Source organism: Pseudomonas sp. GL-B-19 (genome assembly GCF_019956415.1).
Lineage (GTDB): Bacteria > Pseudomonadota > Gammaproteobacteria > Pseudomonadales > Pseudomonadaceae > Aquipseudomonas.
The window spans coordinates 1-47435 of record NZ_JAHBDK010000044.1 but is presented as its reverse complement, the minus strand read 5'-3'; the positions used below and the strand labels follow the sequence as shown (position 1 = coordinate 47435).

The window sequence follows — 47435 nt, the reverse complement described above, 5'->3', positions numbered from 1 at the left end:
TTCTTGACGACCATAGAGCATTGGAACCACCTGATCCCATCCCGAACTCAGCAGTGAAACGATGCATCGCCGATGGTAGTGTGGGGTTTCCCCATGTGAGAGTAGGTCATCGTCAAGATTAAATTCCGAAACCCCTATCTGCGTATGCAGGTAGGGGTTTTGTTTTGTCTGCAGGAAAGTTCGTACAGCATTACCGGACAGCTCCCGGCTGTCACAGTCTCCCGACAGTGCTAAGGTTCGGCCCTAGCGTTTGTATTTTCCCAAGGAAGCCTTTATGCCGGACGCCATGTCCCTCAACGCTGCTTTTATGGTGGTTCAAAGCAACAGTCTGAATGAACTGCGCAGCCTGGTGATCAGCGTAATGCGGCGTTATCCGCTGGCCCCCCTGGAAAACGAAATCGCCCTGGTGCAGAGCAATGGCATCGCGCAATGGCTTAAGTTGGCACTGGCTGAAGATCCGGAAGAGGATGACATGGGCGGCTGCGGTATTGCAGCAGCCATCGACGTGCAGTTACCCGGTAGCTTCATGTGGCAGCTCTATCGCATGGTCCTTGGGCGGGATGAAATCCCGGTCAAATCGTTGCTCGATAAAGCGCCACTGACTTGGCGTCTGATGCGCCTCCTTCCGCAACTGATCAACCAGCCGCACTTCGAGCCGCTGCAGCGCTTCCTGACCCATGACGCTGATTTGCGTAAGCGCTACCAGTTGGCTGAGCGACTGGCCGACCTGTTCGACCAATACCAGGTCTACCGGGCCGACTGGCTAGAAGACTGGGCAGAAGGTCGTCATCAAATACGCAATGGCAGAGGCGAAGCAAAGCCCCTGGCCTCGGCCAACTGCTGGCAAGCGGAGTTATGGCGAGCGCTGTTGCTGGATGTGGGCGAGGAAGGCATGGCGCAAAGCCGTGCTGGTGTTCATCAGCGGTTTATAGAACGCATTAACAGCCTCGACGTCGCACCCAGCGGATTGCCTGCACGGGTGATCGTTTTCGGGATTTCTTCTCTGCCCGCTCAAGCCCTCGAAGCGCTCGCGGGACTGGCCCGTTTCAGTCAGGTTCTGCTGTGTGTACATAATCCTTGTCGTTACCATTGGGCCGACATCGTCGCCGATAAAGACCTGCTACGGCATCAATACAAGCGCCAGGCCCGCAAGAGCGGAATGCCCGTTGTGCTCGACCCGCAAACGCTCCACCAGCATGCTCATCCGCTGCTGGCTGCCTGGGGCAAACAGGGACGGGACTACATCAATCTTCTCGACAGCTATGACGATCCCAACAGCTATAGCTCGGCATTTCGTGACGGACGTATCGACCTGTTCAGCGACAATCAGCCAAAGAGCATGCTCAATCAACTGCAGGACGACATTCTCGAATTGCGTCCACTGAGCGAGACGCGAGAATGCTGGCCAGCTGTCGATCTGGAGCAAGACGAGTCGATCCGTTTTCACATCGCCCATAGTGCCCAGCGTGAAGTAGAGATCCTCCATGATCAGTTGCTCGCACGCTTCAGCGCTGATCCGGACCTAAGGCCTCGCGACATCATCGTGATGGTTCCGGACATCGACAGTTACGCACCGCATATTCGCGCCGTGTTCGGTCAGCTTGAACGTCAGGATCCACGTTTCATTCCATTCACGCTCGCGGATCAAGGCCAGCGTGGTCGCGATCCCCTGCTGATTGCCGTCGAACACCTGCTTAAACTCCCCGATAGCCGTTTCCCCGTCAGCGAGATTCTCGACTTGCTGGACGTTCCCGCATTACGTGCCCGCTTTGGCGTTGAGGAGCGTGACCTGCCGACGTTGCACCGCTGGATCGAAGGGGCCGGCATCCGCTGGGGAATGAATGCCGAACAGCGTGCGGGTCTGGGATTGCCTGAAGCGCTGGAGCAAAACAGTTGGCGATTTGGCCTGCGCCGAATGCTGCTGGGTTATGCGGTGGGCAGTGCGAATGCGTGCGAAGATATCGAGCCTTACGACGAAATTGGCGGTCTGGATGCCGCACTTATCGGACCTTTGGTGGCCTTGCTGGATGCGTTGGAGATTGCCCACCAGGAACTGACTCAACCTGCACCACCCAAGCAGTGGGGTGTGCGGTTGCAAGCACTGGTGCAGCTGTTCTTTCAAGCCAGCAACGAGCACGACGACTACTTGCTGGCCCAGCTCGAAGAGTTACGCGAAACCTGGCTCGATACCTGCGAGTCCGTAGGTTTGCATGATGATTTACCGTTGACCGTTGTTCGGGAAGCCTGGCTGGCCGGACTGGATCAGGGCCGCCTGTCCCAGCGTTTTCTGGCCGGTGCCGTTAACTTCTGCACCTTGATGCCGATGCGGGCGATCCCGTTCAAACGGGTCTGTCTGCTGGGCATGAACGACGGCGACTATCCACGTGCGCAACCACCGCTGGATTTCGATCTCATGGGCAGTGACTACCGCCCCGGTGATCGGTCTCGCCGCGAAGATGACCGTTATCTTCTGTTGGAAGCACTACTGTCGGCACGTGATCAGCTCTACATCAGCTGGGTTGGCCGTAGCATTCGGGATAACAGTGAGCGCCCTGCCTCAGTGCTGATCGGCCAATTGCGTGACCATCTCGCCAGCGGCTGGCGACTGCGCGATGAAGACAAGGACCTGCTAAAGGCCATGACTCAGGAACATCCATTGCAGCCTTTCAGCGCTCGCTACTTTCATGAAGGTGACGCGCTGTTCAGCTACGCCAATGAGTGGCAGGTACTTCATCGTGTCACTGATCAGGTGGCTGACGTCGAAGTACTTGAGGCTTACGTACAGGAGGAGCCGCTGAGCCTCGGTCAATTGCAGGACTTCGTGCGCAATCCCGTGCGGCATTTTTTCAGTCAGCGCTTGAAAGTGTTTTTCGAAGCGGCTGAAGTGCCGTTGGCCGATGAAGAACCCTTTGTCCTCGATGCGCTGCAACGCTATACCCTCAGCGACAGCTTGCTTGCAGCGGCTCTGGGGCGCATTGATCACGCCGATCAGGCACTTGACGATCAGGCCAAACGCCTGCAAAACAGTGGGCTGTTGCCCATGGCTGGATTCGGCGAATGCCTTCAGCGTGAGTTGATCGAGCCGTTGCCGGATCTGCTGCAGCGCTATCAACAGCTCCTGGCGTTATGGCCGACGCCGCTTGCCAGCGCTCTGCCAGTGAATCTTGAGTTGGAAGGACTGCGCCTTGAAGGTTGGCTCAGTGGCCTGCACCAGCGTGCAGACGGTGGTTTGCTGTCGGTCACTACCATCCCCAACAGCATTGGCTCAGTCAAAACCCGAAAATGGCACCGTTTGACGCGGCCTTGGGTCAATCATCTGGTTGCCTGCGCCAGCGGCATACCGATGACCACCGCGCTAGTAGCCAGTGACGACAGCCTGCTGCTGGAGCCGATGGAGAAGGGCGCAGCACTTAAAATTTTGGGACATCTCCTGGACGCCTGGCAGGCGGGCATGCGTCAACCCCTGCCGATTGCAGTAAAAACAGCCTTCGCCTGGCTTGGCCAAACCGAGCCGCTGAAAGCCGAAGCCGCTGCCCGTAAAGCCTATGAGGGCGATGGTCAGACCACTGACGGAGAACGCCGCGAAAGCCCTGCACTCACCCGGCAGTTTGCTGACTACGATGCACTGCTCGCCGACGAGACATTCCCCGACTGGTGCAATGCCTTGTACAAACCGATGCTTGAAGCCCCCTGGCGTTCACTGACCAGCGAGGAGGCTCGTTCATGACCAAAAAAACACCTCTGGCGCTGGCCTTCCCACTGCGCGGCAGCCAACTGATCGAAGCCAGCGCCGGGACCGGCAAGACCTTCACCATTTCCGCGCTTTATCTGCGCCTTGTCCTGGGGCACGGCAGTGAAGTGAGTGGTTTCGGGCGTGAGCTGTTACCGCCGCAAATTCTCGTCGTAACCTTCACCGATGCCGCCACCAAAGAGTTGCGTGAACGTATCCGCACACGCCTGGCCGAGGCTGCGCGGTTCTTCCGTGATGAGACAACAGCGCCGGATGGCCTCATTGCCGAACTGCGTGATCAGTACCTGCCCGAACAATGGTCAGGCTGCGCAAACCGTCTGGACATCGCCGCGCAATGGATGGATGAGGCGGCTGTCTCGACCATCCACAGTTGGTGTCAGCGCATGCTGCGCGAACATGCGTTCGACAGCGGCAGCTTGTTTACCCAGACCCTGGAAACCGATCACAGTGATTTGCTGGGCGAAGTCCTGCGTGATTACTGGAGGCTGTTCTGTTATCCGATGCAAGGCGATGCGCTGAACTGGGTCCGCAACAATTGGGGCGGTCCGGCCGCGCTACTGCCGCGCGTGCGCGGTTTGTTCGCCAGCGAGCGCGACAGTGTTGAAGGAAAAGAGCCGGCCGAGCTGATCAACGAATGTTTGCAGGAACGACGAAGCGCGTTGCTTGAACTCAAGATGCCTTGGCGCCAATGGGCGGACGAGTTGCTGGTCATCTGTCATCAAGGCGTTGCGAGCAAGAGTGTCGACGGTCGAAAAATGCAGGCGCGCTACTTCGAACCCTGGTTCGGAAAAATCAAAGCCTGGGCCGAGGATGAAGCGCTTGAGCAACTGGACATCGGCACCGGCTTCATTCGTCTGACACCTGACGGCATGGCCGAAGCCTGGAAGGGCGAAGCGCCCCGTCATCCAGGATTGGACGCAATGCCCGGCCTCAAGGCCAGCCTCGACGGACTGCCGACCCCCGATGCCGCGGTTCTGCTACATGCCGCGCATTGGGTTGGAACACGGTTCGAGGAAGAAAAGCGCCGCCGCGCGGAGATGGGCTTCGACGACATGCTTCTGCGCCTTGACGCCGCCTTGCAGTCCGAGGGAGGCGAGCGCCTGGCCACCTTGATTCGTGAGCAGTTCCCGGTCGCGTTGATCGACGAATTCCAGGACACCGACCCGGTGCAATACCGGATCTTCGAAAGCATCTATCGCATCGAAGATAACAATCCCGAGTGCGGCCTGTTCCTAATAGGTGACCCGAAGCAGGCGATCTATGCTTTCCGGGGCGCCGACATTTACACCTACTTGCGTGCCCGTCAGGCCACCACCGGTCGACTGCACACGCTGGGCACTAACTTCCGCTCCAGCCACGGCATGGTGGGTGCGGTGAATCACGTATTCGAACGCGCCGAGTCTCGTGAGCTGGGGCGCGGCGCGTTTCTGTTTCGGGAAAAGAATGGCGAGAACCCGGTACCGTTTTTACCCGTCGAATCCCAGGGTCGCAAAGAGGTTTTGCACGTAGAGGGGCAGGTGGTGCCGTCCCTGAACATCTGGCATTTGTCCGCAGAACAACCCCTGTCCGGTGCGGTGTACCGGCAACAATTGGCTGCCGCCTGCGCCAGTGAGATCACCGCTTTGCTCAATGGTGGGCAGCAAGGGCGGGCGGGTTTCGTCGAGGCCGGCAAGGACTTTAGAGGCCTGCTGCCAGCGGATATCGCGATCCTGGTTCGCGATGGAAAAGAAGCTCAAGCGGTGCGCGGCGAGCTCTCGGCCCGAGGTGTGCGCAGCGTCTATCTGTCGGACAAGGACTCGGTGTTCGCCGCACAAGAAGCTCACGACGTGCTGACCTGGCTCAAGGCCTGTGCCGAGCCCGATGTCGAGCGGCCACTGCGAGCCGCGTTGGCCTGCATCACGCTCAATCTGTCGCTGGCTGAACTGGAACGATTGAATCAGGACGAGCTCGCCTGGGAAGCACGGGTCATGCAATTCCGTGGCTATCGCGAGCTCTGGCGCAAGCAAGGTGTGCTGCCGATGCTGCGACGTTTGCTGCACGACTTCCAGCTCCCGCAAGCATTGATTGCACGCAGCGACGGGGAGCGAGTACTGACCAACCTGCTGCACCTGTCCGAACTGCTGCAGCAGGCAGCGGCCGAGCTCGATGGTGAGCAGGCGCTGATTCGTCATTTGTCCGAGCATCTGGCGTTGTCCGGCCAGGCTGGTGAAGAGCAGATCCTGCGCCTGGAAAGCGACGAACAACTGGTCAAGGTCGTGACCATTCACAAGTCCAAGGGCCTTGAATACCCCTTGGTGTTTCTGCCGTTTATCTGTTCGGCGAAACCGGTGGATGGCAGTCGTTTACCGCTGCATTACCACGACGAAAACGGCAAGGCTCAGGTGTCATTGAAGCCGACTGCCGAGTTGATTGCCCTGGCCGACGATGAACGTCTGGCCGAGGATCTGCGCTTGCTGTATGTCGCCCTGACTCGCGCGCAACATACGTGCTGGCTCGGCGTGACGGATCTCAAACGCGGCAATAACAACAGTTCAGTGCTGCACCTGTCGGCTCTGGGTTACCTTTTGGGGGGCGGTTTGCCATTGGCCGAGTCGGCAGGCTTGAAACGCTGGCTGGAAGACTTGCAGCAGGACTGCCCGGCGCTGACTTACACTGAAATGCCGCAAGCCACCGCCGAGCATTACCATCCGCCGCAAAACCAGGCGACCTTGCTCGCGCTGCGCGTCCCCAAACGCAAGGCTAGTGAAAACTGGTGGATCGCCTCGTACAGCGCCTTGCGCATTGGCGACCGTTTGAGCGAGGGCAGTGACTCAGCTCCTGATAGCCCGCAAGCGCAAAAGCTTTTCGACGACGAACGCCTCGATCCGCACGCTCCACGAGAAGTGATGGCCAGTGGCGGTGATATCCATCGATTCCCCCGAGGCCCCAACCCTGGCACCTTTCTCCATGGTTTGCTGGAGTGGGCCGGCGACGAAGGTTTTGCTGCCACCCCGCAAGCGGTCGAAGACGCGATTGCCCGGCGCTGCAACCGCCGTGGCTGGGAAGGCTGGATCACAACGCTGAGCGATTGGCTGCAGCATTTACTGAAGTCCCCGCTACACATCGGCGGCGGGACCGCACCGGTGATATTCGAGCAACTGACCCAGTACCGTGTGGAGATGGAGTTCTGGTTCGCCAGCCATAAAGTCGACGTGCTCAAGCTGGATGAACTGGTGCGCCAACACACCCACAACGGCGTTGCCCGAGTGGCTGCCGAACCGGTTTTGCTCAACGGCATGTTCAAGGGCTTTATCGACCTCACCTTCGAGCATGATGGCCGCTATTACGTCGCCGACTACAAATCCAACTGGCTGGGCGTTGATGACGCGGCCTACACCGAGCAGGCCATGGAACAGTCGATTCTCGATAACCGCTATGACCTGCAATACGTGTTGTACCTGTTGGCCTTGCACCGGCAACTCAAAGCGCGGCTTGTCGACTACGATTACGACCGGCATGTCGGAGGCGCGGTCTACCTGTTCCTTCGAGGTACACGTGCCGCCACCCAAGGCGCGTATTTCGCCCGCCCACCCAAAGAGTTGATCGAACGACTGGACCGAATGTTCCAGGGCAAGCCAGAACCCAAGGCCGAACCCGCGTGGGAACAGGGAGTACTGCTATGAGTCGCACCTTCGCCGATTTGCTGCCCACACCCTTGGCGGCCGAAAGCCTGGCGGATCTGACGCCATTGAGTCGTGCCGATGACCTGCTGCTGTTACTGACGCGCTGGGTTGAAAGGGGCTGGTTGCGAGCGCTGGACAAGGCCTTCGTCGCCTTCCTCCACGAACTCGCTCCCGACGATGATCCGTTGGTGCTGCTCGCGGCCGCGCTGACCAGTCATCAACTGGGCCACGGCCATGTGTGTCTGGACTTGTTCGAGACGCTGAAAGAACCGGATTTCGCCCTGTCGCTACCCCCTGAAGGTGATCTGCACAGTGGTGCGATGGTATTGCCGTCGCAATTGCTTGAAGCGCTGGACGGAGCCCATTGGTGCAAGGTTCTGGCGTCCAGCAATCTGGTGGCGCTGGCCGCAGATGGTCGTGAATCTGCGCAATCGCGGCCCTTGGTTTTATCCGGCAAGCGTCTATACCTGCGCCGCTACTGGGCTTACGAAAGACGCATCGACGATGCCCTGCGCCTGCGCTTGGCTGAACACGAAACGACACCGGATGATTTACCCCAACGCCTGACCGGTCTGTTTGGCTCCGCCAAAACCGGTGAAGTGATCGACTGGCAGAAACTCGCCTGTGCCTTGGCGACCCGCAGTGCGTTCAGCATCGTGACCGGCGGCCCTGGCACCGGCAAGACCACCACCGTCGTGCGCTTGCTGGCATTGCTTCAGGCGCCCGCCGTGGAGGCCGGAAAACCGCTGCGCATCCGGCTTGCCGCACCTACCGGCAAAGCGGCGGCCCGGCTCACGGAGTCCATCAGCCAACAAGTCCGGACCTTGGCCGTCGCCGAATCGGTTCGCGGCCAGATCCCGTCTGACGTCACCACTGTGCACCGTTTGCTGGGCAGTCGTCCCGGCACGCGACACTTCCGCCATCACGCCGGTAATCGCTTGCCGCTGGATGTGCTGGTGGTGGACGAGGCGTCGATGATCGACCTGGAAATGATGGCCAACCTGCTGGATGCGATGCCGGCCCACGCACGGCTTGTACTGTTGGGGGACAAAGATCAGCTGGCATCGGTGGAGGCCGGCGCTGTGCTGGGCGACCTGTGCCGGGATGCCGAGGCGGGTTGGTACAGCCCGCAGACTCGCCAGTGGCTGGAAGCGGTCAGTGGTGAAAGCCTGGAAGCCAGTGGTTTACAGGCTGACACCCAAGGCGCTCATCCACTGGCCCAGCAAGTGGTGATGCTGCGCCATTCGCGCCGGTTCGGCGAGGGCAGTGGCATTGGTCAACTGGCTCGGTGGGTCAATCAGCAACAACCCGAACAAGCCCGCAAGTTGTTGGCGGCTCGAAGCCACGACGACGTGTTTTCCCTGTCACTCAAGGGTGAGCAAGACCGGGCGCTGGAGCGATTGTTGCTCGAAGGCCATGGCGAAGGACCGCAAGGCTATCGCCACTATTTAAATCTTCTGCGCAGGCAGCGGCCAGCGCTCGACAGCCCGCTCGACGATGCACGCTGGACCGAATGGGCGCGAGAAGTGTTGCAGGCCTTCGACGCTTTCCAGTTGCTGTGCGCCGTCCGTAAAGGGCCGTGGGGCGTGGAAGGGTTGAATCAGCGAGTGACCGCCGCATTGCTCAAGGCCCGACTGATCGACAGCGATCAGCAGTGGTACGAAGGGCGACCTGTATTGATGACCCGTAACGATTATGGCCTGGGGTTGATGAACGGTGACATTGGCATCGCCCTCAAACTGCCGGAGCGTGAGGGACCCGAAGCAGGCAAGCAGGTGTTGCGCGTGGCGTTCCCACGCAATGACGGCCAGGGCGGCGTTCGTTTGGTTCTGCCTAGCCGGCTCAACGATGTCGAAACCGTCTACGCCATGACCGTGCACAAATCCCAGGGCTCGGAATTCGCCCATACCGCGCTGATTCTGCCGGATGCCCTGAACCCTGTGCTCACCAAGGAACTGATCTACACCGGGATCACCCGGGCCAAGCACTGGTTCACCTTGATCGAGCCGCGTGCGGGTGTCTTCGAGGAGGCGGTGCGGCGCAAGGTCAAGCGCTTGAGCGGATTGATGCTGGAGCTGGAAGAGGGGATTACACCGAACCTTTGATTGCGCGCCGACTAGTCGGCGAACAACATCTCCCGGCTTTCACCCATCAACAGGCCGTGATTCTGTTCAGTGACCGAGCGGATGTAATCCCACAACAGGGTGATTCGCTTGAGCTTCCTCAGGTCCTCCCGGCAGTACATCCAAAATTGCCGAGTAATGTTGATCTCCTGCGGCAACACCGGCAGCAGCCGTGGGTCCTGGGCCGCCAGGAAGCACGGCAGAATCGCCAGCGACCGCCCCTGCTGTGCCGCCACGAATTGCGCGATCACGCTGGTGCTGCGCAAATTGGCGCTGGCGCCGGGCAATACGTTCGCCAGATACAACAGCTCTGAGCTGAATGCCAGATCGTCGACATAACTGATGAATGAATGCTTGCCCAAGTCTGCCGGAAGGCGGATCGGTGGGTGTTTGTCCAGATAGTCCTGGGTCGCGTACAGCTGTAATCGGTAGTCACAGAGTTTGCAGCAGACGTACGGCCCGTGTTCCGGACGCTCCAGGGCGATGACGATGTCGGCTTCGCGCTTGGACAAGCTGATGAAGTGCGGCAGCGGCAGGATGTCGACGGAGATGGCCGGGTAGGCGTCGACGAAATGACTCAGTTGCGGGGTGATGAAAAAGCTGCCAAAGCCTTCAGTGCAACCCATGCGCACGTGACCGGACAACGCCACCCCGGACCCCGAAACCTGCTCGCAAGCCATGTGCAACGTGCTTTCAATGGACTCGGCGTAACCCAGCAGTCGTTGACCTTCAGCGGTCAGGACAAAACCGCTGGTCCGGGATTTCTCGAACAACAAAGTCCCCAATGCCGCTTCCAGCGAACTGATGCGCCGCGACACGGTGGTGTAGTCGACTGCCAGGCGCTTGGCCGCAGTGCTGGCCTTGCGGGTGCGGGCGACTTCGAGGAAAAACTTGAGGTCATCCCAGTTCAACGAGCCTAAAGACGTGATGTTTTTTTGCATGATGGACCGGCTTTTATGTGCGTTCTTATTAGAAGTTTGCACATCTATACTCCAAAAACAGCTCGACAACCAATTCGCGGCACACGCCTCATCTCAAGGCGACTTTCTCGCCTTGGCTCCCAAGATAAAAACAAGCATCCGGAGACCCACATGAACGCTTCGCTCACGCCTAACGAAACCACTGTCCAAACGGTAAAGCTGTTGATCGATGGCCAGTGGGTCGAATCCAAAACCACCGAATGGCACGACATCGTCAACCCGGCGACCCAGCAAGTGCTGGCCAAAGTGCCGTTTGCGACCGCCGAAGAAGTCGACGCCGCGATCAGCGCTGCCCATCGCGCCTTCCAGACCTGGAAGCTGACGCCAATCGGCGCGCGGATGCGCATCATGCTCAAGCTCCAGGCGCTGATTCGTGAACACTCCAAACGCATCGCCGTGGTCCTGAGCGCCGAGCAAGGCAAAACCATCGCCGACGCTGAAGGCGACATTTTCCGTGGCCTGGAAGTGGTCGAGCACGCGTGCTCCATCGGCAGCCTGCAAATGGGTGAATTTGCCGAGAACGTGGCCGGCGGTGTCGACACCTACACCCTGCGCCAGCCAATCGGTGTGTGCGCCGGCATCACCCCGTTCAACTTCCCGGCGATGATTCCACTGTGGATGTTCCCGATGGCCATCGCCTGCGGCAACACCTTCGTGCTCAAGCCGTCCGAACAGGACCCGATGTCGACCATGCTCCTGGTGGAACTGGCCATTGAGGCCGGTGTTCCAGCGGGCGTACTGAACGTCGTGCATGGCGGCAAGGATGTGGTCGACGCACTCTGCACGCACAAAGACATCAAGGCTGTTTCCTTCGTCGGTTCGACCGCAGTCGGTACTCACGTCTACGACCTGGCCGGCAAGCACGGCAAGCGCGTGCAATCGATGATGGGCGCGAAGAACCACGCTGTGGTGCTGCCGGATGCCAATCGCGAACAAGCACTGAATGCCCTGGTCGGCGCCGGTTTTGGTGCGGCGGGTCAACGCTGCATGGCTACGTCCGTGGTGGTGTTGGTGGGCGCGGCCAAACAATGGTTGCCGGACCTGAAAGCGCTGGCGCAGAAACTGACAGTGAATGCCGGCAGCGAGCCGGGCACTGACGTCGGCCCGGTGATCTCGAAAAAAGCCAAGGCGCGGATACTCGACTTGATCGAATGCGGCATCAAGGAAGGCGCGAAACTGGAGCTGGACGGTCGCGAGATCACGGTTCCGGGTTACGAGAAGGGCAACTTCGTGGGCCCGACCTTGTTCTCCGGCGTGACCACCGACATGCAGATCTACACCCAGGAAATCTTCGGCCCGGTGCTGGTGGTACTGGAAGTGAATACGCTCGATGAGGCGATTGCGCTGGTCAACGCCAACCCGTTCGGCAACGGCACGGGCCTGTTCACCCAGAGCGGTGCGGCGGCGCGTAAATTCCAGAACGAAATCGACGTCGGTCAGGTCGGCATCAACATTCCGATTCCAGTGCCAGTCCCATTCTTCAGCTTCACCGGTTCGCGCGGCTCCAAACTTGGTGACCTCGGCCCGTATGGCAAGCAAGTGGTGCAGTTCTACACTCAGACCAAGACCGTCACCAGTCGCTGGTTCGATGACGACAGCGTCAACGACGGTGTGAACACCACCATCAACTTGCGTTAAGGAGCCGGACATGAAAATCGCATTTATCGGTCTCGGCAACATGGGCGCCCCGATGGCGCGCAACCTGATCAAAGCCGGCCATGCACTGCGTCTGGTCGACCTGAACAAAACCGTGCTGGCGGAGCTTGAGCAACTGGGCGGCAGCATCAGCGCTTCAGCCCGTGAAGCGGCGCAAGGTGCAGAGCTGGTGATCACCATGCTCCCGGCCGCTGTGCATGTGCGCAGCGTGTGGCTGGGTGAAGACGGCGTTCTCGCCGGTATCGGCCAAGGTGTACCGGCCGTGGATTGCAGCACCATTGATCCACAGACCGCACGCGATGTGGCCGCCGCAGCCGCCAAACAGGGCGTGACCATGGCCGATGCGCCGGTTTCCGGTGGTACCGGCGGTGCGGCCGCCGGGACGCTGACCTTTATGGTCGGCGCCACCCCGGAACTGTTCGCCACCCTGCAACCGGTGCTGGCGCAGATGGGCCGCAACATCGTCCATTGCGGTGAAGTCGGCACCGGGCAAATCGCCAAGATCTGCAACAACCTGCTGTTGGCGATTTCCATGGTTGGCGTCAGCGAAGCCATGGCGCTGGGGGATGCCCTGGGAATCGACACGACTGTGCTGGCCGGGATCATCAACAGTTCCACCGGGCGTTGCTGGAGTTCGGAGATGTACAACCCATGGCCGGGCATCGTCGAAACGGCGCCGGCCTCGCGCGGATATACCGGCGGCTTCGGTGCCGAATTGATGCTCAAGGACTTGGGGCTGGCCACGGAAGCCGCACGTCAGGCGCATCAACCGGTGGTACTCGGCGCGGTGGCCCAGCAGTTGTATCAGGCGATGAGCCAGCGTGGGGAAGGGGGCAAAGACTTCTCGGCGATCATCAATAGCTATCGCAAACCGCAGTAAAAGAGCGGCTGCGGGAAGTCGGTCTTGAAGTTGAAGGCCTGTGGGAGCGAGCCTGCTCGCGAAGAGGGCGTGTCAGTCGACATTAACGTTGGATGACACACCGCATTCGCGAGCAGGCTCGCTCCCACAGGAGTTGCATCGGCCCTATCTATCGACATTTACCGGGAGATCACGTCGGGTGATCTCCCGGTTTTTTGCTTCAGGCAAACACGAAATACTTGCGCACGGTTTCAACCACTTCCCATGTGCCTTTCATCCCCGGCTCGATGACGAAAATGTCGCCGGCACGTAGATGGATCGGCTCCTTTCCTTCCGGGGTAATGATGCAGTAGCCCTCGCGGAAGTCGCAGTATTCCCACTTCACGTATTCGACATACCACTTGCCTGGCGTGCAGATCCAGGTGCCCATGATCTTGCTGCCGTCTTCGCTGGTGTAGGCGTTGAGGTTGACGGTGTGCGGGTCACCTTCGAGTTTTTCCCATTTGCAGGCGTCAAGCACCGGCAGTGGATGAGTATCGCGAAGGACGGTAATCGGTGCGGTCATGTGGACTCCGGGCAGCGGGTTCAAGAACTGAAGTGGCACCCTATAGCGCCCGTGCACCGGTCAGTTGTCTGAACTCGACATCGAAGTGTCCAGAAACGCGCGATTCGGCTACTAAAGGCTCAAGGCGTGTAACAACGCCTTCGCGTAGCCGGGCAGCGCTTCAAAGTCCCGAGCGCAGAGCAGCAGTTTGCGTTGCGCCCAGGGTTCATGCAGGGCCGTCCACCTGAAAGGCCGTTCCCCCGGCCAGCGTTCGACGGCTGCCAGGGGCACGATTGCCAACCCGGCACCGCGAGCGACCATGCGCATCACGCCCTCGAAACCGTCAGTGCGGATGCGGATTTGCAGGCGTGAGCCGATGTGCAGGGCCTGTTCTTCGAGGTACACCGCGAGGGCACTGTTGGCGTTCAGTCCTATGTAATCGTGGTGCAAGGTGTCGCTGAAACTTAAGGACTCGTTGTCGGCCAACGGGTGATCTCGCGGAAGAATCAGCACCAGAGGATCGTCGCGAAAGGCGCGGGTCTGCAGGTCGTCGGTATCCACGGCGTCGGACACGATGCCGAGGTCTGCCGCACCCTGGCGCAGCGCGTGGGTGATGCGCGCGCTGGGCAGCTCCTGCAGATCGATATCGAGGTTTGGGTGCTCGTGCAGAAAATCGGCGAGCAACTCCGGCAAGTATTCGGTGATCGCGGTGGTATTGCACAACAACCGTACCTGACCTTTGACCCCCTTGGCGTATTCGGCCAGGTCCTGTTGCATGCGTTCGGCTTGTTGCAGCAGCGCCCGGGCGTGTTTGGCCAGGGCTTTGCCCGCCGAGGTCGGCGTGACGCCGCGCCGACCTCGCAGCAGAAATTCGATGCCGAACGAAGCCTCCATGGCGCGGATTCTCGCGCTCGCTGCTGCCAGGGACAGATGACTGCGCGCGGCACCGGCGGTGATGTTGCCGCTGTCGAGGATGTTCAGGTAGAGGCGCAGGTCGGTCAGGTCGAAGTGCATTGGCAACCTCTAGATATGTGTTGTCTGGACGGACCCCTTCGCGAGCAGGCTCGCTCCCACAGGTGACCGGGTTCTCATTGGAGAAATGCGATCCACTGTGGGAGCGAGCCTGCTCGCGAAGGCGTCCTTCAAAACGACGAATTTTTCAGCCTATTGCTCAGCAAGAGGCAGCCTCAGTATATGGCAGATTTTCACGAGGCTAATCCAGGCTCAGGATAGCCCCATGAATACACTCGCCGCGTTCTATCAAAACCTCGGCCTGGCTCTGTCGTTACTGGTCATCGCCACGTTCCTGCTGGCCGGCATGATCAAAGGCATCATCGGCCTCGGCTTGCCAACGATTGCCATGGGGCTGTTGGGTCTGGCTATGGCTCCGTCGCAGGCTGCCGCGCTGTTGATCATCCCCGCGACCCTCACCAATGTCTGGCAACTGGCATTCGGCGGGCACCTGCGCGGGTTGATCAAACGTCTATGGCCAATGCTGCTGGCGATCTTCATCGGCACAGGCGCCGGCACGTTGTGGATCGGCATGGTGGGAGGGCATTGGGTCGTGCGGGCGTTGGGCGCGGCGTTGTTGCTCTACGCGTTTAGCGGATTGTTCCTGCCGACCTTGCGTGTCGGCAGTCGCACAGAACCCTGGCTCGGACCCCTGTGCGGCGTGCTGACGGGCATCATCACTTCGGCCACCGGCGTCTTCGTGATTCCTGCCGTGCCTTACCTTCAAGCGCTCAATTTGAGCAAGGACGAACTCGTGCAGGCGCTGGGCTTGTCGTTCACCGTTTCGACCCTGGCCCTAGCCGGCGGGCTGTTATGGCGCGGTGCTCTGGGCGGTGGTGAATTGAGCGCGTCGTTGCTGGCGCTGATCCCGGCAGTGCTCGGCATGTGGCTGGGCCAATGGCTGCGTCAGCGGATCAACGCCGTATTGTTCAAGCGTGTGTTCTTCATCGGCCTCGGCGTGCTCGGCGGCCACTTGTTGATCAGCGGTTAGCGGACGACGGGCTGAGCATGTCGATGGCGCGGATTTCGAAGTCCTGTTCCAGGTATTCATCGCGCTGGTCGAGGAACTGCTTCATGTGCGGCAGATTCGAGTGCACGTCCAAGTGGGCCTGGGACTGCCAGATCTCGTAGAAGATAAACAGTGTCGGGTCCTGTTTGTCGCGCAGCATGTGGTACTCGATGCAACCGGGCTCGGCGCGGCTGGCTTCCACATAGCCGCGGAAAAACGCTTCGAAGGCGTCGGATTTTTCCGGGCGGGTCTTGGCGTTCAGGATGAAGCCTTGCATTTCACTCATCAGAAATCTCCTCAAGTTAAGAATCGGCTCAAGTTTATGGCAACAATCACTTGGCTATTCGTGCGTATTGATCAAAAGAGTTTTGTGTATTCGAGGCTTATTCCGCGCGAGACCAGTCGCTAACCTGCCGCCATCCAGTTTCTGACCTTCCGAGATTTCTCATGAAAAAAGTCCTGTTGCTCGATGGCGGCAAAAAATTCGCCCACTCTGATGGCCGCTACAACACCACCCTGCATGAAGCCGCGCTGAGCGTGCTGGACCGCGGCGGCTTCGATGTGAAAGCCACTTTCATCGACGAGGGATACGACGTCGCCGAAGAAGTCGCCAAATTTCTCTGGGCGGACGTGATCATCTATCAAATGCCGGGCTGGTGGATGGGCGCGCCATGGACCGTGAAAAAGTACATCGACGAAGTCTTCACCGAAGGCCATGGCAGTCTCTACGGCAGTGATGGCCGCACCCGTTCCGACGCCTCACAGAAATATGGCAGCGGCGGACTGGTGCAGGGCAAGCAGTACATGTTGTCGCTGACCTGGAACGCGCCGCAGCAAGCCTTCGACGATCCGACCGACTTCTTCGAAGCCAAAGGCGTAGACGCGGTGTACTTCCCGTTCCACAAGGCTAACGAGTTTCTCGGCATGACCGGGTTGCCGACATTCCTCTGCGTTGACGTGATGAAACGCCCGAATATCGAAGCCGATGTGGCGCGTTATGAGCAGCATTTGACCGAGGTGTTTGGCCTGTCCGCTTGAGGTTCCTTTTGCCCCGCATCCAGTTACTATCAAGCCAGTTTTTGAATGAGGGGCAGTTGTGAAAGCCAGATCCGATGAGTTGCAGATATTCGTCTGCGTGATTGAGTGCGGGTCGATTTCCGCTGCGGCCGAACAGGTCGGGCAAACGCCTTCGGCGGTCAGCCGCACGCTGTCACGGCTGGAAGCGAAACTCGATACCACGCTGATCAACCGCACCACGCGGCGCATGGACCTGACCGAGGAGGGCAAGTACTTCTTCGAGCACGCCAAGCGGATTCTCGATCAGATGGATGAACTCGAAGAACGCCTGAACTCACGCCAGCAAACCCCGTCCGGGCGCTTGCGGATCAACGCCGCTTCACCGTTCATGCTGCACGCCATCGTGCCCTACATCGACGAATTCCGCAGGCTTTACCCGGACATCCAGCTGGAACTCAACAGCAACGATTTGATAATCGACCTGCTGGAGCAAAGCACCGACATCGCCATCCGCATTGGCACGCTCTCCGACTCGACCCTGCATGCACGCTCTTTGGGTTGCAGCCCGCTGCACATCGTCGCCAGTCCGGCCTACCTTGAGCAACACGGTACGCCGCAGGCGGTTGCGGATTTAAGTGAGCACGCATTGCTGGGATTCACCCATAACGAAGGCCTAAACCAATGGCCGTTGCTTTATGTGCACGGTGATCGCTGGCCGATTCAAGCGTCGATCAATGCCTCCAGCGGCGAGACCATCCGGCACTTGGCGCTGGAAGGCCAGGGCATTGCCTGCCTGTCGCACTACATGACGATCGACGACATCCGTGCCGGCCGTTTGCAGGTGCTGCTGGCGGATTTCAATACCGGTTATCGCCAGCCGATCAACGCGGTGTACTACCGTAACTCGCAGCTGGCCCTGCGGATTCAGTGCTTTCTGGACTTCATTCAGGGCAAGTTGGCGGCTTATGCGAATTCAGACTTCAAGGGCTGATTCGTGATCCCTGCGCAAGAGTGAATTGGTTCAGAGGGGATTTTTCGTCAGTGATCACTCCTCGATACTCGTTGCATCACTTATTCACGCAGGGAATTTTTCCATGAACGTATTTGTCACCGGCGCCGCCGGTTTTATCGGCGGCTCCATCGCCACCGGCCTGATCCGGGCTGGCCACAAGGTCACCGGTCTCGTTCGCAGCCAGGAACAAGCCAATGAACTGAGCGCGTTGGGCATCACTGCGGTGATCGGCACGCTTGACGACAGCGCACTGCTCGCCGAACAGGCCCGCGCTGCCGACGCCGTAATCAACGCCGCCAGCAGCGACCATCGTGGCGCGGTGCAAGCCTTGCTCGACGCCTTGCGCGGCTCCAACAAAGTGTTCCTGCACACCAGCGGTTCGAGCATTGTCGGTGATGCCTCGGGCGGCCATTCCAGTGACGTCATCTACTTCGAAGACAAGCTGCCGGAACCGACTGTCGACAAGGCCGCTCGCGTGGCCATCGACAACCTGATCCTCGCTGCAGCACAGGACGGCGTGAACTCGGCCGTGATCTGCAACACGTTGATCTACGGCCACAGCCTGGGCGTCAACCGCGATAGCGTGCAACTGCCCCGCTTGGTGAAGCAGGCACGTAAAAGTGGCGTGGTCCGGCATGTCGGCCCGGGGCAGAACATCTGGTCCAACGTGCATATCGAAGACGTGGTGTCCCTGTACCTGCTGGCGCTGACCAAAAACGTACCGGGCACGTTCTACTTCGTCGAAAGCGGTGAAGCGTCGTTCATCGACATGACCACTGCCATTGCTCAAGCGCTGGCGTTGGGTGCGCCGCAAGACTGGCCGTTGAAAGACGCCGAAGCCGAGTGGGGGTATGAAATGGCCAACTATGGTTTGGGTTCCAACAGTCGGGTGCGCGGGAAAAAGGCGCGTGAATTGCTCGGTTGGGTGCCGAAGCGGGTGTCGGTGATTGAGTGGATTCGGGACGAGATGGTTTGAGTTCGCCTTAAACTGCGTCATCGTTCATCGCGGGCAAGCCACGCTCCCACAAGGGATCTGTGAACGACGCAGATCCCTGTAGGAGTGAGCCTGCTCGCGATGGCGTTTTCAGCAGCCCAACAACTGGCCGGGCCGGCCTCAATTCCGTAACATCCCCCCCTCTTTTCCTGCTACTTCCTGCGTGCAAATCCCATGAAACCAAAACGCCTAAGAGCCGATGTCCTGGCCGGGCTTACGACCTCTTTTGCCCTGCTGCCCGAATGCATCGCCTTCGCGCTGGTGGCCCACCTCAATCCGTTGATGGGGCTTTACGGGGCGTTCATCATTTGCACCCTGACCGCACTGTTCGGCGGGCGGCCGGGCATGGTGTCGGGCGCTGCCGGTTCGATGGCCGTGGTGATCGTCGCGCTGGTGGTGCAACACGGCGTGCAGTATTTGCTGGCGACCGTGTTGCTCGGCGGGTTGATCATGCTGGCGTTCGGCTTGCTCAAGCTGGGCAAGCTGGTGCGCATGGTCCCGCATCCGGTGATGCTCGGTTTCGTCAACGGCCTGGCGATCATCATCGCCTTGGCGCAGTTGGAGCATTTCAAGAGCGGTGACACCTGGCTCAGTGGTACGCCGTTGTACATGATGACGGGGCTGGTGGCCGTCACCATGGCCATTGTTTACCTATTGCCGCGCCTGACGCGTGCCGTACCGCCGGCACTGGTGGCGATCCTTGGCGTGGGCCTGGCAGTGTATCTGCTGGGCTTGCCGACCCGTACATTGGGCGATATGGCGCACATTGCCGGTGGCTTGCCGACGTTTGCATTGCCAGACATTCCCTGGAGTCTCGAAACCCTGCGCATCATTGCTCCTTACGCGATTTTGATGGCGCTTGTCGGTCTGCTGGAGACCTTGCTGACCCTGAACCTGACCGACGAAATCACCGAGAGCCGTGGCTTCCCGGATCGCGAATGCGTGGCGCTGGGTGCAGCAAATATGGTCTCTGGCGTGTTCGGTGGCATGGGCGGTTGCGCGATGATCGGTCAGACGATGATAAACCTCAGTTCCGGTGGGCGCGGACGGTTGTCCGGGGTGGTGGCCGGGGTGATGATTCTGTTGTTCATTCTGTTTATTTCGCCGCTGATTGAGCGCATCCCGCTGGCGGCGCTGGTCGGGGTGATGTTTGTGGTGTCACAGCAAACATTCGCCTGGGCCTCGCTTCGGGTATTGAACAAAGTGCCTTTGAACGACGTGTTGGTGATCATTGCCGTGACGGTGATTACCGTGTTCACCGATCTGGCCACTGCGGTGCTGTGCGGAATCATCATCGCGGCGCTCAACTTTGCCTGGCAGCAGGCCCGGCAGCTTTACGCCGACAGTCATCTGGAAACCGACGGCAGCAAGCTCTATCGGGTGCATGGCACGCTATTCTTTGCCTCGACGACACCCTTCCTGAATCAATTCGACCCAGCCAATGATCCTGCCCTGGTGACGCTGGATTGCCATCATTTGAGCTTCGTCGATTACTCGGCCATTGCTGCGCTGAATGCGCTGCGCGAACGCTACGCCAAGGCCGGCAAGCACCTGCGGGTGCTGCACTTGTCGGAGCGCTGCAAGAAACTGCTGAAACGTGCGCGCGTGAATCACGACTGAGAGTGAACTCGGCAGGTGGACGATTACCTGCCGCTGGGAGACTGACATGAAGTACGACACGTTGATTCGCAACGCCCTGATCATCGACGGCAGCAACCGCCCCGGCTACCCCGCCGACGTGGCGATCCTGAACGGCCACATCGAGCGCATCGGCGACTTGCACGACGCCACTGCCAGCGAAGAAATCGACGCCGCCGGTCGCGTGATGGCGCCGGGTTTCATCGACGTGCACACCCATGACGACACCGTGGTGATCCGCCAGCCAGAGATGCTGCCCAAACTCAGCCAAGGCGTGACCACGGTGATCGTCGGCAACTGCGGTATCAGTGCTTCGCCGGTGAGTTTGAAGGGCAATCCACCGGACCCGATGAACCTGCTCGGCACTGCTGCGGCGTTTGTTTATCCGACGTTCCGCGACTACCGCGCGGCGGTCGAAGCGGCGAATACCACACTGAACGTCGCCGCACTGGTCGGCCACACCGCCCTTCGCAGCAATCACCTCGATGACCTGTTTCGCACCGCTACGCCGGACGAAATCAGCGCGATGCGCGAGCAACTGCGCGAAAGCCTTGAGGCCGGCGCGTTGGGTTTATCCACAGGCCTGGCGTACGCCAGCGCGTTCTCAGCGTCTACCGATGAAGTGATGCAACTGACTGAAGAGCTGAGCGCATTCGGCGCGGTGTACACCACTCATTTGCGCAGTGAATTCGAGCCGGTGCTGGAGGCGATGGACGAGGCTTTTCAGATCGGTCGTCATGCGAAATCCCCGGTCATCATTTCCCACCTCAAATGCGCGGGCGCCGGTAACTGGGGACGCAGTCCGCAACTGCTGGCGTCCCTTGAACACGCGGCGAAAACCCATCCGGTGGGCTGCGATTGTTATCCCTACGCGGCGAGCTCTTCGACGCTCGACCTCAAGCAAGTCACCGACGCTCATCGCATCACCATCACCTGGTCCACGCCGCACCCGCAGATGAGCGGTCGCGACCTGATGGACATCGCCGCCGAGTGGGGCGTGCCGTTGCTCGACGCCGCTCGACAGCTGCAACCGGCTGGCGCGGTGTACTACGGAATGGACGAGGCAGACGTGCGAAGAATCCTCGCGCATCCGCTATCGATGGTCGGCTCTGACGGATTGCCGGAAGACCCATTCCCGCATCCACGCTTGTGGGGCGCATTCCCACGGGTGCTCGGACATTTCAGTCGCGATGTCGGGTTGTTTGCGCTGCACACCGCGGTACACAAAATGACCGGGCTGTCGGCGGCGCGGTTTGGCTTGAAGGAGCGCGGCGAAATCCGTGAAGGGCATTGGGCTGATCTGGTGTTGTTCAATCCAGTGACCATTCGCGACGTGGCGGACTTCAACGATCCGCAACGGGCGGCAGAAGGGATCGACGGCGTGTGGGTCAACGGCGTGTTGAGTTACAGCGAAGGGCAGGCGAACGGTAAAAGGGAAGGGCGGTTTCTGGCGCGGGAAGGGGATCTGCGTGACGGGTTTCAGTGAGCATTGTTAGTGATTCGTCACACTAGCGGCACATTGCAATTAAAGAAAGCCACCCCCAAGCCGAAGCGCTGACAATCGGCCCAGCTACAATGGGTGTCTTTTCAGTCAGGGAGTAACTGCATGAGTTTCGGTAAAACCACCCCGATCCTGCGGATTTTCGATGAAGCCAAGGCGTTGGAATTCTACGTCGACTTCCTGGGCTTCAAGATCGACTGGCAACATCGCTTCGAAGCGAATTTCCCGCTGTACCTGCAAGTCTCCCGTGGCGAATGTGTGCTGCACCTGTCTGAGCACCACGGCGACGCCACGCCGGGTTCGGCCCTGCGCATCGAGACCGATGAACTGGAAGTCTTCCAGCAACAACTGCTGGCCAAGCAATACACCTTTTCCCACCCACAGATTCAGGCCATGCCGTGGGGCAGCCAGGACATGACCATCGCTGATCCGTTCGGCAATCGGTTGGTGTTCACCAACGCGATCAGCCTTTGAGCTGAAAGCGCCCTAAACGCAAAGAAGCCCGCTGCCAAACCATTACGGTTTGGCAGCGGGCTTTTTCGTTCCGGGATCGGCGGTCAATGTGGTAAGCGCCTCGCCGTATTGATCACTCCGTGGGCACTAATTTATCCAACACTTGATTGACCGCCATTTCCGCCACCATGACCACTTGGGCGATACCTTGCACGGTTTTGCGGTGCGAGCCTTCGAGCAAGGCGGCGAAGTCGTTGAGCATGACGGTGGCTGAGCCCAGGGTTTCACAGGCGTCGGTCAGCAAGGGTTCGGTGCCGGACGCCGGGTTGGCCATGTAGAGGCGGTTGGGTTGGTAGGGTTTGGACATGATGTGGGCGGCCGGAGGACCTAGATAGTGGTTGAGGGCGCGTTCGGCGGCTTCGTGGAATTTCTTTGATTCAGGTGTTTCGTAGGGGGATGCCGGATCGGTGTCCGGTGGGTTTGGCGTAACTTTGACCATGGGGGACTAACCTCTAGTAAGGCTGCGTCCATCTCGCTGCTAAACGAAAGGGTGGCAGCTGTGCGCAAGTTAGCAGACCGGTAGTCACCCAAACCCGGCGCACCCGAAGGTGCCATGCGCACAGCCACCATCAAGCGCAGGCAAATGCCTGACTGGATGAGACTCGTACGGCCGGACAACTATCCGGGCTGCTAAACCCGATCACTGGGAATCAGTGACGCGATCCAAGTTACCGAGCAGCCCCCGAGCGCACAAGCCGGCGGATTCTGGCGCAGTCGTAGGCAGCGGCGCAAGGATTTGTGGGCGTTGTCGCGTAACGTCGAGTGTCTTTAAACAGCTGCAATGAAAGACGTTTACTGTGCTGTCGCGACTGACGCCTTCGCGAGCAGGCTCGCTCCCACAGGGGTTTTGTGTGGTTCACAAAATTGGCGGCCAATGAAGATCCACTGTGGGAGCGAGCCTGCTCGCGAAGAGGCCAGTGCAGTCACCTCCGGTGAGTCTGGCGACGTCGACTTCCTGGGTTTCCGGATCAACTGGCAGCCTCGGAAAGTGGCGGCAGCAGGACTCGCTATTTTCAAGGAGCCCTGCTGTTCAACTGACTGACGAAGTCATTGAACGCCACGTAGTTTCTGGGGTTACGTCCGGTCGGGAGGATGACTTCGTCGGGGATGATGCCGCCGCAGTTGCAACAGGCAACGAAGTCTTGCGGTGCATCTCCTCGTCGCAAGGTGTCTGTGAAAATGGTGGTCTCGCTGAGTAGCCTTTCCGTTGAATCCGGATAGAGCGCTACGATTGAGTTCAGTGCCCGGACTTCGGCATGAGCCCCGGGGCCGCCAGCAAATGCGGGGATAATCCCGTTGCTGGCCTCGATATGTTTGGCGATGAGGTATTTGACCGGTTGTTGCAGTTCGTACGCTTGCTCGCGTGTTCTGCTGAGCGTCGGATGGGCGCGCAGTGATTCGGGGGCAATATGTATCTGTCGCAGTGCGTCAGTTTTCGTTGCAGCGTAGCGTTCGGCCAGGTCTTCCAGAAAAATGCCGGCGTTTTCGATTCTGTAGCTGCCAAATTCCAAATAGTGTTCCGGGCTTTTCGCCCCCACATAACTTTGATCGACACCTCGGTAGTTTGTCGGGCCGGAAGGGGGGCCTTCCAGGTTGAACAGTTCGCCGACTTTCAGCTCGCGATCAGTGTTGATCGCGTAGGCATGAGCAGTCAGTTTGCTCACGGCAAGTTTGTTGAACTTGATATCGCCAGGGGTCGATAGTTTTCGTTTCGCTGCGTTCATGATGTCTTGTGAACGCTGCCTGCCCCAACCACGAAACTGCTCGACGATACCTTATCGAACAGCGACGTCTCATCGCCGGACGCATAAGGTGAAACGTGATGCAACAGCGCTGCGAACTCTTCAGCCGTGATGGAATACCGGCGACTCATATACCGATAAACGCCCAAGGCCCTGATGGTGTAACTGTCCAGTTGCCGCTGGGTATTGAGCGACAGCTGTGATTCAAATGCGCTGCATATCAGGGTGTCCAGCTGATTAAACGGGATTGCGAGCCAGCGTTGGAGACGGATCATCCGATGCAAGCGTTCGAGTCGGTCTTCGGTCGCGTTTTCGATTTCCCCGGTTTTTTTCTCGTTGTCCAGCGCCATGCTGTCATCGACCGAGAGAGGTCCGTTTACGTATCGGGCTCCAAAAGGATGGGAGTGAGGTGCCGGCAACAGGTAATGAAGAGACAGGCATGGCGCGTATTTACCTTGCGCCAGTAACGCTTCCATTTGCTCGGCTTTAAGTTCGGTTCGCTCCAGGAAGGTGTCTATATTTTTCAGAACGGTAATGGGTGCGATGCCATAGATTTTTTTCCAGTAACTGTCTCTTATCCGGCCGATGCTCGAGTGGGAGTAGTAATAGTTCCCCACGTATCTTTCAGCCCATGGCAGTTCTGTCAGCAGCGCCTGCTGTTTCGGGCCAAGCCCGGACATCAGCCTCTGCGCTTGATCAGAACCAGTGTTCAACACCTTGCCGTACTGAGCGATGTCATGCGACGTGAGAGGCAGGGATTCACTCACGAGGTAACTCAACTCTCCCAGCGTCGGCTTGTTCCCATTCAGCCCCAGCAGGCACTGGTGATGGTAAAACTCATAGGGGAGCACAAAGGGATAATAGTTTTGTGCGAGCACTTCATAAGTCGACTTGCCCTCATCTTCGGTGTGCTTCAGCGCGCTCTGAATATTTTTGTCCAGCGTCTCATTAACGATCCCGAGCATCGGTTGCGCAGTGAAGGTGCTTTGCTGATCAATCGACAGTGCGGCGAGATCCGGACGGCGTTTTTCCAACGTGATTCGATTGTCTTTTTCACCCGGTAATGACGAGACACTGGTTTCCAGTTGCAAGGCAAACCGGTACAGCGCTCTGAGGTAAGCAACCGGCGAGTCGATGGCTGCAATCGAATCGTTTTTGCAAGCGTCGTCCCAGTTCTCTTTGAACAGATGGGTGTAGGTGGGGCCTTTTTTCTCGATCGCACGAATGCCCAAGGGATGCCAATGATCTTGTGCCGTTTCGACTGAAGTTCGTTGTTCCAGATACAGATGGCTGATCTGGGTGGCCAGGCATTTAACGTCGTCGTAGAGCTTTGCGGTGTCAATGCTGGACGCTTGGTCTTTGAGCGTGTTGTCAGTCTTGATGGCGTCATCGAATTGTTTTTGGAATTCGGTTTCGGTGAGGCGGGCGATATCGAACACCGAGGTGAATTTCAGTGTGTCTTTAAAAAACATCACCAGGGCAGCGTTGGTTTGCCCGGTGCCATAGGCCCTGACCAGAGAAGTCAGTAAGGTGTTGTCGTCCATGCCAATGCATCTCCTTTGATGGAGCTGACGACATTACGGCGTGGCATGAGGGGGCGCTGTCAGCCTCGTCATTGACTGAGGACTGGATCTTTCACCGCTGGGACGGGGAAGAAGGACGGGAGACTGTAGGACGTTGAAACAGCCTCTGAGCCTTCAGCTTTCATCCTGCACCCGGTGAGTTTGGCGAAACTCGCCGGGCGGCATCCCGCGCCGGCTTTTGAACGTACGGTGAAACGAGCGGGGTTCGGTGAAACCCAGGTACTGGGCGATGTCCTGAATCGGCAAGGCGCTGTTGAGCAGGTAATGCTCGGCCAGTTCCTGGCGCAGGTCATCGAGGATCTGCTGGTACGACGTGCCGGCCTGATGCAACTGGCGTTGCAGCGTACGCACCGACACGGTGAGCTGCTCGGCCACTTGCTCCTTGCGGGGCAGACCTTCCTTGAGCAACTGGCGCAGGATGCTTTTGACCCGCTGTTCCAGCGACGCATCCTCCAGTGTCGCCATCAACCCCATGGCATGTTCTTCCAGGGTGCGCAGCAATTGCGCATCGGCCTGGCGCAAGGGCAGCTGCAAATACGGCAACGGGACAATCAGCGCCGAATAAGGCTGGTCGAACAGTACCGGACAGTCGAAGAACTGCTCGTACTGCGCCAGCGTCGTGTCAGCCGGTCGTGCATGTTCCAGCCAGACAGCGGCCGGCGACATCTGCGTATCAGCGATCCAGCACGCGTATTGCAGCCAGGAGCCGAGCACGTTTTCCACCAGGTGTCGGCGGATACGCGGTCGTTGATAGCGGCATGTCCAGATCAGGTGCACGTGGCTGTCCTGCACCTCGACGCGGCTGACGCCCATGTCGCCCACCAGCTTCTCGAACGGCATGATGCGGCTCATGGCATCGCCCAGTGTCGCGCAGTTCATGGTGATGTAACCCAGCACGCTCCAGGAGTTGGGTAACACAAAACGCGCGGCGTTGAGACCGAACAACGGATCACCCGAGTGTTCGCAGAAATAATCGAGCAGCCGTTCATGGGCTTCACCCGGCAACCGCAGGCTGTTGTCACTCAACTGCTGCGCCTGCAACCCGGCAGCCGCCAACGCAGGCTCGATGGCCACGCCCAGTTGTTCGGCATGTCGCAGGTACTTGAGCAGCGGCGGAACTGAAGTGAAGCCCAGGGATTGCATGATCGTATTCCTTTGATCAAGGCCCGCGTGCGCGGATGAATGCCCCGAAAGGTAATTTGAAACCACGGCTAAAGTAAATGGCTGATGCCTGCGCGACGTTTGACTCAATTGGCTACTCGAACTGGCCCGATGCGACCGTGACACTTTCGGGCGGATGACTAGTATGTGGCTTGAAATATCACTGATCAGAACCGCAAAAGGACACATGCATGCGACGCTGGAACGGCTGGGGAGATGCAACCACGGTGGTCGAACTGCCGGCCCAGGGCGCGGGGTTTCTCGCTGACCGGCTAGGTGCCGGTCGAACGCTGCCCGATGCGACGCTTGAGACAGCCTTGGTCCGCGTGCCGGCCTCGCGGTTGCAGGAACACACCTTGTTCAGCGTGGATGCGCATGATCGTCTACTGCATGCCCGGGGGCAGAGCCTGCCGGACTGGCTGGCGTTGCGTGAAGGTGCGCTGGGGAATTATCCCGACGCCGTGGCCTTTCCCGAGAGCGCCGAACAGATCCGCCAGTTGCTGACCCTCGCCCATGAGCAGGACTTGTGCCTGATTCCTTATGGCGGCGGCACCTCGGTGGCCGGGCACATCAACCCACCGAGTTCCGCGCGGCCGGTGGTGACGGTTTCGCTGGCGCGCATGAATCGCCTGCTGGACCTCGACGAACAGAGCCTGCTGGCCACCTTCGGCCCCGGCGCGACAGGGCCGCAAGTGGAAAGTCAGCTGCGCGCCCGTGGTTACACCCTGGGGCATTTCCCGCAGTCATGGGAGCTGTCGACCCTGGGCGGTTGGGTCGCCAGCCGTTCCAGTGGCCAGCAATCGTTGCGTTACGGGCGAATCGAGCAACTGTTCGCCGGCGGGACCCTGGAAACCTTTGCCGGGCCTTTGGAAATCGCCACGTTCCCGGCCTCGGCAGCAGGTCCTGATCTGCGCGAGGTGGTGTTGGGTTGCGAGGGCCGTTTCGGGATCATTTCCGAGGTGAAGGTGCGGGTCAGCGCACTGCCCGCTGATGAACGTTTCTACGGGGTGTTTCTGCCCGATTGGCCCAAGGCACTGCAAGCCATCCGCCAGTTGGCCCAGGCGCGCGTGCCGCTGTCGATGCTGCGCTTGTCCAACGCGGTGGAAACCGAAACCCAGCTGGCCCTGGCCGGTCACCCACAGCAGATCGCCTGGCTGGAAAAGTACCTTGCCCTGCGCGGCGCCGGTGAGGGCAAATGCCTGCTGACATTCGGCGTGACCGGTAATCGTCGGCAAAATGCGCTGTCCCTGAGCCAGGCCCGGCAGCACCTCAAGTCTTTCGGCGGGGTGTTTACCGGCACCTTGCTCGGCAAGAAGTGGGAGCAGAACCGCTTCCGTTTTCCCTACCTGCGGGAAAACCTGTGGAACGCCGGTTATGTGGTGGACACCCTGGAAACCGCCACCGACTGGAGCAACGTCGATAACCTGCTCACTCTCATCGAAAGCAGCCTGCGCGACGCCTTGGCGGCTGAAGGCGAACGGGTGCATGTCTTCACCCACCTGTCCCATGTCTACGGCGAAGGATCGAGCATCTACACCACCTATGTGTTTCGCCCTGCGGCGGATTACCCCGCGACCCTGGCGCGCTGGCAGGCGCTCAAGCAGGCGGCCAGCCGGACCATCGTCGACAACCACGGCACCATCAGTCACCAGCATGGCGTGGGCAAGGACCACGCGCCGTACCTGCGGCGGGAGAAAGGGGCGCTGGCGATGGACACCTTGCAGGCATTGAGCCGGCATTTTGATCCGGCCGGGCGACTGAACCCTGGCACGCTGTTGCAGGAGTGACGGACATGAGCCTGGACTGGAACGCCGCGTGGCGACAGCAGGTGCTGCCGACGCTGGCGGATGAAAACTGGGACCTGATCGTCATCGGCGGCGGCATCAGCGGCGCCGGTATCCTGCGCGAAGCCGCGCGCCGCGGCTGGCGTTGCCTGCTGCTGGAGCAGCGTGATTTCGCCTGGGGCACCTCCAGCCGATCCTCGAAAATGGTCCATGGCGGCTTGCGGTACATCGCCAAGGGCCAGTGGCGCCTGACCCGCGATTCGGTCCGCGAACGCCAGCGCCTGCTCGACGAAGCACCGGGACTGGTGGAGCCGATGAGTTTCATGATGCCGCATTACCGTGGCGGCTTTCCCGGACCGCGGGTGCTGGGTGGTTTGTTGTCCATCTATGACGCGTTGGCCGGGCGGCGTAGCCATCGCTTCCATGACGCGCAACAACTGCGTTATCTGGCGCCGGGGGTGAAGGAACATGACCTGCTGGGTGGCACCTGTTTTGTCGATGCACTGACCGATGACGCCCGACTGGTGATGCGCGTATTGGGCGAGGCCCGGGCCGACGGCGCCGTGGTGCTCAACAGCGCGCGCGTGCAGCAATTGCTGCGTGAAGAGGGACGGGTTTGCGGGGTCCAGGTCGAGGACAGCGAAGGTGGCGCGTCAATGCAATTGCGTTGTCGCGTGTTGGCCGTGGCCACCGGCGCCTGGGCTGGGCGCTTGCGCGTGCCCGATGCCCCTCGCCAGTTGCGCCCGTTGCGTGGCAGTCATTTGTTGCTGCCGGGTTGGCGCCTGCCAGTGGCGCAAGCCTTCACCTTCCTGCACGAGCGCGACCGTCGACCGGTGTTCGTTTTTCCGTGGGAGGGGGCCACGGTGGTCGGCACCACGGACCTCGATCATCACGAAGATCTGGACCAGAGCGCGAGCATCAGCAGCGAGGAACTCGACTATCTGTTGGCGGCCTGCACCCAGCAGTTCCCCCAGGCTGAGGTGGTCGCGGCCGATGTGCTGTCGACCTGGTCCGGTGTGCGCCCGGTGGTGGGCAGCGCTGCGAGTGAACATCAAGGCAAGCCGTCGAATGAAACCCGTGAGCATGTGCTGTGGCAGGAACCGGGTTGCGTGACCCTGGCCGGCGGCAAGCTGACCACCTTTCGCCCGCAGGCGATCGAAGTGCTCAAGGCCTGCGCGACCATGCTCGACCGCCCCTTCAATGATGACGCCGCGCCGGTGTTTGCCGTCGTGCCGCAGCTGACGATCCCCGGACTTTGTGGCAGCCAGTGGCGGCGCCTGGCCGGGCGGCATGGTCGTGACCTGCCGAGGCTGGCGAAACTGATCGCGGAACTGGGCCATGACAGCGTTGGCGCCACTGACACCTTGTGGGCGGAACTGGCTTTTGCCTGTGAGGCGGAAATGGTCCTGCACCTGGATGACCTGCTGCTGCGCCGAACCCGTCTGGGTCTGTTGCTGCCGCGTGGCGCCGAGGATTATTGGCCGGCCATACGCCGACTCTGCCAGCCACGGCTGGGCTGGGACGATGAGCGTTGGCAGCAGGAGCAGCAGCGCTACCTGGAGTTGTGGCAACGCCATCACGGTTTGCCCTACAGCCGCGTTGAGCACCCATAGCCCTGTAGCAGCTGTCGAGCGAAGCGAGGCTGCGTTCGGCTGCGAAGCAGTCGCAAAACCCCCAGCCCGGTGTTTCAGATAAACCTCGGAGCAGGGAGGGCGAGAACGATGTTCTCGGACGCAGCCTCGCTGCGCTCGACAGCTGCTACACGGATTATAAAAATTCAGGAATGTGCGCGACCCATGCCCATTGAAGAGAGCTCCATGGATAACCACCCGAACAAGCGTTACCTGCTGGCCATCGACAATGGAACCCAGAGCGTGCGCGCGCTGCTCTTCGACTTGCAGGGCAATCTGCTGGGCAAAGGCAAGGTCGAGTTGCAGGCCTATTACTCGACTCAACCCGGCTGGGCCGAGCAGGACCCGGAGTATTACTGGGCGAAATTGGGCGAGGCCTGCCAGCAGGTGTGGCAGCAAACCGGTATCGATCGTTCGCAGATTGCCGGGGTATCCCTGACCACTCAGCGCGGCACATTGATCAATGTCGATGCCCAAGGCAAGGCGCTACGTCCGGCGATCCTGTGGCTCGATCAACGCCAGAGCGAAGTCGAAGGCGGGATCAAGGGGCCGTGGGGCTGGCTGTTCAAACTGGTCGGCGCGCAAGCCACCGTGGATTATTTCCGCGCCCAGGCCGAGGCCAACTGGATCGCCCGCCACCAACCTGAAGTCTGGGCGGCGACCGACAAGTTTTTGCTGCTCTCGGGGTTTCTCACTCATCGCCTGTGCGGGCAATTTGTCGATTCCGTGGGCTGTTGCGTCGGCTACCTGCCGTTCGACTTCAAACGTCTGAAATGGGCCGCGCCCAGCGACTGGAAATGGCAGGCGCTGGCGGTGCGTCCCGAGCAGCTGCCGAGCCTGCACAAGCCCGGTGAAACCTTGGGTTACATCAGCGCCGAGGCCAGCCGCCACACCGGCATTCCCGAGGGGCTGCCGCTGATCGCCGCGGGTGCCGACAAAGCCTGCGAAGTCGTGGGTTCCGGTGTCGTCGATGCTGACACGGTGTGCCTGTCCTACGGCACCACAGCGACGATCACCAGCACCCGGTCGCGCTACCTGGAAATCGTCCCTTTGATCCCGCCTTACCCGTCTGCAGTGCCGGACCAATACAACTGCGAGGTGATGATTTATCGCGGTTACTGGATGGTCAGTTGGTTCAAAAACGAGTTCGGGCTGAGGGAAATGCAGCAGGCCAAAGCGTTGGGCGTGGAGCCTGAGCAACTCTTCGATGCACTGGTCGACGCCGTGCCGCCGGGGTCCATGGGGCTGATGTTGCAACCCTACTGGTCGCCGGGTATCCGCGAGCCGGGCATGGAAGCCAAGGGCGCGATGATCGGCTTCGGCGACGTGCATACCCGCGCGCACATTTACCGGGCGATCCTCGAAGGCCTGGCGTATGCCTTGCGGCAGGGCATGGAGAGCATCGAGAGGCGTTCGAAGGTCACCATCAAGCGTTTGCGCGTCGCCGGGGGTGGCTCCCAGAGTGATGCCGCGATGCAGCTTACGGCCGACATTTTCGGCTTGCCGGCCGAGCGTCCGCATGTCTATGAAGCGTCCGGTCTGGGCGCGGCCATTTGCTGCGCGGTGGGGCTGGGGCTGTACGCGGATTTTCCCACAGCGATGGCGGCCATGACCCGGGTCGGTGCGGTCTTCATGCCGCAACCCGAGGCGCAGCAGATCTATGAGCGACTGTACAAAGAGGTCTACCTGCGCATGTATCGACAGCTTAAGCCGTTGTACCAAAGCATCCGCAAAATCACCGGTTACCCCGCCTAAAAGAACACCAAAGCCCCCCTGTGGGAGTGAGCCTGCTCGCGATGGCGGTCTCTCATTCGACACCTATGTCGACTGACACTCAGCTATCGCGAGCAGGCTCACTCCCACAAGGGGCGGTGGTGTTTTTTGTACCGCAGCGTGGCGCTATCGGAGAACTTTTCTGGTGAGATTGGACAGTGTCAGGGGCAGGGTCGGTTGTTAGGCTCAACCCCCACTGCTCATCCAATAAGAACAAAAAGCAATGAAGCTGACATTCCTCCTGCTGCTTTGTGGAACGGCGCCGATGGCGTGGGGCTGGTCCAACCATACGGTCGGCAGCTACCTGGCGTTGCAGGATTTGCCGGCCTTGCGCACCGCTCCTCAGGTCGAAGTCGAGCCGCTGGAGCAGTTTCTCGCGCAGCAATACCAAGCCGTGTCCGTGCTGCTGGACGAGCAGGAACGCTTCGCTCGTGAGCACTTCGACCAGTACCCGTCGCGCCCCGACAGTCTGCGACTGCCAGCCGTGCCAGGGGACAATCTGCGGCAAGACTTCCTCACCGCGTTACGGATCAATCCCCGGATTCATCTGGCGATGGTCATCCAGCCGCTGCCGGGCAAGGATTTGCCCGAGCGTGAACACCTGAAAGCCGAGCAAGTCATGGTTGAGCAGACCCTGTCGCCGTGGAATCGCCAGCGTTTCATCCGCGTGGCTGACGGTGAAAAAGTAGCGCCCCTGGCCGTGTTGGCCAGCGCCGCCGATGAGCCTGATTACGGCCACGACATCAATCTGTTCAGCGACAACCCAGGCTTGGTGGGCGCGTTGTACGGCTTCGGCCCGCAGCCTTTCGGCGATGCCCGGTTTCAGTACAGCTCCCAGGCGCCGTTCCATATGGGGTTCTTCCATGAAAGTGCGGTGGTGTATGCCGCTGCCGGATTTCTTCAGCGCAGCTGGCCGCACTGGCGCGCGTACCAGTACATGGGGTTGGCGCGACTGGCGTTTGCCACTGGCCATTCTTACTGGGGCTATCGTTTTCTCGGATGGGGCCTGCACCACGTTCAGGACCTGACTCAGCCTTATCACGCCAAGCCGCTGCCGGGCGTCGAACTGGCAAGCCTGCTGCTGCTGGAAAGCAAGGCGTTGGTCGGCTTCGACGCCGATAAGCATGCGGCCATCGAACGGGTCGCCACCCGGCACATGGAAGTGGAGAAATATCAGGCGACCTGGCTTCGTCGCCTGCTGCGCGCCGGCCAGGCCCATCCGATGCTCGAGGCTTATGCCTATCACGCACAAGACGCCAGTTACCCACCGTACTCGGTGGACTACCTGCGCGAGGTGGTGAGTGCCGAGTCCGCCGACGAGTCCGCAGCGTTTGATGAAGCCATCGGGCAGTGGCTGGACACGGCTGCGATCACCAGCGATTTCAGCGCCGGTAACCAGGTGCAACACGAAGACTTCGACCATCCGGTACTTAACCAACAGCTGTTCAAACTGCTGGGGCATTTCGGCGCGCACAGCCGGATTTATGTCAGTGCGGGGTTGGCGCCATAGCCATCGCGGCAACATTGCCCACTCATACCGAAACCATAAAAACAATAAAACCAGGGAAGAGGAACAGATCATGAGCACTCGATTTCGCCTGTCTGGCACGGCGCTCCCCAGCGTCGGCCTGGCAGGGCTGCTGCAACTGTGCGCGGTCGACGGCGTGCAGGCCGAGGAGTTCAGCGTGCTGGACAATCAGGTCACCGGTTCTTTCGACAGTACCTTGTCCTATGGTCGCTTGTGGCGGGTCCAGGGCCGGGACAAGAACAACGACGACATCAACACCAACGACGGCAATCGCAACTTCGACACCGGGCTGGTTTCCGAGGTGTACAAGATCACCTCGGAGCTTGAGGCCAACTATCAGAACTACGGGATGTTCATGCGCGGCACCGCGTTCTATGACACCCAATTGATGGACAAGCGCAACGATTACTACCGCAACAACAACCCGTCGCAACCGAGCCAGAGTTTCCCGCAAGACGACCACTTCACTGACCAGACCCGCGATATCGCCGGTAGCCGGGTGGAGATGCTCGACGCCTACGTCTATGGCAACTGGGACGTCGCACAGATGCCGGTCACGGCACGTCTGGGGCGCCAGGTGTTCAACTGGGGCGAGGGAATTTTTTACCGGGGCGGGATCAACACCACCAACCCGGTGGACGCGGCCAAGTACCGTTTGCCCGGCGCCGAAGTCAAGGAAGTGCTGGTACCGGTGGAAGCGCTGAGCTTCAACATCGGCCTGACCGACACCCTGACCATGGAAAGCTTTTATCAGACGAACTGGAAGGAAACCCGCATCGACCCGGTAGGTACTTTCTACTCGCAAACGGACCTGTTCGCCGACGGCGGCAACACCGGCTACAACAACTTTACCGATACCGCGCTGGACACCCCGGTGCCTGGCTTCGGCAACGTGATTGGCCTGTACAGCGCGCTGGGCAACAACCCCTCGCTCAACCAGGCCCTGAGCACCACCGGCCTTTATGCCAACGGGGTGACCCCGACCTTCGGCAATATCGTCAAGGTGGCAACAGTCGGCAAGGATTACAACGCGCGCAATGACGGCCAGTTCGGTTTCGCCTTTCGCTATGTCGCAGAAGAACTCAACAGCACCGAGTTCGGGTTGTACATGGTCAACTACCACGCCAAGGAACCGACTGTCTCCGCCGATCTGGGGGGGTACCAGGGCATCGACATGAATGCCCTGACCAACCTGCTGACCGGTGTTGCCGGTAGTCAGGCGGGGCAACTGGCCAACGGCCTGGCGACCGTGGATGTGCTGGGCAATATTCAGGCTCATCGTCGCTACGCCGAAGACATCCGCATGTACGGCTTCAGTTTCAACACCACCCTGGGCCAGGCGTCGGTGTTCGGGGAAGTGGCCTATCGGCCGAACCTGCCCATAGGGGTCGCCGCCACCAATGACCTGATCGGCGATCTGGCCAACGGCGCTGCCGCATTGGCAGGCGGTCAGAGCATCAACATCGGCGGGCAGCAAGTCACGCTCGACAGCCAGATCAACAACGCTGAGCGGGTGGAAGCGTTCAACACCTCCCTGGGCACCATTTACAACTTTGGTCCGCGCCTGTCGTTCGACTCGATGTTCGGCGTGTTCGAGCTGGTGTCCGAGCACCTGCGCGGCAGTAACCTGCAGTACACCGCTTATGACGGCAGTACCCGTTACTTCGCTGGCACCGGTAACTTTTCCTATGTGTCCGGCGGCCGTCGCAGCGACCAGGTCAACCGCGACTCCTACAGCTACACCGCGATGGTCAACGGCACCTGGAACGACGTGTATGCCGGGGTCAACGTCTCGCCCTACGTCGTCTACAAGGACGACTTCAAGGGCAACAGCTATCAGGCGGGCAACACCATCGACGGTCGCAAGGCCTACACCTTGGGGATCAAGGCCAACTACCAGAATAAGTTGGAGGCCGAGCTGCAATACACCGAATTCTACGGCGGTGGGCAGGACAACGGCCTGCGTGATCGCGACAACGTCGGCTTTAACCTCAAGTACTTCCTTTGATTTCTACACGCAGACCTTGTGTGGGAGCGAGCCTGCTCGCGATGAGGGCAGCACATTCAGCATAGATGTCGCCTGACGCGCCGCTATCGCGAGCAGGCTCGCTCCCACAGGTTTTTGTATTTCGGAGAACGATCATGTTTCACACTTCACGACTGACCAAGATCTCGCTGGCGCTCGTCTTGAGCCTGGCCGCCAGCAACGTGCTGGCCGCCATCACGCCCCAGCAAGCCGAGCAATTGAAAACCACGCTGACACCGCTGGGGGCAGAGCGTGCCGGCAACGCCGGCGGAACCATCCCGGCCTGGGCCGGCGGTATCACCCAGGCGCCGGCAGGCTACAAGCCGGGTCAGCATCACCCCGACCCGTACGCGGCGGACAAGCCGCTGTTCACTATCACCAAAGCCAACCTTGAGCAGTACAAAACCCACCTCAGCCCGGGTCAGATCGCCCTGTTCAACAGCTACCCCGAGACCTTCCAGATGCCGGTGTACACCAGCCGTCGTTCGGGCTCGGCGCCGCAGTGGCTGTATGACAACACCTTGAAAAACGCGACTTCGGCCAAGCTGCTCGACGGCGGGACCGGTTTTGCCGATGCCTATGGCGGCGTGCCGTTCCCGGTACCCAAGGATGGGGTCGAGGCGCTGTGGAACCACATCACCCGTTATCGCGGCATCTATGTGGTCCGTCGTGCTTCCGAAGCGCCGGTACAGCGCAACGGCAGCTTCGCGCTCGTGACCTCGCAGCAGGAGGGGCTCTTCAACTATTACCGCCCGGGCGGGCAGTTTGTCGACTTGAAAAACATCCTGTTTTACTACTTGGCGTTCGTGAAGAGCCCGGCCCGACTGGCCGGTGGTGCGGCGTTGATTCATGAGACCCTGGACCAGCTCAAGGACCCGCGTCAGGCCTGGGTCTACGACGCCGGCCAACGCCGTGTGCGCCGGGCGCCGAACCTTGCGTATGACACGCCGATCGCCTCATCCGACGGCCTGCGCACGGCGGACGATACCGACCTGTTCAACGGCTCGCCAGACCGCTACGACTGGAAGCTCAAGGGCAAGCAAGAGGTCTACATTCCCTACAACAACTATAAACTCGGTAGCCCGGAGGTGAAGTACGCGCAGTTGCTCACACCGGGTCACCTCAACCCACAATTCACCCGTTATGAGCTACATCGGGTCTGGGTGGTCGAAGGCACGCTCAAGCCGGGCTCGCGGCATATCTATTCCAAGCGCGTGCTATTTCTGGACGAGGACAGTTGGGGCGCCGCATTGGTGGATCAATATGACGGGCGAGGGGAGTTGTGGCGGGTGTCGATGGCCTATCTGAAAAACTTCTACGACCTGCCCACCACCTGGAGTGCGCTGGACGTTTTCCATGACTTGCAGGCGCGTCGTTACTACGTACAGAACCTGGACAACGAAGAGCCGGCCACCGTGGACTTCGCCCAACCGGTGCCGGAAGACGCGTATTTCATGCCGTCGGCATTGCGCCAGCGCGGGACGCGGTGAGTGGTGCCATTGGCCGCTTGGCAGTTTGTCAGGTTTTGACAAGACAGAATGTGCTAGCCTCAATCAATGATTTCATTGATTGCAGGAGGCATCATGGCCAGCATCACTATTCGAAACCTCGATGATCAACTCAAGGAGCAGTTACGTATCACAGCTGCTCATAACGGACATTCCATGGAAGAAGAGGCTCGGCTGATTCTGGGGCGGGCATTGGCTACGATTGATCGCGCTGGAGGTCTGGGTAGCCGGATCCGCCAGCGTTTCTCTACGAGCGGCGGGATAGAGCTCAATCTGCCTTCGCGGCAGGATAAAGCGACCGCGGTGGATTTCTCCGAATGATAGTGCTCGATACCAATGTTCTTTCTGAGTTCATGCGAGTCGAGCCCGATGCAAATGTGTTGGATTGGGTCGATGCTCAACCGGCGATGGATCTGGCAATCAGCGCAATTACCGTGGCGGAAATTCTTCACGGTATCGCGCGACTCCCGTTTGGCAAGCGCAAACAGAAACTGGAGTCTCATGCGATGGCCATGTTCGAAGAGGACTTTGCCGGCAGGATTTTCCCATTTGACGCTCATGCCGCCGTCGAATACGCGACGCTGGCTGCAGGTGCTGAAGCAAAGGGGCGATCGGTTTCAATGGCAGATGCGCAAATTGCCGCTATTTGCCGAAGCCATGGGGCTTCGATAGCCACCCGCAATGTTCGGGACTTCGAGTTTTCCGGGGTTGAGGTGATCAATCCGTGGGAGGCCTGAGCATCTTCGCAGGCAGGTAGATCGCATTCGCGAGCAGGCTCGCTCCCACAGATTAATCACGGTACCTGTGGGAGCGAGCCTGCTCGCGATTGGAACGTTGACTCAGCGCTGATACGACATCAAACGCGGAAATGGCTGACCATCATCTGCAACTGATTACCCAACCGTGCCAGTTCAACACTGGACGCAGCAGTTTCGTCGCTGGCGGCGGCGGTCTGTTCGGACACGTCGCGCACGTTGATGATGCTGCGGCTGATCTCTTCGGCCACGGCGCTTTGCTGTTCGGCAGCGGCGGCGATCTGCTGGTTCATCGACTGAATGTTGGACACCGTCCGGGTGATGTTTTCCAGTGAAACACCCGCCTTGCGGGTCAGCGCGACGCTGCTGTCCGTAAGGGTGCGGCTGTTGTTCATCACCGCCGACACTTGCTGCGTGCCGTTCTGTAGAGCGGCCACCAGGCCTTCGATTTCTTCGGTGGATTTCTGCGTGCGTTGGGCCAAACCACGAACCTCATCAGCCACCACCGCAAAACCACGTCCGGCTTCACCGGCACGCGCGGCTTCAATCGCGGCGTTGAGCGCCAGCAAGTTGGTCTGCTCGGCGACGGCTTTGATCACGTCCATCACGCTACCGATCTTGTCGCTTTCCTTTTGCAGCACGCTCATGGCTTCGGTGGAACGCACCACTTCGCTGGCCAGGCGTTCGATCTGGGCGATGGCTTCGTTGACCACTTTGTCGCCTTCACGAGCTTCACCGTCTGCGGCAGCAGCGGCTTGTGAGGCTTCTTCGGCGTTGCGCGCGACTTCCTGCACGGTGGCAGTCATTTCGTGCATGGCGGTGGCGACCTGATCGGTCTCGACCTTCTGGCTGTTTACGCCAGCGCTGGTTTGCTCGGTCACGGCGGACAACTCTTCAGCCGCGCTGGCGATCTGGGTGACGCCGTCGCGGATGCCGCTGATCAGGTCGCGCAGGGTCACGCCCATGCGCGCGATACCTTGCTGCAACACACCCAGTTCGTCACGGCGAGTGACTTTGACGTCGTGAGACAGGTCGCCGCTGGCGATGCGGTCCACCACGGCCAAGGTGTCGCGAATCGGGCCGGTGATTTGACGGGTGATGATCACAGCGGCAATTACGCCGACCAGCAACGCGAGCACGGTGCTGATCAATTGCAGAGTGCGGGCCTGGGCGCTCTCGGCGTCGCGGCGGTCGAGCTGAATCTGATACAGCTGATCGCTCAGTGTCACGATGGCGGCTCCCTGGTCGGTCATCTCCTTGCGCGCTTGCACTGCATCGGCGTTGGCCGCTTTATACGACTGCAAGGCGCTGCGGTAGTTGACCAGCGCGGTTTCCAGCTGACGCAAGGCGTCTTGCTGAGTCTCGGCGAACTGCGTGTTGAGTGGTTTGAGGCTGGCAATCGCCGCGTCCAGTTGGCCGACGGCTTTTTGCTCGGTCTCGGCGTTGGTGGTGGCGGTGTAGCCGCGCACTTCGTAGCGGGCCAGGATGAACGCTTCCTTGGCGGCGGTGATGGCCTGGAATTGCTCGAAGCGCTGATCGCTCAGTGGCATTTGCTGCACGCGGCTGCTGATGGCTTCGATCAGCGAGCTGGCGGTTTCAGCATTGGCGCCCATGGTGTCGCGGGCGCTGTTGCCGGTGCGGTAGGCGCTGCGCATTTTGTTCAGCGAGGTCTGGTACGCCGCAATGACGGTGCCTTGCTCTTTAAGCAGCTTGAGGTTTTCCGGGCTCTTGAATGTCGACAGCAATGCTTGTTGCTGAGCAGAGAAGGCGTCGAGTGTGGTCTGTACATTCTGCGCAGCTGTTTCGTCGCCATTGGTCAGCATGTATTGCAGGCGCACCACACGTAGCTTGGTCAGGCCGGCGTTGAGCTGGGTGATGTCGTTCATCCAGTTGCTGCGGTCAATCAAGCTGCCCAGGCTCGTCCAGCCCGTCAGGGCCAGGATGCAGGTCAGAGCCAGGACCAGGCCGAATCCCAGGCCCAGTTTCATGTTCACGCTGATATTGCCGAACCAGTTATTCATCAATTCCTCCAGGAACGTTGAGCTTCTTGATCATCGATTGGCTGGAAGATTGTTGTTTTTGGGAGCCAGCAAGGTAGGTAGCAGGTCTGTATCGGCCGCATTTGCGAGAGCTGAAAGGATTTTGTAGGGCGGAACCTGTAACAAGACTTTGCGCGGGTTTAAGCTTTTTTTCACATTACGTTCACCGGTTGCCGACGCACACCTCGCTACTCTCAGGATTTAATGAGAGCGGTACGTGCCGGCGAGGCGGCTTGATGTGGAATTACGACTGAATCTACTCGGGATAAAACGCTCGATTGATTTGAGCCGCTATGCCCGCACACGCAATGTGGCGGTGGTATTGGCTTCTGCGCTGTTGGTGATCCCGTTGACGGTATGGCTGTTGCAACCCGCCGCCGTGCCGGACCTGGCCCATGGCAATGTCGCGGGCGCCAAGGCGTTAGCGGACGGCTGGGCCAAGGGCGACATGATCGTGCTGGTTCGCCATGTCGAACGTTGCGATCACTCCCCGGCCCCTTGCCTGGCGGGCAGCGATGGCATCACCGAGCGCTCCCGAAGCGTCGCGGCCAGTGTGGGCGCGCAGTTCCAGCGCCTCGGGCTGAGCAAGGCTGACATTTACAACAGCCCGATCCTGCGTGCTGTGCAGACCGCCAATTTTATGTTCAGCAAGGCAAGCGTCGGTGAGGACTGGCTAATCAGTTGCAAGGGCACTATGTTGCGTGATGCTTTGGCGCATAAAGTAGCGGGCCGCAATCTGATTTTGGTGACCCACAGTGAATGCATGACGCAACTCGAAAAGGACCTCAAGTTGCCAACCTCAACTCTGGGTTACGGCGCCTCGTTGTTTATCACCGCGCCAACGCCTCAAGCGGCACACATGCTGGGCTTCATTGACGCCTCCGACTGGCACACGGTGACCACCGAATGAATTTTCCTCTGGATCAGGACATACAATGCTGAATTTTTCCCGACACCGCTTTTACTGGGTGAACTTCGGTATTGCGCTAGCCTGCGCGGCCGCGGTTTTCCTGATGTTCGACATGACCACCATCGACATCGCCTTCAACAATCTTTTTTTTGATCCGGTCACCCAGACCTTCCCGCTCGACCAGGTTCACCTCTTCGAGAAAGTCACCCACAAGTGGGCACGCATCATTCCCAACTGGACCGCTGAAATCGCCTTGATCGGCATGTTGCTTTCGTTTGTCTGGCCACTGGTCAACCCGCAAAAGCGCCCATGTATCGGTCAATTTCTGGAGCGGATCAAAGCCGCCCCCGTGCTGCGGTTTACCTATGACCATCGCCGTGACTTTATCTTTGTGGTGGTGGCGTTTGCCGTTTGCACCGGCGTGATCCATTTCCTCAAGGCGCACACCAGCGTGTACTGCCCGATTGAAACGACTATCTACGGTGGCAAGATTGCCCACATGGAGTGGTACAACAACTTCCAGCTGTTCCGTGAAGCCGGCGACGGTCGCTGCTGGCCGGGTGGGCATGCGTCGGGCGGGTTCACCATGCTCGCGCTGTACTTTGTTGCGCGCCGCTACCAATGGCGCTATTCCAAAGCCGTGCTGTGGGGCTCGTTGCTGCTCGGTTTCATCTATGGCACAACACGCGTTCTGCAAGGCTGGCACTACATGTCCCACACCCTCTGGGCCGGGATCTTTGTCTGGCTGGCGTGCTTGCTGACGGCCCTGGCGTTTTACGGGCGGGCAAGGCTGGACGTGCCGGTGCTGAAAAAGGCTGGGCAACCGAACGCCGTTACAGATTCACAACGTAGTAAGCCTGTCGCCCCAGCCTCATTGTCTTGAGCACTTTCAGCGTCGCGGCAGGTTCGGTATCACCGGACCTGACCGCCACGTTGGACGCTGCACCACCTGCCCCCCGTGTGAAAAACAGCCAGTGAAACGTTGACCATTCTTTCAGGCAAAAAAAAGCCCGCGGGAAGGCGGGCAAACTGTAGTTTCTTGAATGAGCGAGAGCAATGTACCGATTGTTGAACCGCAACGGGGTGAAGAAAAGTTCATGTAGATGAACGCCCGCGGCCAGTGCGTTTACGGCAAATGATCCGCCGCAAAGTCAGCCTCCGAACGCGCGCGTAACTGGCCCTTGCGGCAGGCTTGTTGGAATCTCTCGTAGTCGTGGTCATTCTGGTCGGTATAGCTTTTGGCATACTTGACCAGCGCCTGCGCCAATGCATCGCTCTTGCCGATGTACCCGCTGATCTGCGAGGCGTGCCCGGATGATTTGGCATGGGCGCGGGCGAGGGCGCGGCCACACAAGCGTGCGTAGGCCGCAAACGCTTCGGCGTCGAAGGTTTCCAGTTCGGCCGAAATCTTCATGTCGCGCAACTGGCGCACGTAAAAGTGTCGACCGCCGGGACCGGTGGTCCAGCCAAGGAACAGATCACTGGCCGATTGCATCAGCCGCTGACCATCGACCACTCGCTGACCGTTATGTCGAACACGTGATTTCGCCTTCACGTAATCGGCGAGCACCGAACGCCGTGCTTCCTTGAATTGCAGGAACAGTGGGAATTCCTGTTCATCCGTTAGCAACGCCACCAGGCAACGCGTGCCGACACTGCCTACGCCCACCACTTTGAACGCCATGTCGTGAACGTGAAAACGTGACAGTAACTCACGACGGTCAGCTTGCAGCGTGGTTCGGTAGTCGCTCATGAACGTGTCGTACAGCGGGCGCCAGTCCGAAAGGCGCAGCCAGTCATCGTCGGCATCCAGCAGAGTGGTGTTTTTGTGCAAGTGGAAAATTTCCGGCAGATCATCGCGAATGACCAGATGACCTTTCGCGTGACGTTCGCTGATTTTCGGCAGCAGTTCGGCATGCGTACGCCGTTCGGCTTTTTCGATGGCGCGCTCCACATGCTCCAGCGTGCTTTTGCTCGCCTGCTTGAGCAAGTCATCGTAACTGATGGACTCGTACCAGTTATCCAGCTCGCTTTGTTGGGCGCACTCCAGCATGGTTTCCTGATAGGCGCCCACCACTTGGCGGCAGACGGTTTCTTCCACCGTCTCGCCGTGGCGCAGGTCCCGGGCCGCCACCATGAAACTCGCCACCAGGCGTTTCAGGTCCCATTCCCAGGGGCCGGGGTGGGCTTCGTCGAAGTCATTCACGCTGAACAGCAGATTGCGCTCGGGTGTGGCAAAACCGCCGAAATTCATCAGATGGCAATCGCCACAGATCGTCGATACCAGACCCATGTCGGGTGTGGCGGCTAGATCATGGGCTTGCAGCAAGGCGTTACCGCGATAGAAGGCGAACGGCGACACGAGCATGCGGCCATACCGTAACTCGACCAGCGACTTGATCCGGCCCTCACTGGACCGCTTGATCAGCGGCAGCGGATCACGCGTTACTTTACCCATGACCGCCTGAGCACTGCGCGAGCAGTTTTTGCGAGCATCCTTGCCTTGCTTCAAACGGTCTTCGAGGGTGGTCATGGGGGCTCTTTTTGGTTGGCGTTTTGAGGTGAATTCGAACTGAGTGTAGAAGGGGGTTGGGTGGTTATGCGAAGGGTTTGATCGGTGATGGGGTGACTGATGAAGGGGAGTGTTGGGGGAGGCAAATAAGCAAGAAAATCCGGAACCAGCAATTCTGATTAGCTTGAATGTTATGTATGCGATACATTTGGCTATAAATGTTACGGTAGCGGCACATGGATTACTCGCTGATCATCTCCCGTCTTGGCAAGCAAATACGCGAAAAACGTATTAATCGTGGCCTGACGCAAGTCCAGCTCGCCGAACTCGCGGGGCTGACACGACATAAAGTCATTGCGGTAGAAAAAGGCACCCTTAGCGTCGGGATGATCGCTTTTGCGCGAATTCTAGCTGCGCTGGATTGTGAGCTATCGGTCATTCCGGCGGCGATGCCGACACTTGAAGAGCTTGGGGATCTGTTCGAATGAAAATGACTTCTCTCAGCGTCAGCACCCCAGAGGGCAATAGCGGCAGAGTCCTTACCAGTGCCGAGGATTTCCTGTTTCGTTATGACGAAGATGCATTGCCTGCCATGGCGATCAGCTTGTCGATGCCTGTGCGACCAGACGAGTTCCGTCGACGCGACTTGCATCCGATTTTCCAGATGAACCTGCCGGAAGGTTATGTCCTGGAGCAATTGCGTAATCGTTTGGCTAAAACCGTTAATGTCGACCCAATGCTATTGCTGGCGCTTTCCGGTAGCAGTTCGCCCATTGGACGGGTCCAGGTACGCTCCGAAACGGTCGATATTTTACTTGCTGAACAGCGGTTTCCAGGGGAAAAGCTCGAAGAGATTCTGACGTGGGACGGTACCGAAGATATCTTCGCTGACCTGCTTGATCGTTACATTCTTCGCGCAGGCATTTCAGGTGTTCAGCCCAAGGTGTTGGTACCTGAACAGCAGGAAACTGATTTGCCGCGAGTCACCTCGAAAACCTCTGATTTGATCATCAAAAGTGGTCGGGAGGAGTTCCCTGGGCTGGCGCTCAATGAGTTTCTTTGCATGTCCATTGCCAAGGAAGCGGGTATTCCTGTCCCGGAGTTTTTTCTGTCTGATAACGCGCAGTTGTTTGTCATGCGACGCTTTGACCGAGACGATCAGCTAAACCCGATTGGTTTCGAGGACATGGCAGCATTGATGGGGCTTTCGGCCGATCAGAAATACAGTAAAAGTTACGCGGCCATTGCTAAGGTGGTACGGCTTTTTTGTCCGGCAAAACACCAGCGATCCTCTCTCGATCAACTCTTCGATAGCGTCGCCTTGAGCTGCATTGTTGGAAACGGTGACGCTCACCTGAAAAACTTTGGCCTGCTTTACTCGGAGCCTACGCAGCGTGATGCACATCTGGCACCGGCCTACGATATCGTCAACACCACGGCCTATATCCCGGAAGATGTTTTGGCTCTGGATCTGGTGGGTAACAAGTCACTGTTTGCCTCCCGCCAAGGCTTACTGGAGTTTGCACAAACGTGTGAGATCGAACAGCCGAGAGCGCGTATCCAGAAATTGTTAGCGGCGCTGGAGGTCGTGCTTGACCGCTATCCGCAGCATCGAGAACGGGCCCCTCATGTTGCTAGTGCCATTCAACGAGCGGCTGCGCCATTTGTGCTGACGTTTGGGTAAGCTGTTTCTAGGAGTGAAAGGGGGCGAGGAGGCTTCTCAACGGCAATCATTTAAGCGAATGGCGAGCGTTAAATCTTTATCTGATCAAATTTCCCATGGGCAGGAAACTTCCACGGTACGCGGATCGTGGCACCGCCTCTGATCAGATTCGCTTGAGCGGTGATTGCAGGCCACCAACGCACCAAGTTATGAGCCTTGTTCCAATAGGACTCATTTCCCCAATGCTTGGCCAGGCAAAAAACGGGTAGTCCAGATTCGCGAAACGCTCGTTTTTCTATATCGCCCTTTGTAAATTTATCTTGTGAGATTACCGCCCAGCCGCCTTCGTTACTCAGCACTGAAATCCAGTCAACGTCGGTGGTGTTTTGCGGAAATTTATCTCGCAGTGGCAATACCGAATGGCCTTCTACTTTAGTCAACTCATTCAATGCACGGGCCAATGCGGGAGGAAGGTTATTATCCAGCAAGAAGTTCAAGCGGCGTTCCTTTGCTCAAAGTGCACCGCGGCTTCAACGGCTGCCGTAGAAATTTCATAGAGAAGTGCCACCCGTTTGGTGTCTTTTCCCTCTGTTTTATAAGCGCTAAAAATCGTCGCCGTATCGATTCCCGCAGCTGTGAGAACGGGTTTGCCAAAATTTCGAGATGGGTCCAGAACGATGGCTTTACTGCTTTTGACGGGGTACCAACGCTGAGCCGCCTCTGATTCCGTGTAGTCAATGCCCTCGTATAGAGAAGGTTTAATTACCTGCTCGAAGGCATATTGACGCTTTATCAGATCCAGAAGGGACTCATCCCCTGTTTCACTCAGGACGGTGGCGAAAATGCTTCGGCCGTCGGTTTGAAAACGTTTGCAGGTAAATGGATAGGCTTGGTTAAACAGTTCTTTTGCTTGCTGTGAGGCATTGCGGATGGCTTGCAGGCTGACACCGTGCTGGCGGAAGGCATGGACGAAACGAATTTCCAGGAGGTCATGAAAGCCAAGAACGCCCTCATTCAAGTCAGACAGTTCTGAGTTCCAAATTCCCGGATATTGAACACCATGCGCGGTATATCCAAATAGCCACCGGCGAATATCGGCAGCCGGAATCCCCGTGTAAAGGGAGGCTTCTGCCGGTGTGTATAAGCCAATACCGACAAGGCGGCTAGGCAGTTTGATCGTTAGCAATGTGGCCTCCTTGTCAGCAGGTGGTTCGGCGAAGTGATTCTGGTGGGAAGGACGATCTCAAGCAACCGGTCGTGGACGAACAGCCACTTTGTTGGTTCAGCGTAGGTCTAAAGGTTGATCGGCACAATCAGCTCAGAGTCGTTAAGGTTTGAAGGAAATTTCCGATGAGCCTGTCCTTTAATTCGCCCGCAAGATGACCAGGAGTGAGCTGAGTCTGTTGGCTGGAAACGATCTGCTGAGTTGAAACCAAAAAAGCACCTGCGATGTTTTCGTCAGGTGCTTTCGTTATTGATGAGCTACAGCCATTTCGTTACATCGTCTAAACCTGTGCCGGCAATCGTCGACCGACGACATCCATCAAATCGCAGCCATCGCGTAGCGAAGTCACCAGTACCCGCGCCAGTTCGCTGTGAACACCCTCGCCAAACGCGATGCTCTCCAGCAATTGGGTCGCGGTACGGATGCGGTAAGCCGCGGTTTCGTGCAATACGTCCAGCGGTGCTTCGGTGTCGATCAGCAACGACGCGATGGTGCAGTCGATGCCGGTGATAGGCATGTATCGATCCATGAAAAACCCTCCATTGGGTAAACAAACGCGACCATTCAGTGTTGGCTGGTGGATGGAACCTCAGGTAGCCCATCTGGCGGGTCGAGGTTGTCCAGGGCGCGGTTCACTAACAGCTCGGCGAGTACGCTCAACTGCTGAATTGCCAAAGCTGCATTACGGCGCGAGCCTTCGAGTTCACAGGCGAGGTCGGTGGTCATGACGTTCAGCGAAGCGAGGGTTTCGCAGGCGTGAGCGAGCAGGGTGGGGGAGTCGATGTCGGGGAGGAGGGTGAAAACGTGGCTGATGGGATCGGGGCGTTTTGGGTGGCGCAGGCGAGCGCTGACGGTGCTTTCGGTGGTATCAGAGAGTTGGGTCAAATCGGGAGTGTCTGCATCTTGAAGTGCCGCAGATTCGGGTGGATTTGGAGTGATTTTTTTCATTTTGAGTTTCCTCACACTATTGATAAGAGCTACCAATCCCCTGCTGTCAAACAGGATCGGGTGGCAGCTGTACGCGGGTTGACAGACCGGAAGTGTGAGAACCCGGTGCACCCGAAGATGCCCCGCGCACAGCCGCCATAACAAGATTGCATGCGCGTGAGCATGCCGCCCGGTCAGGAGGAGTGAAAGGTTACACTTTTTAGCCTGTCAAAGCCGATCGCTGTTTTGTAGCGACATCTGAAGGCTATCGACGCAGAACCGCTTCCGCCAGTTCATGAAAGTCGATACGAGTTGCGGGAAGTTTCCTAGGACGGTGACTACATTCCTACAAGGCTCAAATTTTCAATATTCAGTGACCTCATCCCCCCTCAAAACCC

General features: G+C 59.0%; 37 protein-coding genes, 1 rRNA gene and 2 pseudogenes. 25 read left to right on the top strand and 15 right to left on the bottom strand.

Annotated elements, in window-relative coordinates; genetic code table 11:
- The first annotated feature begins 2 nt into the window (after positions 1–2).
- From rrf to recD, 4 genes are all read left to right on the top strand, one after another.
- Positions 3–118, top strand: a 5S ribosomal RNA gene (gene rrf / locus KGB06_RS18760).
- A 156-nt stretch (positions 119–274) separates the two neighbouring features.
- Entirely contained in the window at positions 275–3727 is a 3453-nt protein-coding gene (recC, locus tag KGB06_RS18755) for an exodeoxyribonuclease V subunit gamma (RefSeq protein WP_223518408.1), read from the top strand.
- The gene (recB, locus tag KGB06_RS18750; protein WP_223518406.1) at positions 3724–7413 is read left to right on the top strand and encodes an exodeoxyribonuclease V subunit beta; all 3690 of its coding nucleotides are present in this window, start codon (positions 3724–3726) and stop codon (positions 7411–7413) included. The genes recC and recB overlap by 4 nt, the downstream gene beginning before the upstream one ends.
- Positions 7410–9518 (top strand): exodeoxyribonuclease V subunit alpha, encoded by a 2109-nt coding sequence (recD, locus tag KGB06_RS18745; protein WP_223518404.1) that lies wholly within the window; start codon positions 7410–7412, stop codon positions 9516–9518. Before recB ends, recD begins: the two co-directional genes overlap by 4 nt.
- Before the next feature lie 11 nt (positions 9519–9529).
- Here the strand turns inward: recD and KGB06_RS18740 are convergent, their stop codons facing one another.
- Positions 9530–10477: a LysR family transcriptional regulator gene (locus KGB06_RS18740; protein ID WP_223518402.1), complete on the bottom strand. Its 948-nt coding sequence runs from the start codon at positions 10475–10477 to the stop codon at positions 9530–9532.
- A 150-nt stretch (positions 10478–10627) separates the two neighbouring features.
- Between KGB06_RS18740 and KGB06_RS18735 the strand changes: the two genes are divergently transcribed.
- Complete coding sequence (locus KGB06_RS18735; protein WP_223518400.1) at positions 10628–12154, top strand: CoA-acylating methylmalonate-semialdehyde dehydrogenase; 1527 nt, start codon at positions 10628–10630, stop codon at positions 12152–12154.
- A 10-nt stretch (positions 12155–12164) separates the two neighbouring features.
- Entirely contained in the window at positions 12165–13052 is an 888-nt protein-coding gene (gene mmsB, locus KGB06_RS18730; protein WP_223518398.1) for a 3-hydroxyisobutyrate dehydrogenase, read from the top strand.
- A gap of 199 nt (positions 13053–13251) precedes the next feature.
- Here mmsB and KGB06_RS18720 read toward each other — a convergent pair whose 3' ends face one another.
- Complete coding sequence (locus KGB06_RS18720; protein WP_007946320.1) at positions 13252–13596, bottom strand: cupin domain-containing protein; 345 nt, start codon at positions 13594–13596, stop codon at positions 13252–13254.
- Positions 13597–13707: 111 nt separating this feature from the next.
- Positions 13708–14589, bottom strand: coding sequence for a LysR substrate-binding domain-containing protein (locus KGB06_RS18715; RefSeq protein WP_223518390.1), 882 nt, complete (start codon positions 14587–14589; stop codon positions 13708–13710).
- A gap of 223 nt (positions 14590–14812) precedes the next feature.
- Here KGB06_RS18715 and KGB06_RS18710 point away from each other — a divergent pair, with 223 nt between their 5' ends.
- A complete protein-coding gene (locus KGB06_RS18710; protein ID WP_223518388.1) occupies positions 14813–15577 on the top strand; it encodes a sulfite exporter TauE/SafE family protein in 765 nt (254 codons plus the stop codon).
- Here KGB06_RS18710 and KGB06_RS18705 read toward each other — a convergent pair.
- A complete protein-coding gene (locus KGB06_RS18705; protein WP_223518386.1) occupies positions 15567–15881 on the bottom strand; it encodes a putative quinol monooxygenase in 315 nt (104 codons plus the stop codon). The genes KGB06_RS18710 and KGB06_RS18705 overlap by 11 nt on opposite strands.
- Positions 15882–16042: 161 nt before the next feature.
- Here KGB06_RS18705 and KGB06_RS18700 point away from each other — a divergent pair, with 161 nt between their 5' ends.
- The 6 genes from KGB06_RS18700 (at position 16043) to KGB06_RS18675 (ending at position 22231) form a co-directional block, all read left to right on the top strand.
- Positions 16043–16633: an NAD(P)H-dependent oxidoreductase gene (locus tag KGB06_RS18700; protein ID WP_223518384.1), complete on the top strand. Its 591-nt coding sequence runs from the start codon at positions 16043–16045 to the stop codon at positions 16631–16633.
- A gap of 58 nt (positions 16634–16691) precedes the next feature.
- Entirely contained in the window at positions 16692–17603 is a 912-nt protein-coding gene (locus tag KGB06_RS18695) for a LysR substrate-binding domain-containing protein (protein ID WP_223518381.1), read from the top strand.
- Positions 17604–17706: 103 nt separating this feature from the next.
- A complete protein-coding gene (locus KGB06_RS18690; RefSeq protein WP_223518379.1) occupies positions 17707–18600 on the top strand; it encodes an NAD-dependent epimerase/dehydratase family protein in 894 nt (297 codons plus the stop codon).
- Between the two features lie 192 nt (positions 18601–18792).
- Positions 18793–20238, top strand: a complete 1446-nt coding sequence (locus KGB06_RS18685) for a SulP family inorganic anion transporter (protein ID WP_223518378.1) — start codon at positions 18793–18795, stop codon at positions 20236–20238.
- 46 nt (positions 20239–20284) lie between these two features.
- Positions 20285–21742: an N-acyl-D-amino-acid deacylase family protein gene (locus KGB06_RS18680; RefSeq protein ID WP_223518376.1), complete on the top strand. Its 1458-nt coding sequence runs from the start codon at positions 20285–20287 to the stop codon at positions 21740–21742.
- A 120-nt stretch (positions 21743–21862) separates the two neighbouring features.
- Positions 21863–22231, top strand: coding sequence for a glyoxalase superfamily protein (locus KGB06_RS18675; protein ID WP_223518374.1), 369 nt, complete (start codon positions 21863–21865; stop codon positions 22229–22231).
- Between the two features lie 112 nt (positions 22232–22343).
- Here the strand turns inward: KGB06_RS18675 and KGB06_RS18670 are convergent, their stop codons facing one another.
- The 4 genes from KGB06_RS18670 to KGB06_RS18655 form a co-directional block, all read right to left on the bottom strand.
- Positions 22344–22709 carry a DUF6124 family protein gene (locus KGB06_RS18670; protein WP_223518373.1) on the bottom strand — a complete coding sequence of 122 codons (366 nt, stop codon included), beginning with the start codon at positions 22707–22709 and terminating at the stop codon, positions 22344–22346.
- A gap of 574 nt (positions 22710–23283) precedes the next feature.
- A complete protein-coding gene (locus KGB06_RS18665; RefSeq protein WP_223518370.1) occupies positions 23284–23994 on the bottom strand; it encodes a hypothetical protein in 711 nt (236 codons plus the stop codon).
- On the bottom strand, positions 23991–25556 hold the full coding sequence (locus KGB06_RS18660) for a Tc toxin subunit A (RefSeq protein ID WP_223518367.1): 1566 nt from the start codon (positions 25554–25556) through the stop codon (positions 23991–23993). Before KGB06_RS18660 ends, KGB06_RS18665 begins: the two co-directional genes overlap by 4 nt.
- A 153-nt stretch (positions 25557–25709) precedes the next feature.
- The gene (locus KGB06_RS18655; protein WP_223518360.1) at positions 25710–26738 is read right to left on the bottom strand and encodes an AraC family transcriptional regulator; all 1029 of its coding nucleotides are present in this window, start codon (positions 26736–26738) and stop codon (positions 25710–25712) included.
- A gap of 209 nt (positions 26739–26947) precedes the next feature.
- Here KGB06_RS18655 and KGB06_RS18650 point away from each other — a divergent pair, with 209 nt between their 5' ends.
- From KGB06_RS18650 to KGB06_RS18615, 8 genes are all read left to right on the top strand, one after another.
- Positions 26948–28543 (top strand): FAD-binding oxidoreductase, encoded by a 1596-nt coding sequence (locus KGB06_RS18650; RefSeq protein ID WP_223518357.1) that lies wholly within the window; start codon positions 26948–26950, stop codon positions 28541–28543.
- 5 nt (positions 28544–28548) lie between these two features.
- The gene (locus tag KGB06_RS18645; protein WP_223518353.1) at positions 28549–30153 is read left to right on the top strand and encodes a glycerol-3-phosphate dehydrogenase/oxidase; all 1605 of its coding nucleotides are present in this window, start codon (positions 28549–28551) and stop codon (positions 30151–30153) included.
- 204 nt (positions 30154–30357) lie between these two features.
- On the top strand, positions 30358–31926 hold the full coding sequence (locus tag KGB06_RS18640) for an FGGY-family carbohydrate kinase (RefSeq protein WP_223518421.1): 1569 nt from the start codon (positions 30358–30360) through the stop codon (positions 31924–31926).
- A 241-nt stretch (positions 31927–32167) separates the two neighbouring features.
- The gene (locus KGB06_RS18635; protein ID WP_223518351.1) at positions 32168–33454 is read left to right on the top strand and encodes a phospholipase; all 1287 of its coding nucleotides are present in this window, start codon (positions 32168–32170) and stop codon (positions 33452–33454) included.
- Between the two features lie 70 nt (positions 33455–33524).
- Entirely contained in the window at positions 33525–35480 is a 1956-nt protein-coding gene (locus tag KGB06_RS18630) for a DUF1302 domain-containing protein (RefSeq protein WP_223518348.1), read from the top strand.
- A 134-nt stretch (positions 35481–35614) separates the two neighbouring features.
- Positions 35615–36988 (top strand): DUF1329 domain-containing protein, encoded by a 1374-nt coding sequence (locus KGB06_RS18625; protein WP_223518338.1) that lies wholly within the window; start codon positions 35615–35617, stop codon positions 36986–36988.
- A gap of 93 nt (positions 36989–37081) precedes the next feature.
- Entirely contained in the window at positions 37082–37327 is a 246-nt protein-coding gene (locus tag KGB06_RS18620) for a FitA-like ribbon-helix-helix domain-containing protein (protein ID WP_223518336.1), read from the top strand.
- Entirely contained in the window at positions 37324–37743 is a 420-nt protein-coding gene (locus KGB06_RS18615; protein ID WP_223518333.1) for a type II toxin-antitoxin system VapC family toxin, read from the top strand. Before KGB06_RS18620 ends, KGB06_RS18615 begins: the two co-directional genes overlap by 4 nt.
- Before the next feature lie 119 nt (positions 37744–37862).
- Here KGB06_RS18615 and KGB06_RS30145 read toward each other — a convergent pair.
- A pseudogene (locus KGB06_RS30145) lies at positions 37863–38459 on the bottom strand (methyl-accepting chemotaxis protein); the annotation flags it as partial.
- A 309-nt stretch (positions 38460–38768) separates the two neighbouring features.
- Positions 38769–39749 (bottom strand): annotated as a pseudogene (locus KGB06_RS30140) (methyl-accepting chemotaxis protein); the annotation flags it as partial.
- A 289-nt stretch (positions 39750–40038) separates the two neighbouring features.
- Here KGB06_RS30140 and KGB06_RS18605 point away from each other — a divergent pair.
- Both KGB06_RS18605 and KGB06_RS18600 read left to right on the top strand, forming a co-directional pair.
- Complete coding sequence (locus KGB06_RS18605) at positions 40039–40710, top strand: histidine phosphatase family protein (RefSeq protein WP_223518327.1); 672 nt, start codon at positions 40039–40041, stop codon at positions 40708–40710.
- A gap of 25 nt (positions 40711–40735) precedes the next feature.
- Positions 40736–41593: a phosphatase PAP2 family protein gene (locus tag KGB06_RS18600; RefSeq protein ID WP_223518324.1), complete on the top strand. Its 858-nt coding sequence runs from the start codon at positions 40736–40738 to the stop codon at positions 41591–41593.
- A 243-nt stretch (positions 41594–41836) separates the two neighbouring features.
- Here KGB06_RS18600 and KGB06_RS18595 read toward each other — a convergent pair whose 3' ends face one another.
- On the bottom strand, positions 41837–43243 hold the full coding sequence (locus KGB06_RS18595) for a DUF2252 domain-containing protein (RefSeq protein ID WP_223518321.1): 1407 nt from the start codon (positions 43241–43243) through the stop codon (positions 41837–41839).
- A 215-nt stretch (positions 43244–43458) separates the two neighbouring features.
- On the opposite strand from KGB06_RS18595, the gene KGB06_RS18590 reads away from it, so the two are divergent.
- Together KGB06_RS18590 and KGB06_RS18585 are read left to right on the top strand one after the other, a co-directional pair.
- Positions 43459–43710, top strand: coding sequence for a helix-turn-helix transcriptional regulator (locus KGB06_RS18590; RefSeq protein WP_223518318.1), 252 nt, complete (start codon positions 43459–43461; stop codon positions 43708–43710).
- The gene (locus tag KGB06_RS18585; RefSeq protein ID WP_223518316.1) at positions 43707–44906 is read left to right on the top strand and encodes a type II toxin-antitoxin system HipA family toxin; all 1200 of its coding nucleotides are present in this window, start codon (positions 43707–43709) and stop codon (positions 44904–44906) included. The genes KGB06_RS18590 and KGB06_RS18585 overlap by 4 nt, the downstream gene beginning before the upstream one ends.
- A gap of 68 nt (positions 44907–44974) precedes the next feature.
- Here KGB06_RS18585 and KGB06_RS18580 read toward each other — a convergent pair whose 3' ends face one another.
- From KGB06_RS18580 to KGB06_RS18565, 4 genes are all read right to left on the bottom strand, one after another.
- Positions 44975–45382 carry a hypothetical protein gene (locus tag KGB06_RS18580; RefSeq protein WP_223518314.1) on the bottom strand — a complete coding sequence of 136 codons (408 nt, stop codon included), beginning with the start codon at positions 45380–45382 and terminating at the stop codon, positions 44975–44977.
- Positions 45379–46071: a DUF433 domain-containing protein gene (locus tag KGB06_RS18575; RefSeq protein ID WP_223518311.1), complete on the bottom strand. Its 693-nt coding sequence runs from the start codon at positions 46069–46071 to the stop codon at positions 45379–45381. The genes KGB06_RS18580 and KGB06_RS18575 overlap by 4 nt, the downstream gene beginning before the upstream one ends.
- Positions 46072–46390: 319 nt before the next feature.
- On the bottom strand, positions 46391–46639 hold the full coding sequence (locus tag KGB06_RS18570; RefSeq protein ID WP_223518309.1) for a hypothetical protein: 249 nt from the start codon (positions 46637–46639) through the stop codon (positions 46391–46393).
- A 35-nt stretch (positions 46640–46674) separates the two neighbouring features.
- Positions 46675–47058, bottom strand: a complete 384-nt coding sequence (locus KGB06_RS18565) for a DUF6124 family protein (protein ID WP_223518305.1) — start codon at positions 47056–47058, stop codon at positions 46675–46677.
- Between the last annotated feature and the right edge of the window lie 377 nt (positions 47059–47435).

What these genes read in the sequence shown, in the direction of transcription:
- recC (WP_223518408.1), top strand. Translation starts at nt 275, where the DNA reads ATGCCGGACGCCATGTCCCTCAACGCTGCTTTTATGGTGGTTCAAAGC.
- recB (WP_223518406.1), top strand. Translation starts at nt 3,724, where the DNA reads ATGACCAAAAAAACACCTCTGGCGCTGGCCTTCCCACTGCGCGGCAGC.
- recD (WP_223518404.1), top strand. Translation starts at nt 7,410, where the DNA reads ATGAGTCGCACCTTCGCCGATTTGCTGCCCACACCCTTGGCGGCCGAA.
- KGB06_RS18740 (WP_223518402.1), bottom strand. Translation starts at nt 10,477, where the DNA reads ATGCAAAAAAACATCACGTCTTTAGGCTCGTTGAACTGGGATGACCTC.
- KGB06_RS18735 (WP_223518400.1), top strand. Translation starts at nt 10,628, where the DNA reads ATGAACGCTTCGCTCACGCCTAACGAAACCACTGTCCAAACGGTAAAG.
- mmsB (WP_223518398.1), top strand. Translation starts at nt 12,165, where the DNA reads ATGAAAATCGCATTTATCGGTCTCGGCAACATGGGCGCCCCGATGGCG.
- KGB06_RS18720 (WP_007946320.1), bottom strand. Translation starts at nt 13,596, where the DNA reads ATGACCGCACCGATTACCGTCCTTCGCGATACTCATCCACTGCCGGTG.
- KGB06_RS18715 (WP_223518390.1), bottom strand. Translation starts at nt 14,589, where the DNA reads ATGCACTTCGACCTGACCGACCTGCGCCTCTACCTGAACATCCTCGAC.
- KGB06_RS18710 (WP_223518388.1), top strand. Translation starts at nt 14,813, where the DNA reads ATGAATACACTCGCCGCGTTCTATCAAAACCTCGGCCTGGCTCTGTCG.
- KGB06_RS18705 (WP_223518386.1), bottom strand. Translation starts at nt 15,881, where the DNA reads ATGAGTGAAATGCAAGGCTTCATCCTGAACGCCAAGACCCGCCCGGAA.
- KGB06_RS18700 (WP_223518384.1), top strand. Translation starts at nt 16,043, where the DNA reads ATGAAAAAAGTCCTGTTGCTCGATGGCGGCAAAAAATTCGCCCACTCT.
- KGB06_RS18690 (WP_223518379.1), top strand. Translation starts at nt 17,707, where the DNA reads ATGAACGTATTTGTCACCGGCGCCGCCGGTTTTATCGGCGGCTCCATC.
- KGB06_RS18685 (WP_223518378.1), top strand. Translation starts at nt 18,793, where the DNA reads ATGAAACCAAAACGCCTAAGAGCCGATGTCCTGGCCGGGCTTACGACC.
- KGB06_RS18680 (WP_223518376.1), top strand. Translation starts at nt 20,285, where the DNA reads ATGAAGTACGACACGTTGATTCGCAACGCCCTGATCATCGACGGCAGC.
- KGB06_RS18675 (WP_223518374.1), top strand. Translation starts at nt 21,863, where the DNA reads ATGAGTTTCGGTAAAACCACCCCGATCCTGCGGATTTTCGATGAAGCC.
- KGB06_RS18670 (WP_223518373.1), bottom strand. Translation starts at nt 22,709, where the DNA reads ATGGTCAAAGTTACGCCAAACCCACCGGACACCGATCCGGCATCCCCC.
- KGB06_RS18665 (WP_223518370.1), bottom strand. Translation starts at nt 23,994, where the DNA reads ATGAACGCAGCGAAACGAAAACTATCGACCCCTGGCGATATCAAGTTC.
- KGB06_RS18660 (WP_223518367.1), bottom strand. Translation starts at nt 25,556, where the DNA reads ATGGACGACAACACCTTACTGACTTCTCTGGTCAGGGCCTATGGCACC.
- KGB06_RS18655 (WP_223518360.1), bottom strand. Translation starts at nt 26,738, where the DNA reads ATGCAATCCCTGGGCTTCACTTCAGTTCCGCCGCTGCTCAAGTACCTG.
- KGB06_RS18650 (WP_223518357.1), top strand. Translation starts at nt 26,948, where the DNA reads ATGCGACGCTGGAACGGCTGGGGAGATGCAACCACGGTGGTCGAACTG.
- KGB06_RS18645 (WP_223518353.1), top strand. Translation starts at nt 28,549, where the DNA reads ATGAGCCTGGACTGGAACGCCGCGTGGCGACAGCAGGTGCTGCCGACG.
- KGB06_RS18640 (WP_223518421.1), top strand. Translation starts at nt 30,358, where the DNA reads ATGGATAACCACCCGAACAAGCGTTACCTGCTGGCCATCGACAATGGA.
- KGB06_RS18635 (WP_223518351.1), top strand. Translation starts at nt 32,168, where the DNA reads ATGAAGCTGACATTCCTCCTGCTGCTTTGTGGAACGGCGCCGATGGCG.
- KGB06_RS18630 (WP_223518348.1), top strand. Translation starts at nt 33,525, where the DNA reads ATGAGCACTCGATTTCGCCTGTCTGGCACGGCGCTCCCCAGCGTCGGC.
- KGB06_RS18625 (WP_223518338.1), top strand. Translation starts at nt 35,615, where the DNA reads ATGTTTCACACTTCACGACTGACCAAGATCTCGCTGGCGCTCGTCTTG.
- KGB06_RS18620 (WP_223518336.1), top strand. Translation starts at nt 37,082, where the DNA reads ATGGCCAGCATCACTATTCGAAACCTCGATGATCAACTCAAGGAGCAG.
- KGB06_RS18615 (WP_223518333.1), top strand. Translation starts at nt 37,324, where the DNA reads ATGATAGTGCTCGATACCAATGTTCTTTCTGAGTTCATGCGAGTCGAG.
- KGB06_RS18600 (WP_223518324.1), top strand. Translation starts at nt 40,736, where the DNA reads ATGCTGAATTTTTCCCGACACCGCTTTTACTGGGTGAACTTCGGTATT.
- KGB06_RS18595 (WP_223518321.1), bottom strand. Translation starts at nt 43,243, where the DNA reads ATGACCACCCTCGAAGACCGTTTGAAGCAAGGCAAGGATGCTCGCAAA.
- KGB06_RS18590 (WP_223518318.1), top strand. Translation starts at nt 43,459, where the DNA reads ATGGATTACTCGCTGATCATCTCCCGTCTTGGCAAGCAAATACGCGAA.
- KGB06_RS18585 (WP_223518316.1), top strand. Translation starts at nt 43,707, where the DNA reads ATGAAAATGACTTCTCTCAGCGTCAGCACCCCAGAGGGCAATAGCGGC.
- KGB06_RS18570 (WP_223518309.1), bottom strand. Translation starts at nt 46,639, where the DNA reads ATGGATCGATACATGCCTATCACCGGCATCGACTGCACCATCGCGTCG.
- KGB06_RS18565 (WP_223518305.1), bottom strand. Translation starts at nt 47,058, where the DNA reads ATGAAAAAAATCACTCCAAATCCACCCGAATCTGCGGCACTTCAAGAT.